52 protein-coding genes and 2 pseudogenes (2 of these 54 only partly in view) are annotated in these 56,917 nt (G+C 62.4%); 25 read left to right on the top strand and 29 right to left on the bottom strand.

Annotated elements, in window-relative coordinates; translation table 11 throughout:
* Positions 1–741 (bottom strand): peptide chain release factor 2 gene (gene prfB / locus E5E97_RS22565; protein ID WP_011707133.1). Its coding sequence is split into 2 segments (ribosomal slippage): positions 1–665 and positions 667–741, totalling 1,098 coding nucleotides (it extends 358 nt beyond the left edge of the window); the frame shifts between segments, so codons are not numbered across the junction.
* 253 nt (positions 742–994) lie between these two features.
* Here prfB and E5E97_RS22560 point away from each other — a divergent pair.
* Positions 995–2,866 carry a methyl-accepting chemotaxis protein gene (locus E5E97_RS22560; protein WP_011707132.1) on the top strand — a complete coding sequence of 624 codons (1,872 nt, stop codon included), beginning with the start codon at positions 995–997 and terminating at the stop codon, positions 2,864–2,866.
* Positions 2,867–3,048: 182 nt separating this feature from the next.
* Here the strand turns inward: E5E97_RS22560 and gltS are convergent, their stop codons facing one another.
* Positions 3,049–4,248, bottom strand: coding sequence for a sodium/glutamate symporter (gene gltS, locus E5E97_RS22555; protein ID WP_016351764.1), 1,200 nt, complete (start codon positions 4,246–4,248; stop codon positions 3,049–3,051).
* A gap of 514 nt (positions 4,249–4,762) precedes the next feature.
* Between gltS and ansA the strand changes: the two genes are divergently transcribed.
* A complete protein-coding gene (gene ansA, locus E5E97_RS22550; protein ID WP_011707130.1) occupies positions 4,763–5,770 on the top strand; it encodes an asparaginase in 1,008 nt (335 codons plus the stop codon).
* 227 nt (positions 5,771–5,997) lie between these two features.
* Here the strand turns inward: ansA and E5E97_RS22545 are convergent, their stop codons facing one another.
* Entirely contained in the window at positions 5,998–6,291 is a 294-nt protein-coding gene (locus E5E97_RS22545) for a YeaC family protein (protein ID WP_011707127.1), read from the bottom strand.
* A 40-nt stretch (positions 6,292–6,331) separates the two neighbouring features.
* Positions 6,332–7,762, bottom strand: a complete 1,431-nt coding sequence (locus tag E5E97_RS22540; RefSeq protein ID WP_017409322.1) for a glyceraldehyde-3-phosphate dehydrogenase — start codon at positions 7,760–7,762, stop codon at positions 6,332–6,334.
* 197 nt (positions 7,763–7,959) lie between these two features.
* Between E5E97_RS22540 and E5E97_RS22535 the strand changes: the two genes are divergently transcribed.
* A complete protein-coding gene (locus E5E97_RS22535) occupies positions 7,960–8,760 on the top strand; it encodes a DUF2989 domain-containing protein (RefSeq protein WP_039214748.1) in 801 nt (266 codons plus the stop codon).
* Between the two features lie 6 nt (positions 8,761–8,766).
* A complete protein-coding gene (locus E5E97_RS22530; RefSeq protein WP_171281137.1) occupies positions 8,767–9,324 on the top strand; it encodes an NUDIX domain-containing protein in 558 nt (185 codons plus the stop codon).
* A 59-nt stretch (positions 9,325–9,383) separates the two neighbouring features.
* Here E5E97_RS22530 and sppA read toward each other — a convergent pair whose 3' ends face one another.
* Complete coding sequence (gene sppA / locus E5E97_RS22525) at positions 9,384–11,228, bottom strand: signal peptide peptidase SppA (RefSeq protein WP_043162024.1); 1,845 nt, start codon at positions 11,226–11,228, stop codon at positions 9,384–9,386.
* A gap of 310 nt (positions 11,229–11,538) precedes the next feature.
* On the opposite strand from sppA, the gene E5E97_RS22520 reads away from it, so the two are divergent.
* Both E5E97_RS22520 and E5E97_RS22515 read left to right on the top strand, forming a co-directional pair.
* A complete protein-coding gene (locus E5E97_RS22520; RefSeq protein WP_171281136.1) occupies positions 11,539–13,554 on the top strand; it encodes an NADPH-dependent 2,4-dienoyl-CoA reductase in 2,016 nt (671 codons plus the stop codon).
* Between the two features lie 106 nt (positions 13,555–13,660).
* Positions 13,661–14,209, top strand: coding sequence for an NAD(P)H nitroreductase (locus tag E5E97_RS22515; protein WP_011707121.1), 549 nt, complete (start codon positions 13,661–13,663; stop codon positions 14,207–14,209).
* Positions 14,210–14,757: 548 nt separating this feature from the next.
* On the opposite strand, the gene E5E97_RS22510 is transcribed toward E5E97_RS22515, so the two are convergent.
* From E5E97_RS22510 to E5E97_RS22495, 4 genes are all read right to left on the bottom strand, one after another.
* Positions 14,758–15,321 carry a sugar O-acetyltransferase gene (locus E5E97_RS22510; RefSeq protein ID WP_171281135.1) on the bottom strand — a complete coding sequence of 188 codons (564 nt, stop codon included), beginning with the start codon at positions 15,319–15,321 and terminating at the stop codon, positions 14,758–14,760.
* Between the two features lie 73 nt (positions 15,322–15,394).
* Positions 15,395–16,372: a D-2-hydroxyacid dehydrogenase family protein gene (locus E5E97_RS22505; RefSeq protein WP_171281134.1), complete on the bottom strand. Its 978-nt coding sequence runs from the start codon at positions 16,370–16,372 to the stop codon at positions 15,395–15,397.
* A 249-nt stretch (positions 16,373–16,621) separates the two neighbouring features.
* Positions 16,622–17,500 carry a 50S ribosomal protein L11 methyltransferase gene (gene prmA / locus E5E97_RS22500; RefSeq protein ID WP_171281133.1) on the bottom strand — a complete coding sequence of 293 codons (879 nt, stop codon included), beginning with the start codon at positions 17,498–17,500 and terminating at the stop codon, positions 16,622–16,624.
* A gap of 526 nt (positions 17,501–18,026) precedes the next feature.
* Complete coding sequence (locus tag E5E97_RS22495; protein WP_171281132.1) at positions 18,027–19,043, bottom strand: zinc-binding alcohol dehydrogenase family protein; 1,017 nt, start codon at positions 19,041–19,043, stop codon at positions 18,027–18,029.
* A 100-nt stretch (positions 19,044–19,143) separates the two neighbouring features.
* On the opposite strand from E5E97_RS22495, the gene E5E97_RS22490 reads away from it, so the two are divergent.
* Positions 19,144–20,016, top strand: coding sequence for a LysR family transcriptional regulator (locus tag E5E97_RS22490; RefSeq protein WP_171281131.1), 873 nt, complete (start codon positions 19,144–19,146; stop codon positions 20,014–20,016).
* 2 nt (positions 20,017–20,018) lie between these two features.
* Here E5E97_RS22490 and E5E97_RS22485 read toward each other — a convergent pair whose 3' ends face one another.
* The 7 genes from E5E97_RS22485 to acs all read right to left on the bottom strand — a co-directional run bounded on the left by E5E97_RS22485 (position 20,019) and on the right by acs (position 27,893).
* Positions 20,019–21,446: a PTS transporter subunit EIIC gene (locus tag E5E97_RS22485; RefSeq protein ID WP_024944285.1), complete on the bottom strand. Its 1,428-nt coding sequence runs from the start codon at positions 21,444–21,446 to the stop codon at positions 20,019–20,021.
* A gap of 77 nt (positions 21,447–21,523) precedes the next feature.
* On the bottom strand, positions 21,524–23,002 hold the full coding sequence (gene panF, locus E5E97_RS22480) for a sodium/pantothenate symporter (RefSeq protein WP_171281130.1): 1,479 nt from the start codon (positions 23,000–23,002) through the stop codon (positions 21,524–21,526).
* Positions 22,992–23,270 carry a YhdT family protein gene (locus E5E97_RS22475; protein ID WP_016351749.1) on the bottom strand — a complete coding sequence of 93 codons (279 nt, stop codon included), beginning with the start codon at positions 23,268–23,270 and terminating at the stop codon, positions 22,992–22,994. Before E5E97_RS22475 ends, panF begins: the two co-directional genes overlap by 11 nt.
* Before the next feature lie 112 nt (positions 23,271–23,382).
* Positions 23,383–24,723, bottom strand: coding sequence for an acetyl-CoA carboxylase biotin carboxylase subunit (gene accC / locus E5E97_RS22470; RefSeq protein ID WP_011707113.1), 1,341 nt, complete (start codon positions 24,721–24,723; stop codon positions 23,383–23,385).
* A 15-nt stretch (positions 24,724–24,738) separates the two neighbouring features.
* A complete protein-coding gene (gene accB / locus E5E97_RS22465; RefSeq protein ID WP_011707112.1) occupies positions 24,739–25,194 on the bottom strand; it encodes an acetyl-CoA carboxylase biotin carboxyl carrier protein in 456 nt (151 codons plus the stop codon).
* A 36-nt stretch (positions 25,195–25,230) separates the two neighbouring features.
* Positions 25,231–25,680, bottom strand: a complete 450-nt coding sequence (gene aroQ, locus E5E97_RS22460) for a type II 3-dehydroquinate dehydratase (RefSeq protein ID WP_016351748.1) — start codon at positions 25,678–25,680, stop codon at positions 25,231–25,233.
* A 266-nt stretch (positions 25,681–25,946) separates the two neighbouring features.
* Positions 25,947–27,893: an acetate--CoA ligase gene (gene acs / locus E5E97_RS22455; protein WP_041216250.1), complete on the bottom strand. Its 1,947-nt coding sequence runs from the start codon at positions 27,891–27,893 to the stop codon at positions 25,947–25,949.
* Between the two features lie 168 nt (positions 27,894–28,061).
* Between acs and E5E97_RS22450 the strand changes: the two are divergent.
* Positions 28,062–28,358: pseudogene (locus tag E5E97_RS22450) on the top strand (hypothetical protein).
* Positions 28,359–28,404: 46 nt separating this feature from the next.
* Here E5E97_RS22450 and E5E97_RS22445 read toward each other — a convergent pair.
* The 7 genes and pseudogenes from E5E97_RS22445 to E5E97_RS22415 all read right to left on the bottom strand — a co-directional run bounded on the left by E5E97_RS22445 (position 28,405) and on the right by E5E97_RS22415 (position 34,781).
* Positions 28,405–30,854 (bottom strand): annotated as a pseudogene (locus E5E97_RS22445) (EAL domain-containing protein).
* Between the two features lie 105 nt (positions 30,855–30,959).
* Positions 30,960–31,598: a hypothetical protein gene (locus tag E5E97_RS22440; protein ID WP_024944281.1), complete on the bottom strand. Its 639-nt coding sequence runs from the start codon at positions 31,596–31,598 to the stop codon at positions 30,960–30,962.
* Positions 31,588–32,727 (bottom strand): hypothetical protein, encoded by a 1,140-nt coding sequence (locus E5E97_RS22435; protein ID WP_171281129.1) that lies wholly within the window; start codon positions 32,725–32,727, stop codon positions 31,588–31,590. The genes E5E97_RS22440 and E5E97_RS22435 overlap by 11 nt, the downstream gene beginning before the upstream one ends.
* Positions 32,728–32,896: 169 nt before the next feature.
* Complete coding sequence (locus E5E97_RS22430) at positions 32,897–33,265, bottom strand: hypothetical protein (protein ID WP_146062902.1); 369 nt, start codon at positions 33,263–33,265, stop codon at positions 32,897–32,899.
* A gap of 7 nt (positions 33,266–33,272) precedes the next feature.
* Positions 33,273–33,917: a molecular chaperone TorD gene (gene torD / locus E5E97_RS22425; protein WP_171281128.1), complete on the bottom strand. Its 645-nt coding sequence runs from the start codon at positions 33,915–33,917 to the stop codon at positions 33,273–33,275.
* Between the two features lie 148 nt (positions 33,918–34,065).
* On the bottom strand, positions 34,066–34,470 hold the full coding sequence (locus E5E97_RS22420) for a GFA family protein (protein ID WP_162516993.1): 405 nt from the start codon (positions 34,468–34,470) through the stop codon (positions 34,066–34,068).
* A 23-nt stretch (positions 34,471–34,493) separates the two neighbouring features.
* Entirely contained in the window at positions 34,494–34,781 is a 288-nt protein-coding gene (locus tag E5E97_RS22415) for a hypothetical protein (protein ID WP_017409302.1), read from the bottom strand.
* 433 nt (positions 34,782–35,214) lie between these two features.
* Between E5E97_RS22415 and glyA the strand changes: the two genes are divergently transcribed.
* The 6 genes from glyA (at position 35,215) to ribBA (ending at position 40,780) form a co-directional block, all read left to right on the top strand.
* Positions 35,215–36,468 carry a serine hydroxymethyltransferase gene (glyA, locus tag E5E97_RS22410; protein WP_011707102.1) on the top strand — a complete coding sequence of 418 codons (1,254 nt, stop codon included), beginning with the start codon at positions 35,215–35,217 and terminating at the stop codon, positions 36,466–36,468.
* Positions 36,469–36,596: 128 nt separating this feature from the next.
* Positions 36,597–37,031 (top strand): hypothetical protein, encoded by a 435-nt coding sequence (locus tag E5E97_RS22405; protein ID WP_238427567.1) that lies wholly within the window; start codon positions 36,597–36,599, stop codon positions 37,029–37,031.
* A 134-nt stretch (positions 37,032–37,165) separates the two neighbouring features.
* The gene (gene nrdR / locus E5E97_RS22400) at positions 37,166–37,615 is read left to right on the top strand and encodes a transcriptional regulator NrdR (protein ID WP_010675395.1); all 450 of its coding nucleotides are present in this window, start codon (positions 37,166–37,168) and stop codon (positions 37,613–37,615) included.
* Positions 37,616–37,711: 96 nt separating this feature from the next.
* Positions 37,712–38,821 (top strand): bifunctional diaminohydroxyphosphoribosylaminopyrimidine deaminase/5-amino-6-(5-phosphoribosylamino)uracil reductase RibD, encoded by a 1,110-nt coding sequence (ribD, locus tag E5E97_RS22395; protein WP_171281126.1) that lies wholly within the window; start codon positions 37,712–37,714, stop codon positions 38,819–38,821.
* Positions 38,822–38,875: 54 nt separating this feature from the next.
* Positions 38,876–39,529 carry a riboflavin synthase gene (locus tag E5E97_RS22390; protein WP_024944275.1) on the top strand — a complete coding sequence of 218 codons (654 nt, stop codon included), beginning with the start codon at positions 38,876–38,878 and terminating at the stop codon, positions 39,527–39,529.
* A gap of 141 nt (positions 39,530–39,670) precedes the next feature.
* Positions 39,671–40,780, top strand: coding sequence for a bifunctional 3,4-dihydroxy-2-butanone-4-phosphate synthase/GTP cyclohydrolase II (gene ribBA, locus E5E97_RS22385; protein WP_016351734.1), 1,110 nt, complete (start codon positions 39,671–39,673; stop codon positions 40,778–40,780).
* Positions 40,781–40,843: 63 nt separating this feature from the next.
* On the opposite strand, the gene E5E97_RS22380 is transcribed toward ribBA, so the two are convergent.
* Positions 40,844–42,055 carry a trypsin-like serine protease gene (locus tag E5E97_RS22380; protein ID WP_171281125.1) on the bottom strand — a complete coding sequence of 404 codons (1,212 nt, stop codon included), beginning with the start codon at positions 42,053–42,055 and terminating at the stop codon, positions 40,844–40,846.
* 197 nt (positions 42,056–42,252) lie between these two features.
* Here E5E97_RS22380 and ribE point away from each other — a divergent pair, with 197 nt between their 5' ends.
* From ribE to E5E97_RS22340, 8 genes are all read left to right on the top strand, one after another.
* Complete coding sequence (gene ribE / locus E5E97_RS22375) at positions 42,253–42,723, top strand: 6,7-dimethyl-8-ribityllumazine synthase (RefSeq protein ID WP_016351731.1); 471 nt, start codon at positions 42,253–42,255, stop codon at positions 42,721–42,723.
* A gap of 14 nt (positions 42,724–42,737) precedes the next feature.
* Positions 42,738–43,151, top strand: a complete 414-nt coding sequence (nusB, locus tag E5E97_RS22370; protein ID WP_011707095.1) for a transcription antitermination factor NusB — start codon at positions 42,738–42,740, stop codon at positions 43,149–43,151.
* Positions 43,152–43,211: 60 nt separating this feature from the next.
* Positions 43,212–44,171 (top strand): thiamine-phosphate kinase, encoded by a 960-nt coding sequence (gene thiL / locus E5E97_RS22365; RefSeq protein ID WP_029299287.1) that lies wholly within the window; start codon positions 43,212–43,214, stop codon positions 44,169–44,171.
* Positions 44,168–44,662, top strand: a complete 495-nt coding sequence (locus E5E97_RS22360; RefSeq protein WP_130631819.1) for a phosphatidylglycerophosphatase A — start codon at positions 44,168–44,170, stop codon at positions 44,660–44,662. The genes thiL and E5E97_RS22360 overlap by 4 nt, the downstream gene beginning before the upstream one ends.
* A gap of 510 nt (positions 44,663–45,172) precedes the next feature.
* A complete protein-coding gene (locus E5E97_RS22355; RefSeq protein WP_011707092.1) occupies positions 45,173–46,897 on the top strand; it encodes an ABC transporter ATP-binding protein in 1,725 nt (574 codons plus the stop codon).
* Between the two features lie 70 nt (positions 46,898–46,967).
* Complete coding sequence (locus tag E5E97_RS22350) at positions 46,968–48,524, top strand: ABC transporter substrate-binding protein (RefSeq protein ID WP_011707091.1); 1,557 nt, start codon at positions 46,968–46,970, stop codon at positions 48,522–48,524.
* Between the two features lie 99 nt (positions 48,525–48,623).
* On the top strand, positions 48,624–49,598 hold the full coding sequence (locus E5E97_RS22345; protein WP_011707090.1) for an ABC transporter permease: 975 nt from the start codon (positions 48,624–48,626) through the stop codon (positions 49,596–49,598).
* A 3-nt stretch (positions 49,599–49,601) separates the two neighbouring features.
* Positions 49,602–50,543 carry an ABC transporter permease gene (locus E5E97_RS22340; protein ID WP_011707089.1) on the top strand — a complete coding sequence of 314 codons (942 nt, stop codon included), beginning with the start codon at positions 49,602–49,604 and terminating at the stop codon, positions 50,541–50,543.
* A gap of 78 nt (positions 50,544–50,621) precedes the next feature.
* Here the strand turns inward: E5E97_RS22340 and dxs are convergent, their stop codons facing one another.
* From dxs to xseB, 3 genes are read right to left on the bottom strand one after another with little or no spacing between them, the layout of a single operon-like run.
* Positions 50,622–52,487 carry a 1-deoxy-D-xylulose-5-phosphate synthase gene (gene dxs / locus E5E97_RS22335; protein ID WP_029299289.1) on the bottom strand — a complete coding sequence of 622 codons (1,866 nt, stop codon included), beginning with the start codon at positions 52,485–52,487 and terminating at the stop codon, positions 50,622–50,624.
* Between the two features lie 21 nt (positions 52,488–52,508).
* Positions 52,509–53,399 carry a (2E,6E)-farnesyl diphosphate synthase gene (gene ispA / locus E5E97_RS22330; protein ID WP_139704818.1) on the bottom strand — a complete coding sequence of 297 codons (891 nt, stop codon included), beginning with the start codon at positions 53,397–53,399 and terminating at the stop codon, positions 52,509–52,511.
* Complete coding sequence (gene xseB / locus E5E97_RS22325; RefSeq protein WP_016351725.1) at positions 53,400–53,651, bottom strand: exodeoxyribonuclease VII small subunit; 252 nt, start codon at positions 53,649–53,651, stop codon at positions 53,400–53,402.
* Positions 53,652–53,871: 220 nt separating this feature from the next.
* Between xseB and pomA the strand changes: the two genes are divergently transcribed.
* The 3 genes from pomA (at position 53,872) to greA (ending at position 56,169) form a co-directional block, all read left to right on the top strand.
* The gene (pomA, locus tag E5E97_RS22320) at positions 53,872–54,630 is read left to right on the top strand and encodes a flagellar motor protein PomA (RefSeq protein WP_011707085.1); all 759 of its coding nucleotides are present in this window, start codon (positions 53,872–53,874) and stop codon (positions 54,628–54,630) included.
* A gap of 8 nt (positions 54,631–54,638) precedes the next feature.
* Complete coding sequence (locus tag E5E97_RS22315; protein ID WP_171281124.1) at positions 54,639–55,538, top strand: flagellar motor protein MotB; 900 nt, start codon at positions 54,639–54,641, stop codon at positions 55,536–55,538.
* Between the two features lie 154 nt (positions 55,539–55,692).
* Positions 55,693–56,169, top strand: a complete 477-nt coding sequence (greA, locus tag E5E97_RS22310; protein WP_011707083.1) for a transcription elongation factor GreA — start codon at positions 55,693–55,695, stop codon at positions 56,167–56,169.
* A gap of 47 nt (positions 56,170–56,216) precedes the next feature.
* On the opposite strand, the gene E5E97_RS22305 is transcribed toward greA, so the two are convergent.
* Both E5E97_RS22305 and yhbY read right to left on the bottom strand, forming a co-directional pair.
* Positions 56,217–56,810 carry a PilZ domain-containing protein gene (locus E5E97_RS22305; RefSeq protein ID WP_171281123.1) on the bottom strand — a complete coding sequence of 198 codons (594 nt, stop codon included), beginning with the start codon at positions 56,808–56,810 and terminating at the stop codon, positions 56,217–56,219.
* Positions 56,811–56,914: 104 nt separating this feature from the next.
* Positions 56,915–56,917 carry the 3' portion of a ribosome assembly RNA-binding protein YhbY gene (yhbY, locus tag E5E97_RS22300; protein WP_005298134.1) on the bottom strand. The gene runs 294 nt beyond the window's last position, so 3 of the gene's 297 nt are visible here — the last part of the coding sequence; the start codon falls outside the window, past its right edge — the gene reads right to left on this strand; its stop codon occupies positions 56,915–56,917.

The following is a 56,917-nucleotide window of genomic DNA, read 5'->3' as shown; positions in this document are numbered from 1 at the left end:
GAGGCACGGTAGACGTCGATACGCAGGTCGGCCGGGTTGATCTCGATGTCGATGTCATCGTCGATCTCGGGGTAGACGAACACCGAGCAGAACGAGGTGTGGCGACGGCCACCGGAATCGAACGGGGATTTGCGCACCAGGCGGTGGACGCCGGTCTCGGTACGCAGCCAGCCGAAGGCATACTCACCGGTGAACTTGATGGTGGCGGACTTGATGCCGGCCACATCGCCTTCGGAGCATTCAATGAGCTCGGGCTTGTAGCCGTGGGCATCGCCCCAGCGCAGGTACATGCGCAGGACCATGTTGGCCCAATCCTGCGCTTCGGTACCACCGGAGCCGGACTGGATGTCGATGTAGCAGTCGGAGGGATCGTGCTGACCGGAGAACATGCGGCGGAACTCGAGATCCACCAGCTTGGTTTCCAGCACGTCGGCTTCGGCCACGGCTTCGTTGAAGGTGTCTTCGTCTTCACCTTCCACGGCCAGCTCGACCAGCATGGCCACGTCGTCGGCGCCCTGGGTCAGGGTGTCGATGGTGCCGACCACGTTTTCCAGCGCCACGCGCTCCTTGCCCAGCGCCTGTGCGCGCTCGGGTTCATTCCAGACGTCCGGCTGTTCCAGCTCGGCGTTGACCTCTTCTAGACGCTCTTTCTTGGCGTCATAGTCAAAGGTACCCCCTAAGCAGCTCGGTCCTCTCAGACAGCTCCTTAAGCTTGTTTAATACAGGATTGACTTCAAACATCGTGAAAACTCTCGGGGTCGATGTGATTTAAAAACGGGATATTCTAGCCAATTGTGGAAGGAATAAACAGGGTCGGCTGTCCTTGTGCGTGCCTCGTAGTCAATTTCTGGTGCAGTTTTCCCCAACTCGGTGGAAAATATCGCCCGCCGGCCCATTTTCCGGTTTAGTTTTGCGCCGACGGGTCGTTAATAACTACGCAGTGCTGTGCACTTTTTGGGAAATCCTGTTCCTGACCTCATAAGAAGAACGCATGATGAAAAACCTATCACTCAAGCAGAAGATACTGTTGTCGGTGGTGATCGCCCTGTCACTGGTGATCCTGCTGCTCTCCTGGCAGAGCTATACCAGCCAGAAGTCCCTGTTGCTGCAAGGCAGTCAGGAACAGGTACAACGCCTCGGCAGCCAGCAGGCCGCCAGTGTCAGTGACTGGCTCGCGGCCCGTCGCGACGTCATTCAGGCGCTCGGCAACAAGGCCGGTGCCGAACCCCTCAATGCCCTGCAACAGGCGCAAGTCTCCGGCCGCTTCCAGCTCACCTATTTTGGCGAGAGCGGCGGCAAGATGAACGACTCCGATCCTTCCATCAACCGTGACGGTTACGATCCCCGCTCCCGTGGCTGGTATCAGGAAGCGATGAGCAAGGGCGGCCTGATCGTGACCAAGCCCTATCTGGATGTGGCCTACAACATCATGGTGGTGACCCTGGCCCAGCCGGCTCAGGGCGGCGTGGTCGGTGGCGACCTCTCCATCGCCTCGCTGGTGGAAGACGTCACCAAGATGAAGCTGCCGGCCGACGGTTTCGCCATCATGATGCACAAGGATGGCACCGTCATCGCCTACAAGGACGCCGCCAAGGCGATGAAACCGGCCACCGAGATCGACAACGATCTGACCAATGCCCTGATCGAGCAGAGCAAGACCAGCAACAGCCTGGTGCCGGCCTACTTCGACAACGAAGGGCGCGACAAGCTGCTGTGGGCGGTGGACATCCCCGATACCGACTGGGAACTGGTGCTGGTGCTGGACAAGGAGACCCTGGAGGCTCCGCTCTCTTCCCTGCTGATGACCCAGCTCGGCCTGGCCCTGCTGGTGCTGGTGGGCAGCATCCTCGCCATCTCCTGGCTGGTCAGCATGCTGCTCGGCCCGCTCAGCAAGGTCTCCCAGGCCCTGGCGCGCATCGCCGACGGTAACGGCGATCTGACCCAGCGCATCAAGATCGACACCAACGACGAAGTGGGTCAGCTGGCCAACAGCTTCAACCGCTTCGTCGGTAGCCAGCATCAGCTGATCGGCAATATCCGCAAGCTGGCCAACGAGCTGAACGCCGATGCCGAGCGCAGTCTGGTGACCAACCAGGCCGCCGTGGACGAGCTGCAGCGCCAGCAGCAGGAAGTGACCATGGTCGCCACCGCCGTCACCGAGATGGCGAGCGCCACCATGGAGATCGCCGGCAACGCCGAGAACACCGCCGCCGCGGCCCAGCAATCCGCCCAGAGCAGTGAGCAGGGCAAGATGCTGGTGAACCAGACCCGTCAGTCCATCAACGGTCTGGCCGAGGAAGTGGGGCAGGCGACCGAGGTGATCGGCGAGCTGAGCCGCCACGCCCAGGCCATCTCCGGCATCCTCTCCACCATTCAGGGCATCGCCGAGCAGACCAACCTGCTGGCGCTGAACGCCGCCATCGAAGCGGCCCGCGCCGGTGAACAGGGTCGCGGTTTCGCGGTGGTGGCGGACGAGGTGCGGGTGCTGTCGCGCCGCACTCAGGACTCCACCCAGGAGATCCAGTCCACCATCGAGACCCTGCAGCAGACCACGGCCCGTGCGGTGAGCCTGATGCAGACCAGCCAGGGGCTGGCGGACAACAGCGTGAAAGACGCCGATGCCGCTGCCGCTGCGCTCGAAGAGATCACTCAGGCGGTGTCGCTCATCTCCGACATGGCGGGTCAGATCGCCACGGCCGCCGAGGAGCAGACCCAGGTGACCGGTGAGATCACCCAGAACACCACCGCCATCAAGGATGTGAGCGACGAGATCACCGCCGCCGCCATGCGCGATCTGGATCAGGCCGAGAGCCTCAAAGGCCGGGCCACCGACCTGAACCAGCAGGTCTCGACCTTTATCCTGTAAGTGTTTGAACGCGGCGAGCACGGCCGCCATGAAAAAGCCCCGCCCTCTGCCGAGTGCGGGGCTTTTTGTTTATGTGGCTCGCCGCGGGCTGTCATGAAGGGTGGGGGGCGCCGCTGGCGAGCAGAAAAGGCAGAGCCCACCAAGAGGTGGGCTCTGTTCATAGACGTCTGACGGAAAAGGAATTACAGGAAGGGCAGTGCCAGGAACAGCTTGATCACCATGGCGTTGATGATGTCGATGAAGAAGGCGCCCACCATGGGCACCACCAGAAACGCCAGGTGAGAGGGGCCGAAGCGCTGGGTGATGGCTTGCATGTTGGCAATGGCGGTGGGGGTGGCCCCGAGACCAAAACCACAATGGCCTGCCGCCAGCACGGCCGCATCGTAGTTGCTGCCCATTACCCGGAAGGTGACGAAGATGGCGTAGAGCGCCATGGCCACGGTCTGGGCCGCCAGCAGGACGAAGATGGGCAGCGCCAGGTTGGCCAGATCCCACAGTCGCAGGCTCATCAGCGCCATCGCCAGGAACAGCGACAGGCTGACGTTGCCGAGCAGGGAGACTTCGCGGTCGCTCACCTCGTGCCAGTTCAGCAGGGTCAGCACGTTGCGCAGCAGCACGCCGACGAACAGCACGCAGACGAACACCGGCAGCTCGAAGGCGCCACCCTTGAGGTAGGCAGAGAGCATCTCGCCCCCCTTCAGGCTGATGGCGATCAGCGCCAGGGTCTCGATCAGGCTGAAGGTGGTGAGCGGGCGCTCCATGTCCGGCATCTCGAAGCCTTGCGGCGCGTCATCCCGGTTGTGCTCCTCGCCGGGTACCTTCACCTTCTTTACCAGATAGCGGGCGACCGGGCCGCCGATGAGGCCGCCCAGCACCAGGCCGAAGGTGGCACAGGCGATGGCCAGTTCGGCGGCGGATTGCACCCCGTACTTCTCGGTGAAGGTGGCACCCCAGGCCGCCCCGGTGCCGTGGCCGCCGGAGAGGGTGATGGAGCCAGCCAGCAGCCCCATGTGGGGATCCAGACCGAGCAGGGTCGCCAGACCCACGCCCAGGCTGTTTTGCACCAGCAGCAGACCGGTGACCACCAGCAGGAAGGTGAGCACCGCCTTGCCGCCGCGCTTGAGGCTGGCGAGATCGGCGGAGAGACCGATGGAGGCGAAGAACGCCAGCATCAGCGGGGTTTGCAGGCTGGTATCGAACTGCAGCTCCATCTGCAGGGTGGAGCGCAGCAGCAGCAGCACCAGGGCGACCACCAGACCGCCGGCAACCGGCTTGGGGATGTTGAAGGTTCGCAGCAGCCCGACTCGGGTCACCAGCAAACGACCGAGCAGCAACACCAGGGTGGCTGCGACCAGGGTGGCGTAGGAATCAAGTTGTAGCATTCAGTACTCCCATGTTGATTGGCTGTGTCTTTCGTTGATGCAGACTCACAGATTCAGCCGGGATAAAAACAGTGTGGCTCAGGTGCCAACAAAGAAGGGGCGACATGCCCCCGCCCCACGTAAAAATGGGACCAGTGCGGGCCTGAACAGATCAGGCTTCCAGATGAGATTTATGAAAAATCGAGCGGATAGTAGCAAAAAGCACCACTTATATCCACATTTGTCAGATAAATGGTCACTCTTGATGTATCTTGTGACATTTAACACTATTGGGTTAGTCGCCGTTTAATACCGGCCGCAGGCCATTTCCCGGCTGCCATTTGGAGTGCCAGTCCCTATAATTCGGCGGTTTTTGGCCCGCCGGACGGCACTGGTGGGATGTGAGCCGGCGGCCCGGCGCGCTATCATGAGCGGGCTTTTGGCCCATGGCGAACGCGGCGGGCAGTCGATGCCGCCGTTTCGCCCCGGCTCAGCCACGATTCGCGGGTGTTGTGCCCATCAAAGAGGAGAGGGTGTGAAGAAGTCCATCTACATCGCCTATACAGGCGGCACCATAGGGATGCAGCGTTCCGACCACGGCTATGTGCCGATGGCGGGCTTCATGGAAGACTGTCTGGCGCGGATGCCCGAGTTCCATCGCCCCGAGATGCCGGATTACCATATTCACGAATATGCGCCCCTCATCGACTCTTCCGACATGACGCCGGCGGACTGGCAGCGCATCGCCGAGGATATTAAAGGCAACTACGACAAGTACGACGGTTTTGTCATTTTGCACGGCACCGACACCATGTCGTTCACCGCCTCGGCGCTCTCCTTCATGCTCGAAGATCTGCACAAGCCGGTCATCATCACCGGCTCCCAGATCCCGCTCGCCGAGCTGCGCTCCGACGGGCAGCAGAACCTGCTCAACGCCCTCTACATCGCGGCCAACTACCCGATTCACGAGGTGACGCTGTTTTTCAACAACCAGCTCTATCGCGGCAACCGCAGCAAGAAGGTGCACGCCGACGGCTTCCACGCCTTCGATTCGCCCAACTACCCGCCGTTGCTCAACGCCGGCATCGCCATCTCGCTGGAAGCGGGCGAGCTGGGGGTGCCGTCCGAGCGGCCGCTGGTGCTGCACGACATCACCCCCCAGCCCATCGGCGTGGTGACCCTCTACCCCGGCATCTCGGCCGAGGTGATCGCCAACATCCTGCAGCAGCCGGTGCGCGCGCTGATCCTGCTCTCCTTCGGGGTGGGCAATGCGCCGCAGAATCCGGCCATGCTGGCGCTGCTCTCCGAGGCCTCGGCCCGTGGCGTCATCATCGTCAACCTGAGCCAGTGCCTGCACGGCAAGGTCAACATGGGCGGCTATGCCACCGGCAACGCCCTGTCGCGGGCCGGGGTCATCTCGGGCTTCGACATGACCGCCGAGGCGGCGCTGACCAAGCTGCACTTCCTGCTGAGCCAGGATCTGCCGGCGCCGCGCATCCGCGAGCTGATGCAGCAGTCGCTGCGTGGTGAGCTGACCCCCTGACTGGTTTTCCCCTCACCCTAACCCTCTCCCAGCGGGAGAGGGGATAGATTGAGGTGGCGAGGTTTGCCATGAAGATCGCCGGCAGGTGCCCCGCTTACTGTTCGCGGGCGTGAGCCTGCTCCCTTCTCCCCTGGCGGGAGAAGGGCCGGGGATGAGGGGGATATGTCAGGAAAAAGAGAGGGGAGCCATATTGGCTCCCCTCTTTAGTTGTGACGGGCGGGTCTGACTCAGTGGTTGAGGTCGACCCGCACTATCTCTTCCTCGTCGCGATACTGACGCTTGAGCTCGCTCTTGCTTTTCATCACTATCTCGCCGTCACGGCCGATGTTCATGTGCTCGGGGTTGTCGAGGTGCATCGCCTGCCAGGCCATCACCGCCTGCAGGGAAGTGGCCTTCTGCTCGTCGGTGAGCGGCTTGCCATCGGGCCACTTGCCAAGCTCGACCGCCGTCTTGAGGCGCTCGTACACCTCTGCGGGCATCTGCCTGATTGCTTGTAGAAACTCACCTTGTTGAAACGACATCCGGCCTTCTCCTTGCACATTGAGCCATGACGAATCGGGATCAGGCCGGCAGATCCTGGCGAACCGCGCCAGCCATCTGCTCCATCACCCGCACTACCTGACAACTGTACCCGAACTCGTTGTCATACCATACGTAGAGCACACAGTGGTCCCCCTCGGCGATGGTGGCCTGGGAGTCGACGATGCCCGCAAAACGGGAGCCCACCATGTCGGAAGAGACCAGCTCGGTGCTGGCGCTGAAGTCGATCTGGCGATGCAGGGCCGAGCTCAGCGCCATCTGCTGCAGATAGGCGTTGAGGCTCTCCCGATCGGTGGTCTGTTCCAGCGACAGGTTGATGATGGCCAGTGAGACGTTGGGGGTGGGCACCCGGATGGCGTTGCCGGTCAGCTTGCCCTTGAGCTCGGGCAGCGCCTTGGCCACCGCCTTGGCGGCGCCGGTGCTGGTCATCACCATGTTGAGGGCCGCGCTGCGACCGCGTCGCTCGCCCTTGTGATAGTTGTCGATGAGGTTCTGGTCGTTGGTGTAGGAGTGGACCGTCTCCACGTGGCCGTGGCGGATGCCGTACTTGTCCTGCATCACCTTGAGCACCGGGGTGATGGCGTTGGTGGTGCAGGAGGCGGCGGAGATGATCTTGTCATCGGGACCTATCACCTCGTGGTTGACCCCGAACACCACGTTCTTCATCTCCCCCTTGCCGGGAGCGGTCAGCAGCACCCGGGCGGCGCCGCGCGCCTTGAGGTGTTCAGACAGCCCCGCCTCGTCGCGCCAGACCCCGGTGTTGTCGACGATCAGCGCATCGTGAATGCCGTAGGCGGTGTAGTCGATGTCGGCCGGGCTGTTTGCATAGATCACCTGGATGAAGGTGCCATTGGCGATGATGGCGCTGCGTTCCACATCCACCTCGATGGAGCCGTTGAAGGGGCCGTGCACCGAGTCGCGGCGCAGCAGGCTGGCGCGTTTCTCCAGATCCCCGTCACGACCGCCGCGTACCACGATGGCGCGCAGCCGCAGGGAGTTGGCGGCGCCGGTGCGCTCGATCAGCAGCCGGGCCAGCAGGCGACCGATGCGGCCAAAGCCGTACAGCACCACGTCGGTGGGGGCCGGCACGCCGCGACCCAGGGCCGGTGCCAGCTTGGCACGCAGGTAGTCGTCGATGCCGGCTTCATCCTGGTGATCCTGCCAGTAACCCACGGCCAGCTTGCCCAGATCGATCTCGGCAGCGGTCGGGTTCAGGGCCAGGATGGCTTGCAGCAGGGGAAAGCTCTGTTGGATCGGGAGGGGGGCTCCCTGGTGGCGGCGAACGACCCGGTGGGCCTTGAGGATATCGATGGTGGAGGCGTTTTGAAGCGGGCGGCCGTAGAGGGTGATCTCGATCCCCTGCTGGCGGTAGAGGCGACCGATCAAGGGTTGCATGGCTTCGGCGAGCTCCTGGCTCTCCTGCCACGCCTGCAGATAGTGCTCGTGGGTCATTAACCAGATCCTTTATTTCACGTTGTTGGGGCAAATAGAAATTCGTCGAATGCAGATCAGTGTAGGGGTGTATATTTCGTTATATTATTCTGCAGTCGCGGCCTTATACGGCGCGCGCATTGTAATGGATATGTAATCTATTTGCTAGCCAAGGGTGGCCATGGCAGGCTGCAATTGTTACCAACAAGATATGAACCATGACCCCTTTTCCAGCTCGTTCCCTGTTGTTCGGCCTCTGTTGCGGCCTGCTGCTCACCGCCTGTGACGATGACAGGATCCACAACATCTGTGCCAATTACCCGGCCCTCTGTCAGGATCTGGTGGACGACGGCTGGTGTCGTTACGAGCGCAGCGACATCATCCGGGCCCGCTACTACCTGCAGGCGGAGGGGACCGAGCGGCGCCAGTACGAGTTGATGCGCAGCCTGGAGCGTTATCTCAAATGCGCCGAACGTTCCACCAACATCGAGTACAAGCGGGCCCGCGAGCAGAAGAGCCCGCGGGTGGAGGGGATGCTGGCGGCCGGCGAACAGCTGGCCCAGCTTGATGCCGCCACCCGCAACGCCACAGATCCCTACCTGCTGCTCTGGCACTGGACCAACAACACCAACGAGCTGGCTCGCCAGCAGTTTCTGGCGCTGGAGGGGCAACCCGTGCTGGAGGAGCCCGAGCTGCAACTGGCGCTCGGCGGCATCTATGCCAAGAGCGAGCCGCAAAAGGCCATCGCGCTGATGCAGCACGCCCTCTCCCTCTACCGGGAAGGGGAGCAGGTCAACGGCCGGATCCTCACCTCCCTCAGCACCCTCTACATGGGGCAGAAGCAGTACGGGCAGGCCTATCTGTGGGGCAAGGTGAGCGAGTCGTTCCAGAATGCTGCCGAGGTATCGGCCACCCGTTTCAGCCTCTATCACTCCCTGAGCAAGCAAGAGCAGGAGAGCCTGGACAGCCAGGCCGCCACCCTGGTCGAACAACTGAAAAGCGGGACCTATCGTCCCTGAACCCTGATGAACCACATTGAACCTCTGGCCAGCGACTGGCCACACCCCTTCGACATCCGGCTCACCCACGGCCGGGTCAACACAGATGGCCGCCAGCTGGAGCGGGTCACCGTCAGGGCCGTCGTGCTGCGTGGCGACCAGCTGCTGCTGGTGCACTCCCGGGTCAACGGCGATCTGATGTTTCCCGGTGGCGGCATCGAGCACGGGGAGTGTCACCGCACGGCCCTCGCGCGCGAGCTGCGCGAGGAGTGCGGCGCCGAGCTGGTGGCGGTCGATGCCCTGCTCGGCGAGACGCGGGAGTACCGGCCGGCCCGCGAGGCCGACTACGACGCCTACTGCATCCGCTCCTTCTACTACCTCTGTCAGGTGGGGGAGGCGTGGTGCGAACCGCAGCCCCAGCCCTACGAGATAAGGCTCGGTTTCACCCCCGGCTGGTTCGAGCTGGCCGAGGCGCTGCAGACCAACAAGACCCAGCTGGCGGGCCCTTGCCCGCAGTGGACGGTACGGGAGACCCGGGTACTGGCTGAGTTGCATCACTGGCACGGTGCCGGTCTGCTGGGCTGAACGCTGCCCGATCCCATAAAAAAACCGCCCCAAGGCGGTTTTTTTGCGTTTGCTGCCGCTCAGGGCGTACAGACCGGGCAGAGGGCGTAGGTGCCCTGCGGGTCGTTGAAGCGAGTCAGCGGGTCCAGGCTGCGGTTCACTTCCACCAGCGCCTTGCCAAGCCCGGCCGGCAACCAGCTCTGCAGGTGGGAAGCGAGCACTTGGGCGCTGCTGTCGAACAGCTGGCGCAGGAACTTGTCTTTGGCCGACTCTTCCTGCTCGATGGGGGTGACCTGCCACTCCTTGAGGTTGGCCAGCTCGGCCGCCGCCTTGATGGCCGCCTCCTGATCGCCAAACTCGTCCACCAGGCCCAGCGCCTTGGCATCCTGACCGGTCCAGACCCGGCCCTCGGCCGCTTTCTCGGTCTCTTCCGGGCTCAGGCCACGGCCCTTGCTGACCAGACCGACGAAACGCTGGTAGGTATCTTCCACGCTCAGCTGGATCGCCTGGCCGACGTGTTCCGGCAGGGCACGGGTCAGGCCGACGCCGACATAGTCGGTGGTGCCGACGCCGTCGGTGTGCACCCCGTACTGGGAGAGCGCCTTGTCGATAGTGGCGAACATGCCGAACACCCCGATGGAGCCGGTGAGGGTGGTGGGGGAGGCGAAGATCTTGTCCGCATCGGCGGAGATCCAGTAACCGCCGGAGGCGGCGTAGCTGCCCATGGAGATCACCACCGGCTTGCCGGCCTGCTTGAGGGCCAGCAGCTCGGCGCGGATCTGCTCGGCGGCGAAGGCGCTGCCGCCAGGGCTGTCGACCCGCAGCACCAGGGCTTTCACCTTGTCGTCGCGGCGGGCATCGGCCAGCAGGTCGGCGAGGCTGTCGCCGCCGATGGTGCCGGCAGGCTGGACGCCATCCATGATGGCGCCGCTGGCGACGATGAGACCCACCTCATCCTTGCCGCTCTGGGGATACTGGCTCGGAATGGCGGCCAGGTACTCCTTGAGGCCCACCCCCTTCCAGCCGTGGTCATCGCTCTCGCCCACTTCCTTGATCACCGCCTGGGTCATCTCGTCGCGGGTCGCCAGCTGGTCCACCAGACCGTTGTCGAGGGCGTAGTTGGCGGCATTGCCGCCGGCCTTGCGCAGCAGCTCGAGGAAGCGATCCTTGCCCGGTGCCACGGCGTCCGGTTCGATCTCCCGCTGCTCGGCCACGTCGGCCACGTAGGATTGCCACAGCTGATCCAGCCAGCGCTGGTTCGCCTCCTTGCTCTCGGGGGACATCTCGTCGCGGGTATAGGGTTCGACGAAAGACTTGTAGGTGCCGACCTTGAACACGTGCGGGGTGATGTTGAGCTTCTCCAGCGCCGACTTGTAGTAGGTCTGGTAGACGCCGAGCCCCTCGATGACCACAGCGCCGCTCTGGTTGAGCAGCACGTGATCGGCGTGGGCGGCCAGCAGATATTGGCCCTGGGTGTAGAAGTCGGCCATGGCGATGACCGGCTTGCCGCTCTCCTTGAATGCATCGATGGCGCTCGCCACCTCCTGCAGTTTGGAGAAGCTGGTGCCCTGCAGCCCCTGGGGCTTGATCACCAGCGCCTTGATACGATCGTCATCCTTGGCGCTTTTGATGGCCCACAGCAGATCGGAGAGGACGATCTCGCTGGGCAGCTCGTCGCTGTTGTCCACCTGGCGCAGCAGCTGTACGGTGGGATCGGTCTGCGAGCGCTGTTCCACCAGCACACCGGAGAGATTGAGGGTGAGGGCCCCTTCGATGGGGGCGCTGGGCGCCTCTTTCTGGCTGACGCTGAAGACGATGATCAAGACCACGACGAGAAACAGCAGATTGACCAGCATCAGCCGGGTGAAATTGAGCAGGCGCCACAGGCTGCGAAACAGCCAACCCAGACCTTTGAAAATAGACATAGTCGCGTTATCGCCCTGTTAATGGGGAGGGAAGCGCCATTATTAACCAGTTGGCCGGTGAAATGCCATTTCCGCTTGGACAGGATCGGAGCCCGGTCGTTCGGAACACGTCTGTTCGCCGAAAAATTGTCCAAACATTTGTTTGAAAAAGCATTTTCGATTCTTTACTCTAGCCTCGGTTTGATAACAAAAAATTAACTGGAGGCCCTGTGAGCCGCCCACGCATCCAGCTGCCGTGTCTTGGGCTTGAGTCCGGACGGTGGAGGATGGGCGTGGTGCCATCCAGCCCGGCCTCGAAAAGGAGTTCATGATGAGCCGTTACCCGACCCTGCTGACCCCCCTCGATCTCGGCTTTACCCAGCTGCGCAACCGCGTGTTGATGGGATCCATGCACACCGGCCTCGAAGAGGAGAAGGGGGGCTTTGACAAGCTGGCCGCCTTCTATGGCGAGCGGGCCCGGGGCGGGGTCGGCCTCATCGTGACCGGCGGCATTGCCCCTAACCTGCGTGGCCGGTTGGTGCCCCACGGCTCCCAGCTGAGCTTTCCCTGGCAGGTGGCCAAGCACAAGAAGGTGACCAGTGCGGTGCATCAGGAGGGGGGCAAGATAGCGCTGCAGATCCTCCATGCCGGCCGCTACGCCTATCATCCATTCAGCCTGGCGCCGAGTGCCCTCAAGGCGCCCATCTCCCCGTTCAAGCCGCGCGCCATGAGCGAGCGGCAGATCCGCGGCACCATCCGTGACTTCGCCGCCACCGCGCAACTGGCCAGGGCGGCCGGTTACGACGGGGTCGAGGTGATGGGCTCGGAAGGCTATCTCATCAACCAGTTCATCTGCGAGCGCACCAACAAGCGCACCGATGGCTGGGGTGGCAGCAGCGAAAACCGCATGCGCTTCCCGGTGGAGATTGTCCGCGCCATCCGCGAGCGGGTCGGGCCGGATTTCATCATCATCTTCCGCCTCTCCATGCTGGATCTGGTGGAGCAGGGCTCCTCCCTGGAGGAAGTGATCGCCCTTGGCAAGGCGCTGGAGCAGGTGGGGGTCACCCTCATCAACACCGGCATCGGCTGGCACGAGGCGCGCATTCCCACCATCGCCACCAGCGTCCCGCGCGGCGCCTTCAGCTGGGTGACCGCCGAGCTGAAAAAACACCTCAAGGTGCCGCTTATCACCACCAACCGCATCAACACCCCCGAGGTGGCCGAGCGCATTCTGGCGGGCGGCGAGGCGGATATGGTCTCCATGGCGCGCCCCTTCCTGGCGGACCCCGAATTTGTCATCAAGGCCGCCGAGAACCGGGCGGACGAGATCAACACCTGCATCGCCTGCAACCAGGCCTGCCTAGATCATGTCTTCAAGCAGAAGCGGGCCTCCTGTCTGGTCAACCCGCGCGCCTGCTTCGAGACCGAACTCACCTTCGGCCGGGTGCCCCAGCCCAAGAGGCTGGCGGTGGTGGGCGCCGGTCCCGCCGGGCTGGCGTTTGCCTGCTACGCCGCCGAGCGCGGCCATCAGGTGAGCCTGTTCGATCAGGCGAGCGAAATCGGCGGCCAGTTCAACTTCGCCAAGCAGATCCCGGGCAAGGAGGAGTTTCACGAAACCCTGCGCTACTTTGCCAGGCGGCTGGAGAAGTGCGGCGTCGAACTCTATCTGGGTCAGCGCCAGAGTGCCGAGAGCCTCTTGGGCGGCGGTTTTGACGAGGTGATCCTCGCCACCGGCATCCGCCCGCGCACCCCCAACATTCCGGGTATCGAGCATGCCAAGGTGATGAGCTACCTCGATGTCTTGCGGGATCACAAACCGGTGGGCGAGAAGGTGGCGGTGATCGGCGCCGGCGGCATCGGCTTTGACGTGGCCGAATACCTGGTAGAGGGCAAGGGGGATCGCAGTCGCGATCACTGGCTCAAGGAGTGGGGCATCGACAAGCAGCTCGGCGAGCGCGGCGGTCTGATGGCCCCGGTGATCGACGCCCCTGAGCGCCAGGTCTGGCTGCTGCAGCGCAAGGAGAGCAAGGTGGGCGACGGCCTTGGCAAGACCACCGGCTGGATCCACCGCACCGTGCTCAAGAACCGCAAGGTGGAGATGCTCTCCGGCGTGCAGTACCTGCGCATCGACGATGAGGGGCTTCACATTCAGGTGGGCGAACAGCAGCAGTGCCTGCCGGTGGATCAGGTGATCATCTGCGCCGGACAAGAGCCGCTCAAGGAGCTGCAGGCCGGTCTGCAGGCGGCGGGCAAACCGGTACACATCATCGGCGGGGCCGACGTGGCCGCCGAGCTGGACGCCAAGCGCGCCATCCGCCAGGGGGCCGAACTGGCGGCGGTCATCTAGTCGACGGGCCGCCACGTATTGCGACAAACCCCTGATGCTCAGGGGTTTTCTTCATCTGGTGCTGTGCTAAGGTAGCGCCATCATAGCCCCTGACAAGGAACTGCCCATGGATGCCCTCCACCTGTTACTGAATCGTCACTCCTGTGGTCGTCTGGCCGAGCCCGCCCCGAGCGGCGAGGTACTCGACAATATCCTCAAGGCCGGGCTGCGGGCGCCGGATCACGGCACCCTGACCCCCTGGCAGTTCATCCTGTTCGAAGGGGAGGGGCGCGAACGGCTCGGCACCCTGCTGGCACAGGCCGCGCGCAGTCGCGGCGAGGATGAGGAGAGCATCAAGAAGTGTCAGGAGGCCCCGCTGCGCGCACCGCTGCTGATCGCGGTGGCAACCCGCTATCAGGAGCATCCCAAGGTGCCGCGGCTGGAGCAGGAGCTCTCCGCCGGCTGCGCCCTGATGGCGATGCAGATGGCGGCCCAGGCCCAGGGCTTCAACGGCATCTGGCGCTCCGGCTGGTTCATTTTCGACGAGCAGATCAATGAAGGGTTGGGGCTGACACCGGAGGATCAGCTGGTGGGCTTCCTCTACCTTGGCACCCCCATGCTGGAGGCCCGCAAGCTGCGCGAGCTGCCGGTGAGCGAGTTCGTGCGCCGCTTCTAGTCTGCTTCATTACCGGCAAGGCCCTGACTCGTCAGGGCTTTTTTGTTTCTGGTGGCGGGCTGTACTGATATTTGGAAGATTGCCAAGAGGGAGGCCGTGGCTGGCAGGGAATTTTTTAAATAGTGAGATGCCGTTCTCAATCCTGGTTTATTACGCTATGTAAAACGTTTGCGCCTCGTTAATATCCCTGTGCCAGTTTAGAAGGTGACCCCTTCTAATTTTCTGCGATGAGAGTCGCAATTCCGTAGCACCTTTTTACAGCCCAACGTCTTGATGACATTGGGCTTCATTTTTATGGGTGCTTTGCAGGTGTTGGCACTCTCAACCTCCTAGGACCGGAAAGGTCGCCTTTTTACAGGCCATTATGGTCTTGATGATATTGGGCTTCATTTTTATGGGCGCTTTTCAGGTGTCGGTACTCTCAACCTCCTAGGACCGGAAAGGTCACCTTTTTACAGGCCATCATGGTCTTGATGGCGTTGGACTTCATTTTTATTGGTGCTTTGCAGGCGTCGCTTCCCTTAATGTCGTAGTTTCCGGTGCAGCTGCTAGCTCACCTGCGTCTTGCCTTTGGCGGGCAGCACGCGGGCCGGGTTGCCTACCACTCGGGCGCCGGCCGGCACGTCTTTGGTGACCACGGCTCCGGCGCCCACGATGGCCTCCCGCCCTATGGTGACACCGGGCAGCAGAATGGCGCCGCCGCCAATCCAGACCCTGTCCTCGATGGTGACCGGCAGCGCGGTCTCGACCCCCTGGATCCGTTCATCCGCGTCCAGCGCGTGGGCGGCGGTGTAGATCTGCACGTTCGGCCCGATCATCACCTCGGCGCCGATGCGAATGGGGGCGTTGTCCAGCAGGGTGGCCCCCATGTTGATGTAGCTGCGCTTGCCAAGGTGGATGTGGCGGCCATAGGTGCAGTAGAGGGGCGGGCAAATGAAGGCCCCCTGGGCCAGCTCGCCGACGATCTGCTGCAGCAGCGCCAGCTGTTCATCCTCTTCGTCGCTGCGATTGAAGCGGCGGTACAGGCGGGCCGTCTCCCGGCGCAACAGATCCAGTTCCAGCGCCATGCAGTTGTAAGGCTGGCTGGCGATCATCTTGTCGTACTCTGTCATAGCGGCTCCTGTGGCGTGCCTTGGTGGCGCATGGGGTTCACATGTTAGCGGTCCGGCCGCCGGATAACCGTGATCAGCGGCCCGCTACGGGCAGCACCAGATTGGTCGGCCTGCCCTCGGCAAAGGCAATCAGGTTGTCAAAGGCGGCCTGAAAGTAGAGTTGGTAGCTGTTGCGCTCCACATAACCGAGATGAGGGGTGGCCAGCACATTGGGCAGGCGCAGCAAGGGCTCGCTTTGCGCCGTGGCAGGCTCTGCGTCGAACACATCGAGCGCTGCGCGCCGGGTGGGGTTGGCGGCGAGTTCAGCATAAAGGGCGCCCGGCTCGACAAGCTCAGCCCGACTGACGTTGACCAGCAGGGAGTCGGCCTTCATTCGCGCGAGATCGGTGCGGGTCACACAGCCACGGGTTGCCTCGTGCAGGCGCAGATGCAAAGAGAGGATGTCGGCGTCACGAAAGAAGGCCTCCTTGTCGGAGGCGCTGGCATGGCCATCCCGCTCGGCCTGCTGGCGGGAGCCCTCGCTGCCCCAGATCAGCACCGACATGCCGAAGGCCCGGCCGTAACCGGCCACCAGTCTGCCAATCTTGCCGTAGCCCCAGATGCCGAGCGTCAGCCCCTGCAAGGTACGCCCCAGCCCCAGTGTGCCGGATTGCTGCCACTGCCCCTGAGCGAGGGCATGGCAATAGGCCGGGAGGTGGCGGGAGGCGGCCATGATGAGTGCCCAGCAGAGCTCGGCGGGCGCCACCGGGCTGCCGATGCCTTCGGCGACGGCCACCCCGTGGCGTTGACACAGGAGGGGGTCGATATGCTGGCTGATCTTGCCGGTCTGACTGATGAGCCGAAGGGAGGGGAGCCTGCGCAGCAACGCCTCGTCGATGCGGGTGCGCTCGCGGATCAGCACCAGCGCCTCCACCCCTGCCAGCTTGGCGGCAAGGCGCTCGGGGTCAGGTTCGCTCTGGGTGAGGATGGTGACGTCGTGGCCCGCCAGGCGGGTAAAGCAGGGCAGATGACGCACCTGATCCTGATAGTCATCCAGTATGGCAATCCGCATAAGCACTCCGTGTCGCAAGGGGGACTGGCGGCCTATCCTACCGGAAACGGGGTGAGCTGTGTGGTCAAATGAGCACTGATTGCAGTGCGGGTATGGATGGTGCTGGTTGGCCGTACCAGAGAGGTGGCTGCTGCCGGCGAGTTGAAAACAGACGAGGCTCCCGTGTGGGAGCCCCGTTGGCAGCTTTGTGCCGATGACTTAGCCGAGTTTGCGGCCGATGGGTTGGCAGCCGCCGTGGTTTGTTGCTTATCAGCCGAGTTTGCGGCCGGAGAGGCGGCACCACTCTTCCTTGACGGCGGTCGGGTCCATCTCGAACCACTGGCCGTAGATGGTCTCCAGCTCTGGCGCCTGGCTTTCCAGTACACCGGAGAGGGCCATCAGGCTGCCCGCTTTGCCGTGGCCGGCGATAAGCGGCGCCAGTTCGCGTAGCGGGCCGGCCAGGATGTTGGCGACCACCACGTCTGCCTCGACATCTTGCGGCTGATCCGCCGGCAGGTAGAGCTCGATCTGATCGGCGACGCCATTGCGCTCGGCGTTGTCATGGCTGGCCTGGATGGCCTGCGGATCGATGTCGATGCCGATGACCCGGGCGGCGCCCAGTTTCAGGGCGGCGATGCCGAGGATGCCGGAGCCGCAACCAAAGTCGACCACGGTTTTACCGGCCAGATCCAGCCCGTCCAGCCACTGCAGGCAGAGCGCCGTGGTGGGGTGGGTACCGGTACCGAAGGCCAGACCCGGGTCCAGCATGACGTTGACCGCATCGGGGTTTGGCACGTCGCGCCAGCTCGGGCAGATCCAGAGCCGCTCGCCGAACTGCATGGGGTGGAAGTGATCCATCCACTCGCGCACCCAGTCCTTGTCCTCCAGTTGCTCCACCTTGTAGCCCACGTCTTCACCGAAGATCTGCTGGAAGAAGGCGATGGTGGGCGCCGGATCGGTTTCGGCGTCGAACAGCCCCATTACTTCGGTCTCACCCCACAGCGGGGTTTCGCCCGGCATGGGTTCATAGACGGGCACATCCTTGGCATCCATAAAGGTCACCGCCTGGGCACCACGCCCCAGCAGCATGTTGCTCACCTTGTCTGCGGTCTTGGCAGTGGCGTTGATTCGAATTTGTATCCAGGGCATGGCGTCGACTCTTCATAAATGTGAAACCGCGGGATTCTATCATCATGGGCGTGTGCTGTCGTGGTTTGCCCATGCAGTGTGGTGGAGGAGGCGGACTTTGCCGAGTTGGCACGGTTCATGTATTCCTCATTGGGTGACGGGAAGCAACCTGTTCCCGCTGAATGCTTTGCTCTAGGAAAGTTCCGTCATCTTTTTCAGCCACCTTCGGGTGGCTTTTTTTTGCCCGCAGAGTGGCCGGGGGCTGCATACCCCGGTGGCAGGGGGCAATGTGGCAAGCAAGCGGGGAGGCGGGCGGGATTGGCACACTAGCTGCAAAGATACAGAGGTCCTGCATAAGGATATGTGTGTGATTGTTACCCCAACGTTCAGGTATTTAGGGCCATCCCGGCGGGATGGCCCCTTTTTTTGGCTCTTTTTATGGTGATGCTGCGTGGTGACTGTCTGTTGCCTGAGGTGAGCTGTGCTGTGATGGGGCTTGTCACTGGTGAGTTCACCCCATGATGGTGCAGTTTTTACCCATAAGGGATTAGTTGCCGAACTGGCTCATGTCGATCACCAGCTTGCCCACCATGCGGCCGGCTTCCACCTCGGCATGGGCCTGAGCCAGGGTAGCCGGGGTCAGCTCGGCCACCACCTTGCTGAGGGTGGTCTTGACCACGCCCTGGTCCACCAGGGCGGCGACCAGCCCCAGCAGGTTGTGCTGCTCGATCATGTCCGGAGTCTGGAACAGGGAACGGGTAAACATGAACTCCTGGCTGAAGGTGACGCTCTTGCTCTTGAGCAGGGAGAGGTCCCAGGGCACGCTCGATTCGGCGATGGTGCAGATATGGCCGAACGGGCTGATGAGGCTGGCCATGGCATCCCAGTGCTGCTCGGTGGCATTGGTGCAGAAGATGGCGTCCACCTGAGTGATGCCGAGGGCGGTGAGCTCCTCCTGCAACTGGTGATGGCTCACCACCTGGTGGGCCCCCATTTGCAGGCACCAGGCCCGGGTCTCGGGGCGCGAGGCGGTGGCGATCACCTCCATGCCGGTGAGCTGGCGGGCCAGCTGGATGGCGATGGAGCCCACGCCGCCGGCGCCGCCGATGATCAGCAGCTTGCCGCTGCTCTCGCGGGTGAGGCGCATGCGCTCGAACAGGGTCTCCCAGGCGGTGATGGCGGTGAGCGGTAGGGCGGCCGCTTCCAGGTCGCTCAGGCTGGTGGGGGCGAGGGCGGCGATGCGCTCATCCACCAGTTGCAGGGCGCTGTTGCTGCCAGAGCGGCTGATGTCGCCGGCATACCAGACCCGGTCGCCCGCCTTGAACAGGGTCACCTCAGGGCCGACGGCGATCACTTCGCCTACGGCGTCCCAGCCCAGTACCCGCGGGCTGCTCTCGACCTTGGCCTTGGGGGCACGCACCTTGGTGTCGACCGGGTTGATGGAGGTGGCCTTGATCCGCACCAGCAGGTCGTGCGGGCCCGGTGTCGGGTCGGCCAGATTGGCTTCGATGAAGCAGTGGGGGTGATCGCTCGGCAGATAGTGGGTCAGGGCGATGGCTTTCATGGCAGTTCCTTTCAAATCGGTTGGATGGGGATTGCCAGCCACTCTAGTCTGGTTGATTATTCAGATTAAGATGGGTAATTGGTAAAGACTGTTTGAATATATGAACAATGTCGAACTGGAGCTGATGGGGCTGTTTGCCACCGTGGTGGAGCAGGGCAGTTTCACCGGGGCGGCCGAGCTGCTCGGCATGCCCAAATCCTCGGTCAGCCAGAAGATCTCGCGGCTTGAGTCCCAGCTCGGGGTGCGCCTGTTGCAGCGCACCACCCGTCGGCTGAGCCTGACCCCGCAGGGGGAGGTCTATGTGGAGCAGTGCCGGGCGCTGCTGGCACTGGCCCGCAGCGCCAATCTGGCGATGGCGCGGCTGCGCGCGGCCCCGGCCGGCCGGGTGCGGATCACAGCGCCGGAGGCGACCGGCACTCTGCTGCTCGGCCGGATCCTGGCCGAGTTTCGGGCCCTCTATCCCGAGGTGGTGTTGGAGCTGACCCTCTGCGATGAGCAGCTCGATCTGGTGGGGGAGGGTTATGATTTGGCGCTGCGGGCGGCACCGCTGAAAGATTCCAGCCTGATCTGCCGGCGCATCGGTCAGGTGCCGCGCCATCTGGTGGCGGCGCCCGCCTATCTGGTGGCCCACGGCACGCCGCAACAGCTGAGCGAGCTGGGACGATACGCCTGCCTGGTGCACGCGTCGCTGCCGGTGTGGCCGTTGCAGGAGGGGGGCTGGCGACCACAAGGGGCCTGCATCAGCAACAGCCTGCTGGCGCTGCGGGAGCTGGCGATCAACGAGGGGGGGATTGCTCTGCTGCCCCATCACGTCTGCGAGGGGGATCTCGCGGCGGGACGCTTGCAGAAGGTGCTGCCGAGTCACCCCATTCCGGCCAACCCCTTCTACCTCATCTATCCGAGCCGGGAGCATCTGGCGCCCGCTCTGCGCAGCCTGATGGACTTTGTCGCCGAGCGCTTGCCGTTTGCCTGAGGCTACCAGCCGCTCTGGCCGGCGGACTCCTGATTGGGCTTGAGGCCGAGCGGCACCGACTGGCGCTCCGCCAGCATGCGGATCTGCCCCTCGATCAGGCTGGCGTTGGGGCCCAACACCAACACCAGCTGATGGTCATTGAGCTGGATCCAGGAGAGGCAGCCCAGCCCCAGCAGGCGGGATTGATCCACCAGTGAGATGTCGCGCACCCGCAGGCTGAGGCGGGTGAGGCAGACGCTCATCGCCTGCAGGTTGTCCATGCCCCCCAGCACCTTGAGGTACTGGATCGCCAGCATCTGGGGGTCGGAGGGGGCGACGCTGGCTAGGCGCGGGTGCTCCGGCGCGATGGGCTTGCTCGGCAGGCTGAGGGGTGTGCGCTCCAGCAGCTGATAGAACAGCAAGGTGTAGGCGACGAAGAACAGGATGCCGACTGGAATGAGCCAGAAGCTGTGCTCGCCGGCGTGGTAGCTCAGCACCAGATCCAGCAGGCCGGCGGAGAAGTAACTGCCCACCTTGATGCCGAGCGCGCTGCAGGTGGCGAGTGACAGGCCGGTCAGCAGGGCGTGGGCCAGAAACAGCCAGGGGGCGGTGAAGGCGAACAGGAACTCGATGGGTTCGGTGATGCCCACCAGCGCCGAGGTGAGCGCCAGGGTGAGCAGCAATCCCCCCTGCGGCAGTCGCTGCATGCGCTGGCGGTGCAGCCAGATGGCGAAGCAGGCGCCCGGCAGGCCGAACATGATGATGGGGTAGAGCCCGGCCACATAGCCTTCGTGCAGCGGCTGGGCGCTGGCCAGTGCCTGCAGGTTGCTCTCCCCCAGCCCGATGAGGCTGCCCAGTACCTGATGCAGGCCGAGCGGGATCAGCAGCCGGTTCAGCACGCCATAGCAGAAGGCGCCGAACGGGGTAGTGAGCAGTTCGGAGGCGAGCAGGGTGATGCCCTGTTCCAGCAGCGGCCAGAGCAGCGCGAGCGGGAAGGCCAGCAGCAGACAGGTGAGCGCCGAGGCGAGCAGGCTGGTGAAGTCGCCGTTGACCAGCCGCAGCCAGTGGGGCATGGGGTGGCGCTTGAGCCAGGGGTAGACGATGGCGGTGGTCAGTCCCGCCAGCAGGCCGCAGATCATGTCGCTGTGCAGGCCGGGGGCCAGGGTGCCGAGCGCCGAGCTCAGCAGCAGAAAGTTGACCGCGCCGGCCAGCGCCTGGGTACCTTCACCCTGGCGGCTCAGCCCGAAGGCGATGGCCACCGCATAGATGAGCGGCATCTGGCTGAACAGGGCGCGGCCGGTGAGGGAGAGCACCGCCAGATCCAGCACGTCCGGCTGGCCGAGCCGATAGAGCAGCGCGGCCAGCGGCAGGATGGAGACCGGCAGCAACAGGGCGTAACCGAGTCGCTGCAGGGCTTGAGTCAGGATCTGTCTGGCGTTCTGTACGGGCATAAGGGCGCGGCATTTTGTGACATGGCGCACAGTTTACCCGTAAAACACCCATTTTGGGATAGTTTCGGAACCCTTTATTAATCCATCGATGATTGTGGCTCAAACAAGCGCCGTACACTTTGGCTCGGGGCCGGGGTCAGCAGGCTGACCAGCACGAAGGCAATCAGCCCCAGCGCCAGGCTCGGCACGATGGCGTGCAGACCGGCTGGCTTGATCTCCCACTGGCTCAGGATGGCGTAGCAGGGGATGCCGCACACCATGCTGGCCAGTGCGCCGGGGCCGTTGGCCCGCGACCAGTAGAGGCCGAGCACCAGTGGCCACAGGAACACCGCCTGCAGGCCGCCGAAGGCGAGCAGATTGAGCCAGATGATCATCTCGGGGGGCTGCAGCGCCGCCAGCAGCACCAGCGTGCCCAGGATCAGGGTGCAGAGCAGGGAGAGGCGTGGCACCCGCACCTCCAGCTTCTCCTGGCCGGCCTTCTCCGGGCTCAGGTAGTTGAGATAGAGATCCTTCACCAGGGTGGCGGAGGCCTGGATCAGCTGGGAGTCGATGGTGGACATGATGGCCGCCATGGGCGCCGCCAGGAAGACCCCGGCCAGCCAGGGTGGCAGTACCTCCATCATCAGGGAGGGCATGATCTTGTCCGGGCTGTCCATGCCGGGCAGGATGGCGCGGCCCAGGGCGCCGGCCAGGTGCATGCCGAACATCAGCAAGGCGCTGACGATGGTACCGATGAGGATGCCGCGGTGGAGCGCCTTGCTGTCGCGATAGCCGAAGCAGCGCAGCGCCGAGTGGGGCAGCCCCACCACCCCGATGCAGACCAGTACCCAGAAGCTCAGCATGAAGGGCTGGGTCAGCAGGTCACCGGCCCCCTGCGGGCTCACCAGCTTGGGATCGATCACCTTGAGCTGGTGGATGAGGTTGGGCAGGCCGTCACCGGCCACCAGAATCCCCGCCAGCAGGGCACCGGTGCCGATCAGCATGATGATCCCCTGCAGCGCATCGGTCATCACCACGGCGCGAAAGCCGCCGATCACCGTGTAGAGCAGCACACAGCTGGCAAACAGCAAGAGCCCCTGCTGATAGCTGAGGCCGGTGGCGGTCTCCAGCAGACGGGCGCCGCCGATGAACTGCACCACCATGGTGGCGATGAAGGCGAGGATGATGGTGACCGAGCCCAGCACCACCACCGCCTTGCTCTGGTAGCGGGCCCACAGCATGTCATTGATGGTCACCGCATTGACCCGACGGGCGATGATGGCGAACTTCTTGCCCAGTACCCCCAGGGTCAGCCAGACGGTGGGCAGCTGGATCATCGCCAGCAGCACCCAGCCCAGCCCGATCTTGTAGGCCGCTCCCGGCCCGCCGATGAAGGAGGAGGCAGAGGTGTAGGTGGCCACCAGGGTCATGGCCAGCACCAGCCCGCCCATGCTGCGGTTGCCAATGAAGTACTCCTGGACGAAGTCGCCGCCCACCCGGTGGCGGCTGGCCCAGAAGCCGACTCCCAGCACCAGCACCAGATAGATGATGAGCGGCAGCATCAGCTCAAGATTCATGGGAAGGCTCCTTGGCATCGAGGGGAGGAGAGTCGAGGGGGATGTCCACGAATAGACGATCCACCATCAGGCCGCACAGCACGATGAACAGCAGCGGCATCAGGATGCAACTGAGCAGGAACCAGAGCGGCATGTCCCAGCATTCGATCTCTGCAGGGATGAAATAGGCAGTGCCATACCAGGCAAGGAAGTAGAGCAGGGTCAGCAGCAGGCAGAGGGCTGCTTCCCGGCGAGCGAGCGCGAAACGATTCACCTTGGCCTCCGACAATTTTGAGGGGCGCAAGGATAACAAAAAAGGGCCATGTCGCCATGGCCCTTTTTCAACAGAGGCTCCTTGCGGAGCCGACGTCCACCGACATGGCGGCCTTCGTCAAGGATCCTTACAGCCCCAGCTTCTTGTGCAGGTAGTGGATGTTGGTCCCACCGTGCTGGAAGTTTTCGTCCTTCATGATCTCTTTTTGCAGGGAGACGTTGGTCTTGATCCCTTCCACCACCAGCTCGTCCAGCGCCTGACGCATGCGGGCGATGGCGACGTCGCGGTTTTCACCGTAACAGATCAGCTTGCCGATCATGGAGTCGTAGTAGGGCGGTACCTTGTAGCCGGCGTAGATGTGGGAATCCCAGCGTACGCCCAGACCGCCCGGCGCGTGGAAGCGCTGGATCAGGCCCGGAGACGGCATGAAGGTGGCCGGGTCTTCGGCGTTGATCCGGCATTCGATGGCATGGCCACGGATGCGGATGTCCTGCTGGGTGATCGACAGGGGCTGACCGGCGGCAATGCGCAGCTGCTCCTTGATCAGATCCACGCTGGTGACCAGCTCGGTGACCGGGTGTTCAACCTGGATACGGGTGTTCATCTCGATGAAATAGAACTCGCCGTTCTCGTACAGGAACTCGAAGGTGCCCGCACCGCGGTAGCCGATCTCGATACAGGCGCGCACGCAGCGCTCACCGATGAACTTGCGCATCTCTTCGGTGATGCCGGGTGCCGGCGCCTCTTCGACCACCTTCTGGTGGCGACGCTGCATGGAGCAGTCGCGCTCGCCCAGATAGAGGGCGTTGCCCTGGCCGTCTGCCAACACCTGAATCTCGATGTGGCGCGGGTTCTCCAGGTACTTCTCCATGTAGACCATGTCGTTCTTGAAGAACTGGCCAGCTTCGGATTTGGTCAGCGCGATGGCGGCAGACAGCTCGGCTTCACTGCGCACCACGCGCATGCCGCGACCACCACCGCCACCGGCGGCCTTGATGATCACCGGGTAGCCAATGCGCTTGGCGATGGCGGCGTTGTGCTTGGCATCGCTGTCGACCGGACCGTCGGAGCCCGGTACGCAGGGCACGCCCGCTTTCTTCATCGCCTCGATGGCGGAAACCTTGTCACCCATAAGGCGAATGGTCTCGGCGCGCGGGCCGATGAAGATGAAGCCGGATTTTTCGACCACTTCGGCGAAGTCGGCGTTCTCGGAGAGGAAACCGTAACCCGGGTGGATGGCGACGGCACCGGTCACCTCGGCGGCGGCGATGATGGCCGGCACATTGAGGTAGGAGTCGGTACTGGCCGGTTTGCCGATACAGATGGTTTCGTCGGCCAGCAGCACATGCTTGAGCTCCCGGTCGGCGGTGGAGTGAACGGCCACTGTCTTGATCCCGAGCTCTTTGCAGGCGCGCAGGATCCGCAGGGCAATTTCACCGCGGTTGGCGATGACTACTTTGTCCAACATGGGTGGCGACTTCCCTTATTCGATGATGAACAGCGGCTCGTCGAATTCGACGGCCTGACCATTTTCAACCAGGATCGCTTTGATCACACCGGCCTTGTCAGACTCGATTTGGTTCATCATTTTCATGGCTTCGACGATGCACAGGGTATCGCCGACATTGACGTGCTGACCGACTTCCACGAACGGCTTGGCTTCCGGGCTGGAGGAGCGGTAGAAGGAGCCAACCATCGGGGAGCGCATCAGGTGACCGCTCGGGATGGCGTCGGCAGCCGGGGCAGCAGCAGCCGGTGCGGCGGCAGGAGCGGCAACCGGGGCGGCAGCTTGTTGCATGATCATCTGCGGAGCAGCGGTCACCTGACCGGAGAAGTTGCGGCTGATGCGAACGGACTCTTCACCTTCGGAGATCTCCAGTTCGGCGATGCCGGACTCTTCAACCAGTTCAATCAGCTTCTTGATTTTGCGGATATCCATTAGCATTCTCTTTCTTCTTTATCTGATCAGTGATTATCAAGCCGCGCGCAACTGGTGCACGGCCGCGGTTAAAGCGAATTGGTAGCCATCGGCCCCCAGCCCACAAATGACCCCCTTGGCGACATCAGACAGATAGGAGTGATGACGGAAGGGTTCCCTGGCATGGACGTTGGACAGGTGAACCTCGATAAAGGGGATGGCCACACCCAGCAGCGCGTCGCGGATGGCGACGCTGGTGTGGGTGAAGGCGGCCGGGTTGATGATGATGAAATCCACCTGACCCATGGCCTGGTGGATGCGGCCGACCAACTCATGTTCGGCATTGGATTGCAGGTGTTCCAGTGTGACCCCGAGTTCGCCGGCGTTGTGCGTCAGATCGGCGACGATCTCATCGAGCGTCTTGCTGCCGTAGATGCCCGGTTCCCGTTTGCCCAGCAGGTTCAGGTTCGGCCCGTTGAGCAGGAGAATTCGGTGTTTTTGCGACATATTGAGTACATCCTCGATGATAATGCTGCTATCTGTCAGCCATCTTGTGGACTATCAGAAATCTAGTCATTTTCTGCGCAAATCGCTGTGCACTGGCACACAGATTTCGCAATTATATTGATTTCGTGAAAATTAGCAGCATTTTACTGGTCTAATCTCTACATCTGTCTATTTTTTGCGCTAACCGGTGCGTTGTTGAAACGCTCAGTAGCAAAGACGACAAAGCCGGCTCGAGGCCGGCTTTGGAGGCAGGAACGCAGTCAGGATCAGGCTGCTTCCGACTTCTCGCGGATCAGCTTGTCCACCACGCCCGGATCCGCCAGGGTGGAGATATCCCCCAGGCTGTCGGTCTCGCCGGTGGCGATCTTGCGCAGAATTCGCCGCATGATCTTGCCGGAGCGGGTCTTGGGCAGCCCCTCGGCCCAGTGGATCACGTCCGGGGTAGCGATGGCGCCGATCTCCTTGCGGACCCACTCCTTCACCTCTTTATGCAGCTCGCGGCTCGGCTCCTCGCCGGCGATCAGGGTGACATAGGCGTAGATGCCCTGACCCTTGATCTCGTGTGGCACGCCCACCACCGCCGCTTCGGCGATCTTGGGATGGGAGACCAGCGCAGATTCAATTTCGGCGGTGCCCATGCGGTGACCGGAGACGTTCAGTACATCATCCACCCGTCCGGTGATCCAGTAGTAACCATCCTCGTCGCGACGGGCACCGTCGCCGGTGAAGTAGCGGCCGGGGAAGGTAGAGAAGTAGGTCTGCTCGAACCGTTCGTGATCGCCGAACACGGTGCGCATCTGGCCCGGCCAGGAGTCGGTGATCACCAGGTTGCCCTCGGTGGCCCCCTCCAGCGGCTCACCCATGTTATCCACCAGCGCCGGCTGCACGCCGAAGAAGGGACGGGTAGCCGAGCCTGGCTTGAGATCGGTGACGCCGGGCAGCGGACTGATGAGGATGCCGCCGGTCTCGGTCTGCCACCAGGTATCGACGATGGGGCAGCGCTCCTCGCCGATGGTGCGGTAGTACCACTCCCAGGCTTCCGGGTTGATGGGCTCGCCCACCGAGCCCATGATGCGCAGGCTCGAACGGGAGGTGCCGGCGACCGCCTCGTTGCCTTTGGCCATCAGCGCGCGGATGGCGGTGGGGGCGGTGTAGAGGATGCTGACCTGGTGTTTGTCCACCACCTGGCTCATGCGGTTGGTGGCCGGGTAGTTGGGCACCCCTTCGAACATGATGGTGGTGGCGCCATTGGCAAGCGGCCCGTAGACCAGATAGGAGTGGCCGGTGACCCAACCCACGTCGGCGGTACACCAGTAGATGTCCTCTTCGTGGTAGTCGAAGATGTACTTGAAGGTGAGGGTGGCATAGACCAGATAGCCGCCGGTGGTGTGCAGCACCCCCTTGGGTTTGCCGGTGGAGCCGGAGGTGTAGAGGATGAAGAGCGGATCTTCGGCCCCCATCGCCTCGGGCGGGCAGTCGGCGCTGACGGTGGCGACGGCGTCGTGCCACCAGATGTCCCTGTGGTTGTGCCAGGCGATGTTGCCGCCGGTGCGTTTGAGCACGATCACCTTGTTGACCTTGGTCTCCGGGTTGGTGAGCGCTTCATCCACATTCTTCTTGAGTGGCACCGGACGGCCGCCGCGCAGCCCTTCGTCAGCGGTGATGACGATGGAAGAGCCGGAGTCGATGATGCGACCGGCCAGGGCTTCCGGCGAGAAACCGCCGAACACGATGCTGTGCACCGCGCCGATGCGGGTACAGGCCAGCATGGCGATGGCGGCTTCCGGCACCATGGGCATGTAGAGGCAGACCACGTCGCCGCGATGCACTCCCTGCGCCTTCAAAACGTTGGCAAACTTGCACACCTCGGTGTGCAGCTCGCGGTAGGTGAGCTTGCGATCTTCGGCCGGGTTGTCCCCTTCCCAGATGATGGCGACCTTGTCGCCGCGCTGGGCCAGATGGCGGTCCAGACAGTTGGCAGAGACGTTGAGCAGGCCGTCTTCATACCATTTGATGGAGACGTGGCCCGGGTCGTAGGAGGTGTTCTTGACCCTGGTGTAGGGCTTCATCCAGTCGAGGATCTTGCCCTGCTCGCCCCAGAAGGCATCCGGATCCTGCACCGAGGCCCGGTACATGGCTTCATAGCCTGCCTTGTCCAGCAGGGCGCCGTTGCTGATGTGGGCTTTGACCGGGTAGACCTTGCTCTCGCTCATGTGTCACTCCTTTGAATACATTCTTGTAATGATTAGGTAACAACTTATACCTTTGGCGGGGGAGGGCAATTAGACTTTTGGATAGATGGCAACATCCGCTTACAGTCGCGCCGATGACAATTCATCGCTGATTGGGTAAAACGTCGTTTTAGCGACGGAGATAGTCCCATGTTGACCCTGCTATTGTGCTCCTCCCTCTGGCAGTTTGAGGCCCCGTAGGCCACCGATGAGGCCGCATTGGCCGCCCCCCATGCCAACGGTCTTGCGCTGACACCGGCACAGCCCGCTTCGCCATCCTTGCGGGACCACATCAGCGGCCAGTTGAGCGAGGCCTGGCTGGCGCGTAAGCCGTCGGTGTCCGTCACCCTCGAAGAGAAAAAATCCTCCTATCCGCAGGACTCGTTGCTGGAAGAGTCACGCCGGCAGCAGGACGAAGGGTGGGATGCCAGGCTGACCTTCAACTGATGAGCGTCAACTGCGCCGCTGGTGCGGCGCGGATCCCGGCACACCGCTAGCACCAGGTGCCCTTGCGCGAGCCCAGCTGCTCGGCCAGATGGGGCTCTGCCAGCGGGTGGCTGAACAGATAGCCCTGCCCCTCCTGGCAGTGCAGTGATTGGAGAAACTGGCGCTGGGCCTGGGTCTCGATCCCTTCGGCGGTGACCACCATGCCCAGGCTGTCGGCCAGGTTGATGATGGTGCGGCACAGCTCCCGGCTGTGCTTGTCATCGGGCAGTGCCTGCACGAAGGTGCGGTCAATCTTGATGCGATCGATGGGCAGGCTCTTGAGCAGGCTCAAGGATGAGAAGCCGGTGCCGAAGTCGTCGATGGCGATCTGTACCCCCAGCGCCTTCAGGCGTCTGAACAGCTGCAGGCTCTGATCGACCCGCTGGATGATGCTCTCGGTGACCTCTATCTCCAGCTTCTCTGGCGGAAAGCCGGTCTCGGCCAGGATGGCGGCGACCCGCTCCACGTAACCTGCCGAGCGCATCTCCCGCACCGACACATTGATCGACAGTCTGGGTACCGCCAGTCCGGCGGCCAGCCACGCCTGTCCCTGCCGGCAGGCGGTACGCATGACCCATTCGCCGATCTGCTCGATAAGCCCGCACTCCTCGGCCACCGGGATGAAGCGGGTGGGCCCTATCATCCCCTCGCTGGGGTGCTGCCAGCGCAGCAGGGCCTCCAACCCGCTCATGCGGTTGCTGGCGAGCTCCGTCATGGGCTGATAGAGGACGCAGAGCTGGTGCTGCTCGATGGCCTTGAACAGCCCCTGCTCCATGCTCATTCGCTCCCGGGTCTGCTCGGTCATGTCCGGGGTATAGAACAGATAGCCGTTGCGGCCCCGGTTCTTGGCCTCGTACATGGCGCTGTCGGCGGCGCTGACCAGGGTATCCGGGCTGGTGGCGTGTTCCGGATAGAGGGCGATGCCGATGCTGGCGGAAACGGCCACCCGCTCGTTGCCGAGTTCGACCGGCTCGCGCAGGCTGGCCAGCAGTTGCTCGGCGAGCCGCTCCAGCTCCTGTGGCCGTTCAAAGAAGGGGATCAGCACCAGGAACTCATCGCCACCGAGCCGGGCGGCCACGTCGTTGTGGCGCAGGACGCGGCGGATCCGCTCGGCCAGCAGCTTGAGCAGTTCATCGCCGGCGCGATGGCCCAGGGTGTCGTTGATCAGCTTGAAGCCGTCCAGATCGATGAACAGCAGGGCCAGTTGCTGGTGGTTGAGCTGGGCTGTCTTGAGTTCCAGCTCCAGCCGCTCCTGCAGCAGGTTGCGGTTGCCGAGCTCGGTCAGCGGATCGTGATAGGCGAGGTGATTGAGCTGTGCTTCGGCCTTGCGAATGGCGCTGATGTCGGAGAAGGCGATGACGTAGTTGGTGGTGTTGTGGCGACTGTCGTGCACGGCGCTGACATGCTGCCAGGAGGTGAAGTAGCCGCCATCCTTGCGCAGGCACATCATCTCGCCATGCCAGGCGTGACTGCCGGGCAGCAGGGTATGCCAGGGATAATCGATGTCGGTGTGACGGCGTGGATGCATGATGGCCTCCGGCGACTTGCCCACGATCTCCGCCTCTTCATATTGAGTCATGCTGGAAAAGGCCGGATTGACCGAGATGATCTGGCGCTGGCCATCCATGATGATGATGCCTTCGGCGGCGGTCTCGAATACCACGTTGGCCTGGCGCAGCTTGTCCTCCTGGTTGCAGCGACTGGTGGCATCGTGGATCACCCCGGTGATGCGTCGCCCCTGATGGTCGGTGGCCGCCACGTGATCGGCGTGAATGTCGACCCAGCCCCGCAACTGATCCGGCCCGAGATAGCCGAGGGTGAGGTGAATGGGGGCCGTGCCGTTGACCACCGCCCTGAACTGCTCGCCAGAGAGCGGGTCGAAGCGCTTGATGAACTGCTCCATCCCCCCTGAAACTGGCTGGCCGTGGTGCCGAGCAGGCGCTCGACCTGGCCGTCAAACTGCAGCCTGTCCTCCGTCACATGCCACTCCCACACCCCTATCTGGCCGGCACTCATGGCCAGTTGCAGCCGCTGCTGTGCTTCGACCTGCTCGGTGACGTCCCGCACTATGGTGAGGATGCGGTCGGGCACCCCCTGTTCGTCCAGCATGGGGCTGTAAATCGCCTGCCAGTGGCGCTGCCGACCCTGATGGGCCGCGGTATGGCCGCTCAGGTTCAGCTCGACCCGGGGGACACCGCTGCTGATGATCTGCTGGAACAGGGGTTCCAGCACCGGAGCCAGCGTGGGGACGATTTCGCGCAGGTATCTGCCGTAGTGTTCTTCTCGGGAGAGGCCGTTGAGATCGGCCAGGGTCTGGTTGACGCTGCGGCAGCGAAAGTGGCGGTCAAACACGCCTATGCCAAACGGGGCCAGTTCGAACAGCTGCTGCAGCTCGTTCATGTTCAATTGCCCCGCCAGCGGTGGATCCGGCATGGCATTGAAAGTCTCTTCGCCCATCGCGCGCTCCTGAATTGACTTCTTTGTCATTTAAGCTGCTGTCAGTATGGCATGAAGCATTCTGGAGGGAAGAGAGGGGGCGTCATTCGCCCCCTTTGTGCGGTGTTACCAGCTGAAGTGATAGCTCAGGGTCAGGTTGATCATCGGTTGCCAGTCGTGCTCCTTGATGAGCCACTGCTTGGCGCCGAACTCGGTGCCAAGGCGCCACTGCTGCCAGTGCCAGCTGCGTTCCAGTGTGACTCCCCAGTCCCGCAGGCCCTCGTCTGCTCCATAGGCGGCCATGTGGGCCTGACTGCCCCGGGTCAGCCAGAGGTTGAGGGAGATCTCGGCCGGCAGCGGCAGGCTGTGCTCCATGTACCAGAGCTGGCCATAACGGCCGCTGACGTCATAGAGCTGGCCCAAGGTGAGCTGGTGATCGTCGTCCAGTTGCCAGCCGAGGCGCCAGAAGGCGCTGAAGCGGTTGCGATCGACCACCTGCATGGGGGCGACGCCGACGGCGAAGAAGCTCTTTTTATAGAGCGGCAAGGCCAGCCCGGCGCTCTGGCCATCGGCGAAGAGCAGGCCGACCTGGGTTTCCCGCTCATAGGCGAGCCAGAACTGCATGCTGGCATCGGCGCTGACCCCCGCCTGATTGCTGCCAAGCTGCCACTGACCGCCCAGCTGCCACTGGTTGTCCGGCTCTTTGGCCGACAGGGGCAGGGTCAGGAACAGTAGCGGCAGCGGCAGCCAGCACTTATTTGCCATAGAGCCGCGCCCAGTCCCGGTCCTGGTGCATGCCCATCAGGTGGCAGATGATGCCGGAGCGCTGGAAGGCGTAGATGAGCAGCACGCTGGTGGCGCTGAGCGCCATGATGAGGCCGAAGTTGTTGGGCAAGATGGTGCCTTGACGGGCGGTCCACCACAGCAAGAGCGGGCCCCACAGGTGCACGAAGATGCTCTTGTGGAAGATGAAGACGGTCAGCGAGTACATGCCGATCCAGTTGAGCGGGCGCCAGCACAACTGGATGTTGCGCTGATGCAGCCAGAGCACGGCCCCGATCACCAGAAACTCCATGCCCCAGATGCCGGCGCGGCCGACCATGTCCATCGCCAGTTCGTGCTCGTTGGCGTAGATGTCGCTGAGCTCGACCGTGCTGGTCTCGCCGAACATGAGATAGACGGCCAGCGCTACCATCGAGAGCGTCAGCACCAGGCTGTTGAGGCGGTCCCGCCATTGGGGCCGCTGATGCCAGCACCAGCCGTAGAGGAAGCCGAAGCAGCCGCTGGCCATGAAGAGGTCGAGGCGGGCATCCAGCTCGTAGTCGGGGTGCACGTGCAGCTTCATCCAGCCGTCGATGTGACCGAGCAGATCCTGCACGCCGAGTTGATCCAGCAGCAGACTGAGCAGGGTCAGCAGCAGCATGCCGCGAATGCCGAACCAGGCGTAGACCAGCGAGAAGAGCGCCAGCAGGCACATCCACAGCATCACCGGATAGAACGAGATGGCCTCGCCGAAGTTGGGGGCGATCACCAGCCCTTCCACATAGAGCACCAGAATAATGCTGGCGAACAGCACCAGCTTGCCACCCAGTTGCGGTCTGAAGCTGGCCTGATCGCGGCGGCTGAGGTTGAAGGCGGCCAGCGCCAGGTAGATCTGGCTGACCCAGGGAATGAGCCAGGCCGAGACCTGGGCCGTGGTGTGATCCATGGGCAGCAGCTGGCCGGCCATCGCCTTGTGCGACAGATAGAAGCTGTCCCACAGGGCGTGTTCCCGGTTGAAGAAGTCGATGTACCAGTAGTTGAGGTAGCCGGTGTAGTGCTCGAAGACGGCCATGAAGATGACGAGCCCTCGCAACAGGTCGAGACCCGTGATGCGTGCATCCTGTGGAGGCATGCTGATGCTCCTGCATTGGTTGGAAAAGGAGCGGCACTATAACGGTTGCGGCGAAACTGAACGGGAGCTGAATGTAAGCGAATGTTACCAGGAATTGAGGGTCTGCCCTTGTGACAAGGGCGGATGGACGGATCGGGCTGTCATGATTTGTAATAGTTTTGGCGGTTTATCAGCCTTTCTGGCGGCCGAAGGCCTGGATGCCGCGCACCAGCACCAGCAGGCCGAGTCCGTGAAACGGCAGCGCCAGGGCGAGCAGCAGCAGCCAGTGGGCCTCGCTGCCGCTGCTGTTGATGAAGCCGACCCAGGCGGCCAGCAGGGCCAGCATGCCCGCTATCTGGAAGCGGCGGCGCAGCACCACCTCCACCCCGAGATTGGCGAGGTAGAGGGTCAGCAGGATGCCGGCGAAACCGGTGAGCTGGGCGGTGCCGTAGAGGACGCGGTCCGGGTTGAACAGCAGGGTCACGAGGGGGGTAAGGCCCTGATCCAGCGGGATCAGGGCCAGCAGCCAGCAGGCGATCAGCAGCAGGGCCGTCTTCATGTCGAACTCAGTCGGCGGCTGGCGCCGGTTTGACCAGGCTGAGGTAGTTGGCATCCATGGTGAGGAAGACCCCCAGCAGGCGGGCGCTGGCACCGTAGAAGCCAAACGGATCGGTGGCGCGGCAGGCGCGCTCGAAATGCGGGAACCAGGCCAGCAGATGGCCGTGCAGCAAGGCCTCTTGCTCGCCGAGCCACTGTTCGCGCAGATCGGCGCTGGCGGCTTCGGCGGCGCGAATGATGAGATTGCCCATCAGATCCAGTTCAACCCCCAGATGATCGACCGGTTGTTGGTATTTGGCGCTGACATCGATATTGAGCCGGCTCAGCCGTACCTGCATGCGCTTGAGCGCAGCGGCGTTCTGGTGGGCGGATTCATGGGGAGAGACGGCGTCGTTGGCCAGGAACAGCTCATGGAAGTCGCTGGCCAGCGCGTTGGCCCGCTCGGGACGCACCAGCAGGCGGGCGATGGCGTCATTGAGCTCGGCCACGGCCGGGCGCATGGGATCGAGCGTGGAGAGGCTCTTCAGGAAGCTTCGCACATCATAGCTGTCGTATTCGGCGATCTGTTCGTCGCTGAGCTGGGCGGTAAACAGGGTGGCAAACCACCAGTAAAGTTCGGCCCGACGTTCGCTAGTGGCCAGAAATTCCTGCATTTTTCCTCCGTGGATAGCAAGCGGGAAGCAGACTGAGCCCGATTCTAACGGCTTTGGCAGAAAAGTTAACCCATAGGTGACAATCCGCCGAACAAGTCGGGAAAAACGCCGCCAGAGGCGGCCTTTTCAGGGCATGTCGACAACGGTGTCAGGCGGTGGGGCGAGTCTCGAACTGCGGCAGCTCATCGGTGATCTCGTGCCAGGGGGCCTTGGAGCCGACGAAAATGTGAAAGCCGGGTCGCTGGCTCGGCGCCGTGTCGAGAATGCCGAGGCGCAGGTTCAGCTTGCCGCTGCTGCGCTTCTCGCTGAACAGGCTGGCGCCGCAGTGGCGGCAGAAGGCGAGGCTGGTCTCGGGGGATTTCTGGAAGCGGCTGATGGCCTCCTCTCCTCGGGTGATGGTGACGAGCGCGCCATCCAGGCCGCCCACCGGGGCGTAATCGGCGCCGGAAAATTTGCGGCACTCGGAACAGTGGCAGTTGCCCAGATAGTCGAAGCGGTCGGGCAGGCTCAGGGCGACGGCGCCGCACAGGCAGCTGGCGGTCAATGATGTCATCTTGCGGATCCTTGGCTGATGGGTCAGAGCTCCTCGCGATAGAGCGTCTTCTTGCAGCGGGTGCAGATATGCTGGCGCCGGAAATCGGTCTGGTGCACCAGGCCCACATCCAGTTGCTGATGGTGGCCGCAATGAATGCAGAAGATGATGTCGCCATCGATGGCTTCCGGGTGCGCTGCCAGATACTGCTCGCGGGTGGGCAGTTGATCCCACTGCGTGACAAAGGGACTCTTGCGAGTGCCGGTATAGTAGATCCAATAGAACAGCGCGAATACCGAAATAATCAGAAACAGCATCAGGTTATCCAGCATGGCTTACTCCCGTGAGGTCTGCGGTGCAAAGAGGCAAGGGGGTGACGTGAGCAGCAGTTGACCGGATGCGATGAGAGGGCCCTTCCGTTGCCGGTCGCGTCGTTGCTGCGCATGCCGGGCAACCGCTGTGCCAGCTAAAGATGTTATCTGTTAGTAAATGCTATATCCATGATCTGGCTCTGGTTTTGGCTGTTCGGCCAGCCCGCGCCCGGTCATGATGCCCGAGCGGTGACAGGGGATCGCAAGGCTGGTGTGGGTGTCGGGTGATGACTCTCACGCCGATTGGGGAGCATGGGCATTGTGAATTTCGCGACACATTTTACATTTTTTAAACAAATTTTTGGGTGGTTGGACTGTCTCTTTGATCCAGCTCACGTTACAATGCGCCTGCCCACTTCACCTATCGCGCAAACGATTTTCAGGAGAGAAACGGATGTTGAAACGTGACATGACCATTGCCGGCTATGATCCAGAGCTGTGGCAGGCCATCACAGACGAGACCCGTCGTCAGGAAGAGCATATCGAGCTGATTGCGTCCGAGAACTACACCAGCCCCCGTGTCATGGAAGCCCAGGGCTCCCAGCTGACCAACAAGTACGCCGAAGGTTACCCCTCCAAGCGTTACTACGGTGGTTGCGAGTATGTGGATGTGGTTGAAACCCTGGCTATCGAGCGCGCCAAAGAGCTGTTCGGTGCCACCTACGCCAACGTGCAGCCGCACTCCGGCTCCCAGGCCAACAGCGCTGTCTACATGGCCCTGCTGCAGCCGGGCGACACCGTGCTGGGCATGAACCTGGCCCACGGCGGTCACCTGACCCACGGCTCCCCGGTCAACTTCTCCGGCAAGCTGTACAACATCATCCCCTACGGCATCGACGAGTCCGGCAAGATCGACTACGACGACATGGAACGTCAGGCGGTCGAACACAAGCCGAAGATGATGATCGGTGGTTTCTCCGCCTACTCCGGCATCGTCGACTGGGCTCGCATGCGCGAAATCGCCGACAAGGTCGGTGCCTGGCTGTTCGTCGACATGGCCCACGTGGCCGGCCTCATCGCCGCTGGTGTCTACCCGAACCCGGTGCCCCACGCCCACGTGGTCACCTCCACCACCCACAAGACCCTGGCTGGTCCGCGCGGTGGTCTGATCCTCTCCGCCGCCGACGACGAGGAGCTCTACAAGAAGCTCAACTCCGCCGTCTTCCCGGGTGGTCAGGGTGGCCCGCTGATGCACGTCATCGCCGGTAAAGCGGTGGCCTTCAAAGAGGCACTGGAGCCGGAGTTCAAGACCTATCAGGCTCAGGTCGTGAAAAACGCCAAGGCGATGGCTGCGACCTTCATCGAGCGCGGCTACAAGATCGTCTCCGGCGGTACCGACAACCACCTGATGCTGGTTGACCTGATCGGCCGTGAGCTGACCGGCAAAGAGGCCGACGCTGCGCTGGGTAAAGCCAACATCACCGTCAACAAGAACTCCGTGCCCAACGACCCGCGCTCCCCGTTCGTCACCTCCGGTGTGCGGATCGGTACCCCGGCCATCACCCGCCGTGGTTTCAAGGAAGCCGAGTCCATCCAGCTGACCAACTGGATCTGTGACGTGCTGGACAACCACGACAACGATGCCGTGCTGGCCACCGTACGTGAACAGGTGCTGGACATCTGCCGTCGTTTCCCGGTGTATGCCTGATAACGGCCCTCACCCGGTTTGAGACCAATGCCACCCACGGGTGGCATTGTTTTTTGTGGCGTTTGGCAACACAGGAGGGCCTGATGACGCTGAAGGGCGAAGAGCATAGCGGGCAAGGCAATCTGACCATGGCCAGTGAACAGCAAGACGAGGTGCTGGAGGCTGCGCTCAGGCAGGCGATCCGCGCCCAGTACCACTTTCGCGCCAGCGAACAGGGGCTGCTGGCCTGGGACGTGCGCCGGCTGGTGCGACTGAGCCGTGATCTGCCGGTGCAGGCGGTGGCGCTCGGCGAGATTGCCGAGCTCGATCAGGTGCACTGGTACGGCCATGACGCCGCCCGCCCCACGGTGCGCAGCGTGGTGGAGCACTGCCAGTTGATGATGGCGGCCGATCTCGCCTATCCCATCCTGCTGGACAGCGCCGGCCGGGTGATGGATGGCATGCACCGGGTAGGCAAGGCGTTGCTGCTGGGCCACAGCAATATCGAGGCCCGCCGCTTTGCCGTGGATCCCGAACCCGATTATCAGGGCTGCGACCCCGATACCCTGCCTTATGACGACTGAGCCAGGGGCCGTCTGGGTGTATGCCGCCCCTTGTTTCCACGGGCTTTTACCGGTTCCGGATGGCCGTGCTACACTGGCCGGCCTAGAGCCAGCCCCCGGGGCCGGCGCCCTTTTCCGTCAACGCCGGAGGTCCGATGCATTGCCCTTTCTGTAGTGCGGTAGATACCAAGGTGATCGATTCCCGTCTGGTGGCCGAAGGCCATCAGGTGCGCCGCCGTCGCGAATGTCTGCTCTGCCACGAGCGCTTCACTACCTTCGAGATGGCCGAGCTGGTGATGCCCCGCGTCATCAAGTCCAACGGCTCACGCGAGCCATTCAACGAAGACAAGCTGCGCGCCGGCATCTTGCGGGCGCTGGAGAAGCGGCCGGTGAGCATGGAGGCCATCGAAAAGGCGGTCAACCACATCAAGTCCCGCCTGCGCGCCACCGGCGAGCGCGAAGTCGCCTCCCAGCTGGTGGGCAACCTGGTGATGGACGAGCTCAAGAGCCTGGACAAGGTGGCCTATATCCGCTTTGCCTCCGTCTATCGCAGCTTTGAAGATATTCGCGAGTTCGGCGAAGAGATCGCCAAGCTGGAGAAGTAAGTCTTTCTTCCAAACCAGGTTGCCGCGTTCGATTACGCTGCGCTAATCGAACCTACGATATTGCGTAAGCTTGGATGTGCTGTCAGAGGAGCCCAGATGTTTAGTCAAGACGATTACCAATGGATGAGCCGGGCCCTCGAACTGGCCCGCCGCGGCCGTTACACCACGGCCCCCAACCCTTGCGTCGGCGCCGTGCTGGTGAAGGCCGGCATGGTGGTGGGAGAGGGCTGGCACCAGCGCGCCGGCGAGCCCCATGCCGAGGTGTACGCCCTGCATGCCGCCGGTGACAACGCCCGCGGCGCCACCGCCTACGTGACTCTGGAGCCCTGCTCCCATCACGGCCGCACCCCGCCCTGCGCCGAGGCACTGATCAAGGCCGGGGTGACCCGTGTGGTCGCCGCCATGGTGGATCCCAATCCTCAGGTGGGCGGGCGCGGCCTGCGCATGCTCTCCGAGGCCGGCATCAAGACTGATTTCGGCCTGCTGGCCGCCGAGGCCGAGGCGCTCAACCCGGGCTTTTTCAAGCGGATGCGCACCGCGTTTCCGCAGGTGACGGTCAAGCTTGGCGCCAGCCTGGATGGTCGTACCGCCATGGCGAGCGGCGAGAGCCAGTGGATCACCTCCCCGGAGGCGCGTCGCGACGTGCAGCGGCTGCGGGCCCGCCACGATGCGGTGCTCTCCAGCGCCGAAACCGTGCTGGCGGATAACGCCTCCCTCACCGTGCGCTGGGACGAGCTGCCTACCTCGGTCAAGGCCGTCTATCCCAAAGAGACCCTGCGCCAGCCGCTGCGGGTCATCGTCGATTCGCAAAACCGGCTCACCCCGGATCTGCCGCTGTTCCAGAGCGAGGGCCCGGTACTGCTGGCCCGTCACAAGGCATCCGGTGAGTGGCCCGCCTGGGTGCAGCAGCTGGAAGTACCGCTGCTGGATGGCAAGCTGGATCTGGTCAGCCTGTTCATGCTGCTGGCCAAGCAGAACGTCAACTCGGTGCTGGTGGAGGCGGGGCCGCGGCTGTGCGGCGCCCTGCTGGACAAGGGGCTGGTGGACGAGCTGGTGCTCTATCAAGCGCCCAAACTGATGGGGGATGAGGGGCGCGGCCTGTTCCACCTGCCGGGGCTGACCCGGCTGTTCCAGGCGCCCAAGCTCAACATCAAGGATGTGCGCATGGTGGGGCCGGATATCCGCATTACGGCCAGACTGGCCTGACTTATCAATGTTAAAGGGGGCGGTGCCGCCCCCGTCATCAGCAAGGTGATCTGCATGTTTACCGGAATTATCGAAGCGGTGGGAACCCTGGCCGAGCTGCGCCGCCAGGGTGAGGACATGGCCCTCACCGTGCACGCACCGACCCTGGACTTCAGCGACGTCAAGCTGGGCGACTCCATCGCCACCAACGGCGTCTGCCTCACCGTGATTGCGCTCGGCGACAAGAGCTATACCGCCGACGTGTCGCTGGAAACCCTCTCCCGCACCGGTTTCGCCACCGCCAGGGTGGGCGATCGGGTCAACCTCGAGAAGGCGTTGATGCCCACCTCTCGCCTTGGCGGTCACCTGGTCTCCGGCCATGTGGACGGTATCGGCGAGGTGAAGAGCAAGTCCGCCAGCGGCCGCGCCATCGAGTACTGGATCAAGGCACCGGGCGAGCTCTCCCGCTACATCGCCGAGAAAGGCTCGATCGCGGTGGACGGCATCAGCCTCACCGTCAACGCGGTGCAGGGGGATCTGTTCCGGCTGACCATAGTGCCCCACACCGCCCAGGAGACCACCATCGCCCAGTGGAAACCTGGCTACAGGGTCAATCTCGAGGTGGATCAGATTGCCCGCTATCTGGAGCGGCTGATGACGGGCAAGCGTGAGGAGAGCAGCGCCTCCACCCTGACCCTGGAAAAGCTGGCCCAGTCCGGTTTCCTGTGATGGCCCCTTGGCGGGAAAAACGCTTTTCTGTGATCCCGCGCCGATTGAAATGGGGTCCCCTGTGCCCCATCTAGAGCACAATAGGCAGTATCAAGCCGAGCCGACTGGCTCAATCCCCGCAGCATGTTGATGGAGTAGCCCATGGCGCTAAGCACGACCCAGGAAATCATTGCCGATATCAAGGCTGGCAAGATGGTGATCCTGATGGATGACGAAGACAGGGAGAACGAAGGGGACCTCATCATGGCCGCCTCCTGTGTCCGCCCGGAAGATATCAACTTCATGGCCCGCTACGGCCGGGGGCTCATCTGTCTGACCCTGACCCGGGATCGCTGCAAGCAGCTGGCGTTGCCGCTGATGGTCGATCGCAACAATGCCCAGTTCTCCACCGCCTTTACCGTGACCATCGAAGCGGCCGAAGGGGTAACCACCGGCATCTCCGCCGCCGACCGCGCCGTCACCGTGCAGGCGGCTGTCGCACCGAACGCCAAGGCCGCCGATCTGGTGCAGCCCGGCCACATCTTCCCGCTGATGGCGCAGGACGGTGGCGTGCTGACCCGCGCCGGCCACACCGAGGCCGGTTGCGATCTGGCCCGGCTGGCGGGTTACGAGCCGGCGTCCGTCATCGTCGAGATCCTCAACGAAGATGGCACCATGGCGCGCCGCCCTGATCTGGAGCTGTTCGCCGAGCAGCACGGCATCAAGCTCGGCACCATCGCCGACCTCATCGAATACCGCAACCAGCACGAGACCACGGTGGAGAAGGTGGCCGAGTGCAAGCTACCCACCGAGTTTGGCGAGTTCGATCTCATCACCTTCCGCGACACCATCGACAACCAGGTGCACTTCGCCCTGAAAAAGGGTGAGGTACAGGCCGAACAGCCGACCCTGGTGCGGGTCCATCTGCACGACGTGCTGAGCGATCTGCTGTTGACCGATCGCCACAGCGCCCGCAGCTGGCCGCTACCCAAATCCATGGCCCGCATCGCCGATGAAGGCGGGGTGCTGGTGATCCTGGGGGCGGAAGCCCACGGCGCCGAGCTGCTGGCCCGGGTCAAGGGATTCGAGGCGGCGGACAAGGGGCTGGCACCGGAAGGGGCCAAGTGGCAGGGCACCTCGCGCCGGGTCGGCGTCGGTTCCCAGATCCTCAAGGCGCTGGGTGTGGGCAAGATGCGCCTGTTGAGCTCGCCGAAGAAGTACCACGCCCTCGGTGGTTTCGGTCTGGAAGTGGTGGAGTACGTCGGCGAATAAGCCTGATGCGATGAAACGGAGATGAAACAAGGGATGACCTCGGTCATCCCTTGTTGTTTTGCCTTAGCGGCGCCGGCGCAACCAGGCCAGCGGCAGCAGCAACAGGGCTGCGAATCCGGTGGCGCCACCACCGCCACTGCTTGACGTGGTCGTCGTAGTGGTGGTCGTGGTGGTATCCGGAGTCTTGGTGGGCTCGCTGGTGAGACTGATCAAGGCCCCTTCAAGACGCTGGCTTGCCCCCTGTTCATTGGTGGCGGTAAGTTCAACGCCCTGCACGCGCAGGGTTCCGACTGTATTGTTGCCATCGGCGCGAAGCCGCAGGGTGCAGGTTTGACCCGCTTCCAGACGGGCGGCGCAGCCGTTGCTCATGGCGGGGGCGTCGCTGTAGATGCCGCTCAGGGTGACCGCCTGGTTGCTGCGGTTGGCCAGCAGGTAGTCGGCCCAGCCACTGGTGCCTGAAGGCAGGATCAGGCCGCGGACCGTGGTCAGGGTGACGCCTTGCTGCTGCTCGGCGATCCAGTCACTGAAGGCGGGGGCGTAGACATAGCCACCGGCGCTGCCGGTGGCGCAGGGGAAGGCCCCGTAGCTGGTCACGCCGACCAGTTGTCCACCATAAGTGAGCGGACCACCGCTGTCCCCTTTGCAGGTGTCCTGACCGGCCAGCTTGCCGGCGAAGATATGGGTCGTGGTCGGGTCACCGTACCAGAAGTCCCGGTCTCCCCGATAGGCGAGATCCACCGCCAGCAGTTGCGGGCTGGCTTTGGTCGCGCTGGGGTCGATGCCACCGTACCCCAGGGCATGCAGCATGGTCGTGTTCTGCTGCCAGGTATCCTTGATGACTGGGTCGGCGATGGCGATCGGTGCCTGGGTAACGGGTGTGGCAAGGTGCAGCAGGGCCACGTCCGAGGCGTTCGGGGTGTCGCGATAACCCAGATTGATCAGCAGGTTGACGTAATACTCCGGGTGCATCAGCACCTGGTCGACCTTGCTGCGAAGGTGAGGACGGCTGAGATCACTCACCCCGATGGCCACTTCCATGGGGCCGGACTGGGCCTCGGCGACGCAGTGCGCTGCGGTGAGTACCCACTGCTTGTCGATGAGGGTGCCGCCGCAGAAATTGCTCCAATTGCCGTTGACGACTTCGCCGACGGCCACCATCCAGCTGGGGGCTGTGACGGCGCTGCCGCCGATGATGCGCGGGCTGCCAGCATCGGCCTGAGCAGCCAGCGGCAGCAGGCAGGCGAGTGCGACGCCGCTGCGTTTGAAATCCAACATACTGAACTCCTTGGTGTTATTATTTTAACCCGTAGTAGGGTGACGTATTATTATCAGGTCGGATCAGTTAAGCAAAAAGTCAATTGCACTGTCGTTGCCAGAATTGTGATGCATGTTTTTGTCCGATTCCCCTTTGTGCTAGAATGTGCGCACTTTTGACTCCGGCCCCTTTTGATTGCACAGAGACAGGATTTCCCATGAAGGTTATCGAAGGAAATATCGCCGCTCCTGAGGCGCGCGTTGCTATTGTCGTTGCCCGTTTCAACAGCTTCATCAACGAAAGCCTGGTGGACGGTGCGGTAGACGTACTGAAGCGTCAAGGTCAAGTCCAGGACAGCAACCTGACCCTGGTGCGAGTGCCGGGCGCAGTCGAAATCCCCCTGGCCATCAAGAAGCTGGCCAAGAGTGGTCAATATGACGCCATCGTGGCGCTGGGCACCGTCATCCGTGGCGGCACCTATCACTTCGATTTGGTGGCAAACGAGAACAGCAAGGGCATGGCCCAGGTAATGATGGAATATGAAATTCCGGTTGCCTTCGGCGTACTGACCACTGAAAACATTGAACAAGCCATCGAGCGTGCCGGTACCAAGGCGGGTAACAAGGGTGCAGAGGCAGCATTGAGCGCGCTCGAAATGATCAACGTCCTGAAACAGCTGGACGTGTAACGAGGAGAAATGCATTGAAACCGTCCGAGCGCCGCAAGGCCCGCCATTGTGCCACCCAGGCCATCTACCAGTGGCAGATGACCAAGGCCAACGTGGGCGACATCGAAGAGCAGTTCAAGATCGATCAGGACACCAAGGGTGTGGACCTGAACTACTTCCGCGATCTGCTGTTCGGGGTAGCCCTCCACTGCAACGAGCTGGACAAGGTCTTCGCACCTTTCCTCTCCCGTCCGCTGGAAGAAGTGGACATGGTGGACAAGGCGATCCTGCGTCTGGCGACCTATGAGCTGACCCGTCGTGATGATGTGCCGCCGCGCGTGGCCATCAACGAAGCGATCGAGCTGGCTAAATCCTTTGCTGCCGATGACAGCCACAAGTTTGTCAACGGTGTACTGGACAAGGTGATCAAGTCGCTGAACAAGCGTTGATCCTGCTGTCCGTCAACAGCATCTAAGAGAGGAGCCAGCTTATTGCTGGCTTTTTACTGTATGGGTGAATTCGAGCTGATTGATAAGTACTTCAAGGTCCCCCACGCCCGCAAGGACGTGGTGATGGGCCCTGGAGATGATTGTGCCCTGCTGACCCTGCCCCCCGACACCCAGCTGGCGGTGAGCACGGATACCCTGGTGAGCGGCGTCCACTTCTTTCCCGACATGGATCCGGTGGATCTCGGCTACAAGGCGCTGGCGGTCAATCTCTCCGATCTGGCCGCCATGGGCGCCGAGCCACGCTGGGTGTCGCTGGCGTTGACCCTGCCCACCATCAACGAGGCCTGGGTGGCCGGTTTTGCCGAAGGGTTCCTGGAGCTCGCCGAATACTACAACGTGGCGCTGGTGGGCGGTGACATGACCCGCGGCCCGCTCTCCATCACGGTGTCGGTGAAAGGGTCGGTACCGGCTGGCCGTGCCCTGCTGCGCAGCGGTGCCAAGGCCGGGGACGGGGTCTATGTGACCGGCACCCTGGGCGATGCCGCCCTGGCGCTCTCCCATCTGCTGGCCAAGCGAACCCTCAACGAGAACCAGCTGGCGGCCGTGTTGCCGCGGCTCGACCATCCCCATCCCCGCATTCTGGCCGGACAGGCCCTGCGCGGGCTGGCCGGCAGTGCGCTGGATCTCTCCGACGGGTTGGCATCTGATCTCGGCCATATCCTCAAGGCCTCCGGCGTGCGGGCCCAGATCGATCTCGATCTGCTGCCGCTCTCACCGGTGCTGCAGGATGCGGTGAGCGAACAGGATGCCTGGCAGCTGGCACTGGCCGGTGGCGATGACTATGAGCTCTGTTTCACCGTGCCGGAGGAGCATCGCGGTGCGCTGGACACGGCGCTGGCCAACTGCGGCGTCAAGTTTACCCGCATCGGCCGCATCGTTGCTGGCGAACCGGGCATCGACTATCTGCGGGGTGAACAAACGGTGGCGCTGGAACTGAAAGGGTGGGACCACTTCGCATGAGTCTGTTCGCGATAAAGCCCGAGCTGAAGCGGCTGAACCTGAAGCATCCGCTGCACTTTCTGGCGGTGGGTTTTGGCTCCGGCCTCTCGCCCAAGGCGCCGGGTACCATGGGGACGCTCGCCGCCATCCCCCTTTACTTGCTGGTCAGCGGTCTGTCGACGCCCTGGTTCATTGGGCTGCTGGTGTTGGGCTTCGTAGCGGGTATCCGCATCTGCCAGAGCGCCACCGATGCCATCGGCATGCCGGATCACGGTGCCATCGTCTGGGACGAGGTGATCGGTTTTGGGGTCACCATGATAGCGGCGCCGGCCGGCTGGGAGTGGGTGCTGGCCGGCTTCGTGCTGTTCCGGTTGTTCGACATCCTCAAGCCCTGGCCCATCTCCTGGTTTGACCGCCGCATCCATGGCGGCCTCGGCATCATGCTGGACGATCTCATCGCCGGCCTGTTCGCCCTGTTTTGTATGCAATCACTGGCATACTGGCTGGGTTGAAGGTGACAGCAAGGGGGAGCGCCATGCTGGCATCCCCCTATATATCTCTGTTTAGTTTTCATTCATCGGCATATGCTGCCGTTAAAAAATCATTTCACATAAATATTCACTACTCATTCGAAGCTTAAGGCTATTAAGTCAATAGTGAATATTCCCGTCTGTTGCGCCATTGTTGAAAGTAAAAATACTAGTAAGGCATTTTATCGGTCACATAGTCTGTATATGTGATAGGAGTCATAATTTATGACTGCTGACGTGGCTGCTAACTGAGCAAAGTATTGCGAAATTGTATAACCCGATCATTTACACTCGCCGCCAAACCGTCTAAGTTACTCGCGGGTTATTCCAAAAAAATGCAAAAAACCCGCCCGGATCGCTGGTTTCGTTGTCTCATGGATTGAGCGTTTTGCAGTCATTTCAAGCACTCAAGATCACCCCAAGGCACGACCGGCATCTGCGGCCGATTTACGGACGAATTATTTGGGACGGATGTCCCCCGCAGAGGTAAACATGTCCTTGCTCGAAGTGAAAAACTTGCGGATCGAGTACCCCTCCCGCTACGGGGTGCTGGCCGCAGTGAAGGATCTCTCTTTTTCCGTTGAAAAGGGGGAGATAGTCGGTGTGGTAGGCGAGTCCGGTGCCGGCAAGTCCACCATAGGCAACGCCGTCATCGACCTGCTGAGCCCCCCTGGCCGTATCGCCCGTGGCGACATCTATCTCAATGGCGAACTCATCTCCGGCAAGAGCCAGAACGAGATGCGGGCCATTCGAGGGTCGCGTATCGGCTTCATCTTCCAGGACCCCATGACCTCCCTCAACCCGCTGTTCACCGTCGAACGGCAGCTGGTTGAAACCATTCTGGCCAATACCGACCTCACCCGTGAGGCGGCCTTTGCCAAGGCGCTTTCCCTGATGGCGGCGGTGGGGATCCCGCAGCCTGAGCTGCGCATCAAGCAATATCCCCATCAGTTCTCCGGCGGCATGCGCCAGCGGGTGGTGATCGCCATCGCCCTCTCCGGCGATCCTGAGCTCATCATCGCCGACGAGCCGACCACGGCGCTGGACGTCTCCATTCAGGATCAGATCCTTCAGCTCATCCGCAACCTCTGCAAAGAGCGGCAGGTGGGCTGCATGCTGGTGACTCACGACATGGGTGTGGTGTCCAACGTCACCGACAAGGTGGCGGTCATGTATCGCGGCGATCTGGTGGAGTTCGGTACCACCGAACAGGTGCTGGGTCGCCCCAACCACCCCTATACCCGCAGCCTCATCTCGGCGGTGCCCCGCTCGGACGTCAAGCTGGTGCGCTTCCCGCTGGTCTCCTATATCGAGGACGCCGGTGCAGCGGACACCAGCATCGATCTCAAGACCCACTGGCTCGGCCAGAGTCAGGACGAGCGCGCCTATGAAGGGGCGCTGCTGCGGGTGGAGAACGTGGATCTGAAGTTCGTCACCAAGGACTCCCTGTTCCCGAGCCGCCGTCAGTACGTGCGGGCTTGCAACAACATCAGCTTCGAGATCTTCGAGGGTGAAACCTTCGGCCTGGTGGGGGAGTCTGGCTCCGGCAAGTCGACCATCGCCCGTGCCATCACCGGCCTCTATCCGCCCGATACCGGCAAGATCTTCTTCGAGGGGATCGATCTGACCGCGCTCAAGGGCGAGCATGAGCGCCGCCCGCTGCGTCGCCAGATGCAGATGGTGTTCCAGAACCCCTACTCCTCGATGAACCCGCGCATGAAGGTGCGCGACATCATCGCAGAGCCGATCCGCTTTCATAAGCTGGCGGGCAGCGAGAGCCAGATCGAGGGGATCGTGGGGGATCTGCTGGATCACGTCGGTCTAGGCCGTGGTGCCGGGGTCAAGTATCCCCACGAATTCTCCGGTGGCCAGCGTCAGCGCATCTCCATTGCCCGCGCCCTAGCGACCCGGCCACGCTTCCTCATCTGCGACGAGCCCACCTCGGCGCTGGATGTGTCGGTGCAGGCCCAGATCCTCAACCTGCTCAAGGATTTGCAGCAGGAGCTAGGCCTCACCATGCTGTTCATCAGTCACGATCTGCCGGTGATCCGCCAGATGTGCGATCGCATCGGGGTGATGCAGCACGGTCATCTGGTGGAAGTGGCGGAGACCGAGAAACTCTTTACCAATGCCGAGCATGAGTACAGCCGCAAGCTGATCTCCCTCATGCCGGAGTTCAAGGGAATGTCCCGCGAGGGGCTGGAAATCGCAAGCTAGGAAAGGGGCGGCCCGCCGCTCTGCTTGTCAAAAAAAGTGTCAATAAAAAGCCAAAAGCATGGAGAAAGACATGAAGAAAGGATTATCCAAGATTGCCCTGGCGCTGTTTGCCGCCGGTTTCGCTTTTAACGTTTCCGCCGTCGACATCAAGGTCGCCGTCGCCTCCGACGCCACCTCGCTGGACCCGCAGGAGCAGCTCTCCGGTCAGACCCTGGAGATGTCCCACCTGGTGTTCGATCCGCTGATGCGTTACACCCAGGACCTGAAATTCGAGCCGCGTCTGGCCGAGAAGTATGAGCGCATCGACGACAAGACCGTGCGCTTCTTCCTGCGCAAGGGCGTCAAGTTCCACTCCGGCAACGACTTCACCGCCGACGACGTGGTGTGGACCGTCAACCGTCTGAAGTCCTCCGTCGACTTCAAGGCCATCTTCGACCCCATCGCCGAAGTGAAGAAGGTCGATGAGTACACCGTTGATCTCGTCACCGCCAAGCCGTTCCCGCTGGTGCTGCAGACCGTCACCTATATCTTCCCGATGGACTCCAAGTTCTATACCGGCAAGACCGAGGCGGGCAAAGACAAGGCCGAGATCGTCAAGAACGGCGACTCCTACGCCTCCACCCACGTCTCCGGTACCGGCCCGTTCAGCGTCAAGTTCCGCGAGCAGGGCGTGAAGCTGGAGTACACCCGCAACGCCAACTACTGGGACAAGGCCTCCAAGGGCAACGTCGACAACCTGACCGTGGTGCCCATCAAGGAAGACGCCACCCGCGTGGCGGCCCTGCTGGGTGGCGACGTGGACGTGATCTACCCGGTTGCGCCGAACGATCTGGAGCGCGTGAAGAACGGCAAGGACACCCAGCTGGTGACCCTGTCCGGTACCCGCGCCATCATCATCGAGCTGAACCAGAACACCAACCCGGCGCTGAAAGACAAGCGCGTGCGTCAGGCGATCAACTACGCCATCAACCAGGTGGGCATCGTCGAGAAGATCAACAAAGGCTTCGGTACCCCTGCCGGCCAGCTGAGCCCGAAAGGCTATGCCGGTCACAACGAGGCGCTCAAGCCCCAGTATGATCTGGCCAAGGCCAAGCAGCTGATGAAGGAAGCCGGCTATGAGCAGGGCTTCAAGATGAGCTTCATCTCCCCGGCTGCCCGCTACGTCAACGACGTCAAGATTGCCCAGGCCGTCTCCGCCATGCTGGCCAAGATCAACATCAAGGTGGATCTGAAGACCATGCCGGTGGCCCAGTACTGGCCTGAGTTTGACAAGTGCGCCGCGGACATGCAGCTGATCGGCTGGCACTCCGACACCGAAGACAGTGCGAACTTCTTCGAATTCCTGACCTTCACCAAGGATGCCAAGACCGGCATGGGTCAGTACAACTGCGCCGGTTATGCCAACGCCGAGGCTGACAAGCTGGTCGAGCAGGCCAACGCCGAGACCGATCCGGCCAAGCGTGCCGAGATGCTGAAGAAGGTCGAAGCCATGCTGATCGACGACGCTGCCTATGTGCCGCTGCACTGGGAAGATCTGGCCTACGGCGCCAAGAAAAACGCCGACATCAAGCCGGTGGTCAACGTGATGAACTTCCCTTACTTCGGCGACCTGGTGGTCGGCAAGTAAGCGAAGGTTGCAAGGAAGGACGGGGCGGGGTGGTCAGCCGGCCACCCCGCCTGCTAACAGAAGCCTGTGCCATGACACAGGCCACGTAGAAGGACAAGCATGTTTACATTCCTGCTGAAACGGTTCTATCAGGCCGTGATAGTGATGTTCGTCATCAGCCTGGTCGCCTTCTCCATCCAGGACAACCTGGGGGATCCGTTGCGCGAGCTGGTGGGACAATCGGTCTCCGAAGCCCAGCGCCACGAATTGCGCGAGAAGATGGGCCTCAACGATCCTTTCCTCGTCAAATACAGCCGCTTCTTGAAGAACGCGGTACACGGGGATCTGGGTACTTCCTACTTCTTCAAGCGACCAGCCCTCGAGGTTATCCTCGACAAGCTGGTGGCTACTCTTGAGCTGGTGTTTGGCGCTGCGCTGATCATCGTGGTGGTCTCCATTCCGCTTGGGGTCTACTCGGCGATCCGCCCGCACAGCATACCGACCAAGATCATCATGGCGGGGAGCAGCATCGGCATCTCGATCCCGGTGTTCCTGACCGCCATCATGCTGATGTACCTCTTCTCCATCCAGCTGGGCTGGCTGCCGGCCTATGGCCGCGGCGAGACCTACAACCTGCTGGGCTGGGAGTCGGGCTTCTTCACCTGGGACGGCATCAAGCATTTGATCCTGCCCTGCGTGGCGCTCTCCTCCATCATGCTGCCGCTGTTCATCCGGCTGGTGCGCTCCGAGATGCTGGAGCAGCTCTCCTCCGAGTACGTCAAGTTCGCCCGTGCCAAGGGGCTGGACAACAACAAGGTCTACTACAGCCACGCCCTCAAGAACACCATGCTGCCGGTCATTACCGTCGGTGGTGTGCAGATCGGTACCATGGTGGCCTACACCATCCTGACCGAGAGCGTATTCCAGTGGCCGGGGACCGGCTTCCTGTTCCTCGAGGCGATCCACCGGGTCGATACGCCCCTCATCACCGCCTACGTCATCTTCGTCGGGCTCATTTTTGTGGTGACCAATACCCTGGTCGACCTGCTTTACGGGTTGATCAACCCGACCGTCAACCTGACCGCCAAGGGGTAACAGATGACTAATGCTGTAACTGCAAGCCCAAGCCGTTGGGCACGTTTTAAAAATTCCGACATCGTCTACTACTTCCTGCGGGACAAGGTAGCCATGTTCAGCTTTGCGGTGTTCGTGGTGTTCGTACTGGCGGCCCTGCTGGCACCCTGGCTAGCCCCGTACAACGTCTATGACCAGACCAGCTTCGATCTGATGGATGCCGAATTGCCGCCCTCCTGGCTGGAAGGGGGCGAAGAGCGCTTCTGGCTCGGTACCGACAACCAGGGCCGCGATATCTGGAGCACCATCCTCTATGGCGCCCGCATCTCGCTGACCATAGGTCTGTTCGCGGTGGCGCTGCAGCTGGTGCTCGGCATTGTCATCGGGCTGATGGCCGGTTACTTCGGTGGCCGCATCGACAGCCTGCTGATGCGCTTTGCCGACGTGCAGCTGTCGTTCTCCACCATGATGGTGGCGATCATCATCTCCGCCATCTTCCAGGCGACGTTTGGTTCCGAGTTCTACTCGAAGTTCGCCATCCTGATGCTGGTGGTGATCATCGGTATCGCCGAGTGGCCGCAGTACGCCCGAACCGTGCGTGCCTCGGTGCTGGCGGAGAAGAAGAAGGAGTATGTGGAAGCGGCCAAGGTGATGGGCTTTCGCGCCCCGCGCATCATGTTTCGCCACATTCTGCCCAACTGCCTGTCGCCGATCCTGGTCATCTCCACGGTGCAGGTGGCCAACGCCATCATGAGCGAGGCGGCGCTCTCCTTCCTCGGTCTGGGGATGCCGGTGGATCAGCCGTCGCTGGGCTCGCTCATCAGCGTGGGCTTCAACTACATCTTCTCCGGTTCCTGGTGGATCACCGCCTTCCCGGGCATCTGCCTGGTGGTGCTGGTGCTGGTTATCAACCTGTTGGGCGACTGGCTGCGGGATGTGTTCAATCCCAAGCTCTACAAGGGCTGATGGTCACAGATAAACAAACGAGACAGACAAACAAAAAGGGCGCCATAACGGCGCCCTTTTGCTGTGTGTGCTGAGGGGTCAAGCCTGCAGCCACTGCTCGATGCTGCGCTGGATGCCGGCGCCATCGAGCCCCAGCAGAGCGTAGATCTCCTCCTGGGTACCCTGTTCGACGAAGCGATCCGGCAGGCCGAGATTGAGCACCGGCTTGCACTGTTTGCTGCGCATCAGCAGCTCATTCACCGCAGAGCCGGCGCCGCCCATGATGGCGTTGTCCTCGAGGGTGACGAACTGATCGTGGGTCGCGGCCAGGGAGAGCACCAGGGCCTCGTCCATCGGTTTGACGAAGCGCATGTCCACCAGGGTGGCATCGAGCGCCTCGGCTGCCGCTTTGGCCTGTTGCAGCAGGGTGCCGAACGCCAGGATGGCGGTGCCCTTGCCCTGACGGATGATCCGGCCTTTGCCGAGCGCCAGCGCCTGCATCTCGCTCTCGACCTGGATGCCGGTGCCGCTGCCGCGAGGGTAGCGTACCGCCGCCGGCCCGTTGCACTGGTAGCCGGTGTAGAGCATCTGGCGGCATTCGTTCTCGTCGGACGGGGTCATAATCACCATGTTGGGCACGGTGCGCAGGAAGCTGATGTCGAACGCCCCCTGATGGGTGGGGCCGTCGGCCCCCACCAGACCGGCCCGGTCGATGGCGAACAGCACCGGCAGCTCTTGCAGCGCCACATCGTGGATCAGCTGATCGTAGGCTCGCTGCAGGAAGCTCGAGTAGATGGCGACCACCGGCTTCTGGTCGGCGATGGCGAGACCGGCGGCGAAGGTGACTGCGTGCTGCTCGGCGATGGCCACGTCGAAGTAGCGATCCGGATACTGTTGGCTGAACTTCACCAGGCCGGAGCCTTCGCGCATGGCAGGGGTGATGCCGACCAGCCGCTCATCCTTGGCCGCCATGTCGCACAGCCACTGGCCGAAGATGGCGGAGAAGCTCGGCTTGCCGCCGCTCGCCTTGGGCAGGGTGCACTCATCCGGATTGAACTTGGGCACGCCGTGATAACCGATGGGGTCCTTCTCGGCGGGCTCATAGCCCTTGCCCTTCTTGGTCTTGACGTGCAGCAGCTGCGGCCCCTTGAGGTTGCGCATGTTGCGCAGGGTCTCGACCAGGGCGTTGATGTCGTGGCCGTCGATGGGGCCGATGTAGTTGAAGCCGAACTCCTCGAACAGGGTGCCTGGCACCACCATTCCCTTGAGGTGTTCCTCGGCCCGCTTGGCCAGCTCCTTGACCGGCGGCAGGCCGGCCAGCACCTTCTTGCCACCCTCGCGGATGGTGGTGTAGAGCTTGCCAGACATGATGCGGGCCAGGTGGTTGTTCAGAGCCCCGACATTTTCGGAGATGGACATCTCGTTGTCGTTGAGCACCACCAGCATGTCCTTGTGGACATCGCCGGCGTGATTGAGCGCCTCGAACGCCATGCCGGCGGTGATGGCGCCATCGCCGATCACCGCCACCACCTTGCGGCCAAGCCCTTCGCTTTCGGCCGCCACGGCCATGCCGAGCGCCGCCCCGATGGAGGTGCTGGAGTGGCCGACCGAGAGCACGTCATATTCGCTCTCGCCACGCCAGGGGAAGGGGTGCAGACCGTCTTTCTGGCGAATGCTCTGCATCCGATCGCGCCGACCGGTGAGGATCTTGTGGGGATAAGCCTGGTGGCCCACGTCCCACACCAGCCGATCGAACGGGGTGTTGTAGACGTAGTGCAGCGCCACTGTCAGTTCGACGGTGCCGAGCCCGGAGGCAAGATGGCCACTGGAGCGACTCACCGAACGCAGCAGATATTCACGCAGTTCGTTGCACAGCACGGGCAGTCGCTCGAAGGGCAGGGATCGCAACTCGACCGGCGTATCCGCGAGGGCCAGGTTGGGGAAATTGCTTATATCAACGCTCATATTGTTACTGTTATCCAGCGTTTAGTGGGTTCGCTCGATGATGTAATCGGCAAACGCTTCCAGAATGTCGGTATTGTAGGGCAAAGATTGCAAGGCTGTTAAGGCTTTACCATGCAGTTCGCGAGCCAGCTCACGGGCATTGTCGAGCCCCAGCAGTGCCGGATAGGTACTCTTTTCCAGCGCCAGATCGGAACCTTGCCGCTTGCCGAGGGTGGCGGTATCGCCCGTGATGTCGAGGATGTCATCCTGCACCTGGAAGGCGAGACCGATGGCGGCGGCATAGGTTTGCAGCGCGCTCAGGGTGGTTTCATCCACGTCGGCCTTGCACAGGGCGCCAAGCGCCACGGCGCACTCGATGAGAGCCCCGGTCTTGTGGCGGTGTACCTGTTCCAGCTCGGCGAGGGAAATCTGGCGCCCTTCCGCCTGCAGATCCAGTGCCTGACCACCGCACATGCCGAGATAACCCGAGGCGCGGGCCAGCCGGCTTAGCATCCGTACCCGGTTGGCCAGCAGCGCGTCCGGCATCGGGTGATCGGCCAGAATGGTGAAGGCCAGGGTTTGCAGGGCATCGCCGGCCAAAATGGCGGTGCCTTCATCGAATGCCTTGTGCACCGTCGGCTGACCGCGACGCAGATCGTCGTTGTCCATGGCAGGCAGATCGTCGTGCAGCAGGGAGTAGGCGTGGATGCACTCCACCGCGGCGGCCGGGCCGTCCAGCAGCTCGTTCTTTACGCCCAGCATCTCGCCGACGGCGTAGACCAGGAAGGGGCGTACCCGCTTGCCGCCCAGCAGCAGGCCGTAGCGCATGGCATCGCGCAGGCGGGGGGCCATGGCAGGCAAGGATTCAAGTTGTGCAGACAGACAGTCGTCAATACGTTGCCGGTGCAGGCGGGAAAAATCGTCCAGCGTCACTCACTCCTCTCCTTGCTCTGGCTGGAAGGGGACGGCTTGCTCGCTGCCATCGGCCTGAGTCAGCAGGATCTGGATCTTCTGCTCGGCCTGCTCCAGCTTCTGCTGGCCGGCCCGCACCAGATGAATGCCCTGCTCAAACTGCTTGAGGGCCTCTTCCAGCGGCAGGGAGCCCTGTTCCAGTTGATGAACTATGGTTTCCAGCTCTTCCAGAGTGGCATCAAAACTCAGGCGGTCGATTTTTTTACTGGCCATGTCCATCCTCGGGGATTGAAAAAAACGGCTTATCTTAGCATCGACGACGGGCAGGGGGGAGGCAGAAAAATGCCGTCGGCTTAAACTCTCGGAAAAGTGGCCGATAATAAGCCATCTTCCGAACGGGGAAAATTGTGGCAACCCTTGCCGCTGATGAGCCAATAGCAGAAAATTCAACAAACTGCAGATACAACAAATTTCAGCTGACAGGAGTAGGGATGTGGATTTAGGCAGTCTGATAGGCATAGTGCTGGGGTTCGGGGTGGTGGTGTACGGCATGCTGCTGGGTGGCCCCATGAGCATGTATGTGGATATGCCCTCGGTCTATATCACCATTTTGGGTTCTCTGTTCATCTGCATGATGAAGTTCAACCTCGGCCAGTTTCTGATGGCGTTCAAGGTGGCCGGCAAGGCATTCATGTACAAGGGGGACAAGCTCGATGACCTGATTGCCAAGGCGGTGGAGCTGGCGGACGCGGCCCGCAAGGGGGGCTTCCTGGCCCTGGAGGCGGCGGAGATCCCCAATACCTTCATGAAGAAGGGCATCGACATGCTGGTGGATGGCCATGACGCCGACGTGGTACGGGCCGTGATGGAGAAGGACATCGAACTGACCTCGGAGCGCCACGTCATCGCCGTCAAGGTGTTCCGCTCCCTGGGGGATCTCGGCCCCGCCATGGGGATGATAGGTACCCTGGTGGGCCTGGTGGCCATGCTGGCCAACATGAGCGATCCCAAGTCCATCGGCCCTGCCATGGCGGTGGCCTTGCTCACCACCCTGTACGGGGCGATCGAGGCCAACATGATCGCCATCCCCATCGCCGACAAGCTGGAGCTGCGCAGCGGTGAGGAGCAGCTGAGCCGTACCCTGATCCTCGACGCCATCATGGGCATTCAGGATGGCCAGAACCCGCGGGTGATCCAGGCCATGCTGCAGAACTACCTGAACCAGTCCAAACGCAACAACGGGACCGAATAGGAGCGCGCATGGCAAAGTGCAAATGCCCACCTCCCGGTCTGCCCGGCTATATGGGAACCTTCGCCGACCTGATGTCGCTGCTGATGTGCTTCTTCGTGCTGCTGCTCTCGTTTGCCGAGATGGACGTGCAGAAGTTCAAGCAGATTGCCGGCTCCATGGAGAAGGCGTTCGGGGTGCAGAATATTCTCGAGGTGAAGGACATCCCCAAAGGAACCTCCGTCATCGCCCAGGAGTTCAGGCCGGGTCGCCCGGAGCCGACCCCCATCGATACCATCATGCAGCAGACCATGGACATGACCCAGACCGAGCTGGATTTTCAGCCCGGCGATGTCGATCAGGCCGGCGGTCATGACAAGAGTGAAGAGAAGCTGGTGGGGGGCGACACCCAGCAGGAGGCGCAGAAACAACAGCAGCAGGAGCAGTCCAACGCGCTGGCCAAGGCGCTGGCGGATCAGATGAAGGCGCAGATCCAGGATGGCGCCATCGAAGTGGAAGCGCTGGGCCAGCAGATCATCATCCGGATCCGGGAAAAAGCGGCCTTCCCGGCGGGTTCCGCCTTCCTGCAGCCCCAGTTCTGGCCGGTGGTGCGCAAGGTGGCGGCTCTGCTCAAGGATGTGCCCGGCGAGATCACCGTCTCGGGCCATACCGATGATGCTGCCACCGAGGATGAGCTGTTCCAGTCCAACTGGGAGCTCTCTTCCCAGCGGGCGGTGGCGGTCGCCCACCAGATGATCAAGGTGCCGGGCTTTGATGGCGGCCGGCTGGTGGTACAGGGCATGGCCGATTCCCAGCCGCTGGTGCCCAATACCAGCCCGGAAAACCGGCGCATGAACCGGCGGGTGGAGATCTCCATCATGCAGGGCAAACCGACGGTGTCAGCCCCGATCAGCGCGCAGGAGCAGAAATAGTTCCGGCAAATTCTGATGAGAAAGCGCGATCCCGCTCGCAGGGACTGACATGGATTTTGTGCCGGCTTCATATTAAGATGCCTCATCCGAACCGACAGCTGCGGCTCTCTCTGATAGCCGCAGCTTCTCTTTTCAAGCAACCCAGGTTTCGACTATGAATCATACTCCGATGACTGTTCGCGGCGCTGAAAAGCTGCGTGAAGAGCTCGAATATCTCAAGACCGAGCTGCGTCCGCAGATTATCGAAGCGATTGCAGATGCCCGTGAACATGGTGATCTGAAAGAAAACGCCGAATACCATGCTGCCCGCGAGCAGCAAGGCTTCTGTGAAGGCCGTATCCAGGAAATCGAGAGCAAGCTCTCCAACGCCCAGGTGATCGATATCACCAAGATGACCAACAATGGGCGCGTCATCTTCGGGGCAACCGTGACTCTGCTCAAGAGCGAGACGGAAGAAGAGGTGGTCTACCGTATCGTGGGCGACGACGAGGCGGACATCAAACAGAACATGATCTCCGTGAATTCCCCCATCGCCCGTGCCCTGATCGGCAAGGAAGTGGACGATGTGGCCATCGTCAAGACGCCGGCAGGCGATGTGGAGTACGAGATCCTGGAAGTTGCCTACCTCTGAGGTAGCTTGATGCCAGAACAGGGGAGCCCCGGCTCCCCTGTTTGTATTTAGCGGGGCTGGTAAGCTTGGGTGAAGGCGTCCTGGTGACGCTGGAACATCCAGTTGCGCAGCAGTTCAAGGTCCGGTTTGGCCATCTGGAAATGCAGTGCCCAGCCCTGAATGCCGTTGCGACGATGAATGTGCCTGACCAGCTCTGCGCTGAGCGGCAGGGGGGCGAGATCCTCGATGAGCAGGCTGCCCGTCAAGGTGGCACCGACGGCCAGCCCGGGCGGCAGGCCCTCGACGACCAGACCATCGAGCGACAGGCTGTGCACCAGATACTCATGTTCACCCATCCTGAAGCTGGCCTGCTCGTCCAGCCGCCAGGTGCGCGGATGGGGATAACCCAGCTCCTTGATGACGGGGGCGGCGATGCGTGGCTCGACGAAGCCATCATCCCCTTGAGTGAAGCGCAGCGGAAAACGGAGCTGATGCCCGGCAAAACTGGCTTCCAGCACCAGCTGGTCGGCGCGTTGCAGCAGGCCTAGCAGGGGAGTGGCGAGATAACCGCTCAGGGATTGACCGGCGGCCGTCTCCTGATCGCTTCCCAAGTCCCGTAGCATGGCCAGTTCATCTTCGGTGAGAATCTGATGGTGATCCATAGCGGGTATCCACGAGTATTCATCGCAGGTTAAGGGCCTGGCGACTACTTTGGCAAGCGACTTGGGAAGAGGGGAAATGAAGGAAAGAGCGATGCTCTTTCCTGTTA

The organism is Aeromonas sp. 2692-1, assembly GCF_013085505.1.
Taxonomy (GTDB): Bacteria; Pseudomonadota; Gammaproteobacteria; order Enterobacterales; family Aeromonadaceae; genus Aeromonas; species Aeromonas hydrophila.
This window is presented reverse-complemented; position numbering and strand designations above follow the sequence as displayed.

Coding starts and splice junctions, on each gene's coding strand:
- E5E97_RS22560 (WP_011707132.1), top strand. CDS start 995: ATGAAAAACCTATCACTCAAGCAGAAGATACTGTTGTCGGTGGTGATC.
- gltS (WP_016351764.1), bottom strand. CDS start 4,248: ATGCTACAACTTGATTCCTACGCCACCCTGGTCGCAGCCACCCTGGTG.
- E5E97_RS22545 (WP_011707127.1), bottom strand. CDS start 6,291: ATGTCGTTTCAACAAGGTGAGTTTCTACAAGCAATCAGGCAGATGCCC.
- E5E97_RS22540 (WP_017409322.1), bottom strand. CDS start 7,762: ATGACCCACGAGCACTATCTGCAGGCGTGGCAGGAGAGCCAGGAGCTC.
- E5E97_RS22535 (WP_039214748.1), top strand. CDS start 7,960: ATGACCCCTTTTCCAGCTCGTTCCCTGTTGTTCGGCCTCTGTTGCGGC.
- E5E97_RS22530 (WP_171281137.1), top strand. CDS start 8,767: ATGAACCACATTGAACCTCTGGCCAGCGACTGGCCACACCCCTTCGAC.
- sppA (WP_043162024.1), bottom strand. CDS start 11,228: ATGTCTATTTTCAAAGGTCTGGGTTGGCTGTTTCGCAGCCTGTGGCGC.
- E5E97_RS22520 (WP_171281136.1), top strand. CDS start 11,539: ATGAGCCGTTACCCGACCCTGCTGACCCCCCTCGATCTCGGCTTTACC.
- E5E97_RS22515 (WP_011707121.1), top strand. CDS start 13,661: ATGGATGCCCTCCACCTGTTACTGAATCGTCACTCCTGTGGTCGTCTG.
- E5E97_RS22510 (WP_171281135.1), bottom strand. CDS start 15,321: ATGACAGAGTACGACAAGATGATCGCCAGCCAGCCTTACAACTGCATG.
- E5E97_RS22505 (WP_171281134.1), bottom strand. CDS start 16,372: ATGCGGATTGCCATACTGGATGACTATCAGGATCAGGTGCGTCATCTG.
- prmA (WP_171281133.1), bottom strand. CDS start 17,500: ATGCCCTGGATACAAATTCGAATCAACGCCACTGCCAAGACCGCAGAC.
- E5E97_RS22495 (WP_171281132.1), bottom strand. CDS start 19,043: ATGAAAGCCATCGCCCTGACCCACTATCTGCCGAGCGATCACCCCCAC.
- E5E97_RS22490 (WP_171281131.1), top strand. CDS start 19,144: ATGAACAATGTCGAACTGGAGCTGATGGGGCTGTTTGCCACCGTGGTG.
- E5E97_RS22485 (WP_024944285.1), bottom strand. CDS start 21,446: ATGCCCGTACAGAACGCCAGACAGATCCTGACTCAAGCCCTGCAGCGA.
- panF (WP_171281130.1), bottom strand. CDS start 23,002: ATGAATCTTGAGCTGATGCTGCCGCTCATCATCTATCTGGTGCTGGTG.
- accC (WP_011707113.1), bottom strand. CDS start 24,723: ATGTTGGACAAAGTAGTCATCGCCAACCGCGGTGAAATTGCCCTGCGG.
- accB (WP_011707112.1), bottom strand. CDS start 25,194: ATGGATATCCGCAAAATCAAGAAGCTGATTGAACTGGTTGAAGAGTCC.
- aroQ (WP_016351748.1), bottom strand. CDS start 25,680: ATGTCGCAAAAACACCGAATTCTCCTGCTCAACGGGCCGAACCTGAAC.
- acs (WP_041216250.1), bottom strand. CDS start 27,893: ATGAGCGAGAGCAAGGTCTACCCGGTCAAAGCCCACATCAGCAACGGC.
- E5E97_RS22440 (WP_024944281.1), bottom strand. CDS start 31,598: ATGGCAAATAAGTGCTGGCTGCCGCTGCCGCTACTGTTCCTGACCCTG.
- E5E97_RS22435 (WP_171281129.1), bottom strand. CDS start 32,727: ATGCCTCCACAGGATGCACGCATCACGGGTCTCGACCTGTTGCGAGGG.
- E5E97_RS22430 (WP_146062902.1), bottom strand. CDS start 33,265: ATGAAGACGGCCCTGCTGCTGATCGCCTGCTGGCTGCTGGCCCTGATC.
- torD (WP_171281128.1), bottom strand. CDS start 33,917: ATGCAGGAATTTCTGGCCACTAGCGAACGTCGGGCCGAACTTTACTGG.
- E5E97_RS22420 (WP_162516993.1), bottom strand. CDS start 34,470: ATGACATCATTGACCGCCAGCTGCCTGTGCGGCGCCGTCGCCCTGAGC.
- E5E97_RS22415 (WP_017409302.1), bottom strand. CDS start 34,781: ATGCTGGATAACCTGATGCTGTTTCTGATTATTTCGGTATTCGCGCTG.
- glyA (WP_011707102.1), top strand. CDS start 35,215: ATGTTGAAACGTGACATGACCATTGCCGGCTATGATCCAGAGCTGTGG.
- E5E97_RS22405 (WP_238427567.1), top strand. CDS start 36,597: ATGGCCAGTGAACAGCAAGACGAGGTGCTGGAGGCTGCGCTCAGGCAG.
- nrdR (WP_010675395.1), top strand. CDS start 37,166: ATGCATTGCCCTTTCTGTAGTGCGGTAGATACCAAGGTGATCGATTCC.
- ribD (WP_171281126.1), top strand. CDS start 37,712: ATGTTTAGTCAAGACGATTACCAATGGATGAGCCGGGCCCTCGAACTG.
- E5E97_RS22390 (WP_024944275.1), top strand. CDS start 38,876: ATGTTTACCGGAATTATCGAAGCGGTGGGAACCCTGGCCGAGCTGCGC.
- ribBA (WP_016351734.1), top strand. CDS start 39,671: ATGGCGCTAAGCACGACCCAGGAAATCATTGCCGATATCAAGGCTGGC.
- E5E97_RS22380 (WP_171281125.1), bottom strand. CDS start 42,055: ATGTTGGATTTCAAACGCAGCGGCGTCGCACTCGCCTGCCTGCTGCCG.
- ribE (WP_016351731.1), top strand. CDS start 42,253: ATGAAGGTTATCGAAGGAAATATCGCCGCTCCTGAGGCGCGCGTTGCT.
- thiL (WP_029299287.1), top strand. CDS start 43,212: ATGGGTGAATTCGAGCTGATTGATAAGTACTTCAAGGTCCCCCACGCC.
- E5E97_RS22360 (WP_130631819.1), top strand. CDS start 44,168: ATGAGTCTGTTCGCGATAAAGCCCGAGCTGAAGCGGCTGAACCTGAAG.
- E5E97_RS22355 (WP_011707092.1), top strand. CDS start 45,173: ATGTCCTTGCTCGAAGTGAAAAACTTGCGGATCGAGTACCCCTCCCGC.
- E5E97_RS22350 (WP_011707091.1), top strand. CDS start 46,968: ATGAAGAAAGGATTATCCAAGATTGCCCTGGCGCTGTTTGCCGCCGGT.
- E5E97_RS22345 (WP_011707090.1), top strand. CDS start 48,624: ATGTTTACATTCCTGCTGAAACGGTTCTATCAGGCCGTGATAGTGATG.
- E5E97_RS22340 (WP_011707089.1), top strand. CDS start 49,602: ATGACTAATGCTGTAACTGCAAGCCCAAGCCGTTGGGCACGTTTTAAA.
- dxs (WP_029299289.1), bottom strand. CDS start 52,487: ATGAGCGTTGATATAAGCAATTTCCCCAACCTGGCCCTCGCGGATACG.
- xseB (WP_016351725.1), bottom strand. CDS start 53,651: ATGGCCAGTAAAAAAATCGACCGCCTGAGTTTTGATGCCACTCTGGAA.
- E5E97_RS22315 (WP_171281124.1), top strand. CDS start 54,639: ATGGCAAAGTGCAAATGCCCACCTCCCGGTCTGCCCGGCTATATGGGA.
- greA (WP_011707083.1), top strand. CDS start 55,693: ATGAATCATACTCCGATGACTGTTCGCGGCGCTGAAAAGCTGCGTGAA.
- E5E97_RS22305 (WP_171281123.1), bottom strand. CDS start 56,810: ATGGATCACCATCAGATTCTCACCGAAGATGAACTGGCCATGCTACGG.